Here is a 57,671-nt window from a genome sequence, read left to right as displayed (position 1 = left end):
GATCTCTTTATACAGCTCATCCTGTGCTTGTCCATATGTTTTTAAAAAAGCGACAACAATGATTGTCGCTGTCGCTAATATTCTCTTTGCCATTCCGGTCTTGCTTTATATTTATTTCCCTAAATACAACTCTTTAAGAAACTTAATTTTCTCTTCTCTGGTCCATTTATCTGTTATCATTATAGAAAAATTTCTTGCAGCCCCGTTTTTCTCTCCAAACAGGAAATACGTATCAACAGTTGCGTTATTAACCTCACCAAATGCTCTCCAGATAATATAATTTCGTTCTTCATCGGATTCAACCTTCTCCTGGTTGAGTTTAACAGTATTCACATAATATTCCGAGTCCCATTCATAAAACGCTTTGGTAAATTCAAACCCTTTCTTAGCTTTTCTCTTATTGAATTCATAAGCACTTATAGCTGTAAAAGCTATCGCAATTGTTATACTATCATCACTTTCTAAAAACTGCTGCTTACTTATTTCATTATATCTTGTCTTAACCCACTTGCCAGGAATCGAAGCCGAGCCATAAGGTAAAACAAAGTAGTTCGTCTGGTTCTTATTCTTATCATACTCCCCACCGGTAATGGTGGAAGTTTTCTTTTGAGCTGTACAATTTGCAAAGATGATAAGGGCAATAAAAAGGAGCTGTATTAGTTTCATATCGTTGATTTCGGGTTTATCAGCTGTTTAAATTATTGCCTTTCTTTGTAAATTCCTAATAAGAAACCGCCTTTAACCCAATAATAGACCCTATCAGGGTAGATACAAAGAACAACCTCCAGAAATGAGCAGGTTCGTTAAATAACAAAATGCCCATCAGGGCAGTACCCACAGCGCCGATACCAGTCCATACAGCATAAGCTGTACCCAACGGCAGCGTTTGTGTTGCTTTCATCAATAAAAGCATACTCACCACTAATGAAACCAGGAAGGCGCCATACCATAAATACATTGCAATACCTTCCGATGTCTTTGCTTTTCCCAGGCTGGAAGTGAATGCTACTTCAAACAAGCCAGCGATGATTAAAATGATCCAGTTCACAGTTAAATAATTTTATACCTGCAAGGTCGCAAGTTTGAAGCTGGAAAAATTTTACAAATGATAAAAAAGAGAGCTATTTTAATTCAGCCCTGATCCTGCTCAGGCTGACCTGAGTCATACCAAGATAAGATGCAATATGCCCCAGCTGGACCCGTTGCAACAACTCAGGGTCACTGGTCATTAGCTCCTTATAGCGTTCCATAGCTGTTCTGCATTGCCTGAAGATAAGACGTTCTTCTACTTTTATCAGCTCCTGCTCCGCAAATCTCCTCCCCCAGTTGGCAATATGAATATCTTCCAGGAAGAGCTTACGCAGGTCTTCCGTTTTCATCTTATATAATTTACAAGGCTCCAGCAGCTGTATGTTCTCGTATCCTTTCTGGTCATACACATAACTTTTCATGGAAATAACAGTATCCCCTTCTTTGCCGAACCAGAAGGTAACCTCACTATCAGCAGTTTCTGCATAAGCGCGCACAATCCCTTCTCTGATAAAATAGATATCGGAACTGATCTTATTTGCTTTGAACAGGAAATGACCTCTGGCATAAGCAGCTTCCGAAATATTTTCTTTCAGCCGGTCTTTCGACTTTTCCGGCAACATGTATACGTTATCAATGATAGCGTCAATATCCATTGGTCAGCAGGTTCATGGTAAATGCCTAAAATTACAGAAAAGGGGGCTCATTTTACCATAACAAAAAGCCCTTGAATACTCAAGGGCTTCTCTTCCAGGTATCCTACCTTCAATTAACTAATAAGCATACCAGCCAATGCCTTCATACGTATAACCAGGTATGGTTGACATTTCATTTTGATTCTTAGTATAAAAATGGTCGTCAAATGAACCATTATAATACCTGTGTACCGGTACTGCACCATTGATAGCTGATGAATAAGCATAGAAAGCTATTCCTTCATAGTTACCTGACGGGATTTCATTTGGATTAGCTGTATAGAAGTGATCTCCGCTCTGTGGCAGATACCAGCGGTAAACAGGTATTGAATTAGCTACCTGGTTAGGGAAAGCAAAGAAGCCAATACCCTCAAAGATATAGTCATTATTCGCTCCGTTTCCAAGCTCGCCTAAATAGGTAGTATAAAAATGGTCATCCCATGTAGCCCTGGAATAATAGCGGAATACAGGTACCGTTCCCGCTACCGGAGGATTGGCTGGGTATAAGAACTGCACAGCCAGTATATCAAAGCTTGAGAGCGTAGTGGCCCCACTACCACATTGACCACCATTCATGATAGAATTCGGATCACCGCCGGTAGGAGTACCCAATATGTGCATAGCATCAAAGTAAGCGCCATTGTCACTTAAAACGCCTGACTGAGGCTCGCCTGACTGCCAGTTAGTATGCCTGAAGCCAATGCAATGCCCCAGTTCATGCGCAATGGTACGTTGCCTTTGTGCAAAGGAATTACCAGCAATCTGGTTAATATTGATCCTGACTAAACCACCAGGCTGACCATTTACAGGGAAATAAGCGGCACCACAAACACCTGAACCCAGATTGGCATTGGTGATACGGATCTGCGCTGCTGTTGATGCGGTGGTAATAGCAAATTTAACCCTGCAATTGATTACATTATTCCACAAAGCAATGGCGCCGTTAATTTCGCTTAAATAGGCATTCATGGAAGCATCAACATATACAAGGATATTCGGCTGTACATCATAACCAACATAATTGGCCGTACCGTATTGCTCAGCTTTCGGGCCGTCAGCAATGGAAAGATCAGGATTACTGTTCTTGCTGAACAGGATGTCGCCATCAACAAGATATTCATCACCAATGTCTTTAATCTGGCCATCATTGTAACCTAACTTTTTAATATAACTTAAGACAGGGTTGCTTTCACTATCAGGTTTCTGTGGAGTGATCTCATTTTTTTTACAGGAAAACAAAAGGACGGATATCACTGATAATATGGCAAAATAGCGGGAGATGAAAACAATTTTTTTCATTCAGATAAGATTTTATGATTTAATGATGAATGCAGGTCATTATACCTGGAGCATAATCCAGGCAAGGAACTGCAGGGAATAATAAGGGGCTGCATCAAAAAGTGCATACACGCATTGCTAAGGGGCATTCATAGCATGAAAAGTTTGTGGATTAGGGTTATGAAATATAGGTTTGGGTACCTGGTTATTTTGATTCTGGTAACAAATTTCCTGATGAAATTAAGTATTTTATCTGAAGATAAATATAGAGATTTCTAAATCCATATAAAGCTTGGAAATAAACCTTATATTTACCCCATGTTATCAACATCCCGCATATACTCTCTTTCTGAGATAGCATAACGCCCTCCTCCCAGGGCTATCTCATTCAGGTCATAATCTCCTATGACCTTGTTTTTCTATTTCCATATATTTTTAATATTAACGTAATGTATTTTAATACAATGAATAGTCATTTAATTATTCGCCAGGAAGAAACAAAAGATCATAAAGCAGTCTTCAACCTGGTAAAAGAAGCCTTCGCAGCAATGGAGCATTCCGATCACAAGGAACAATATTTAGTTGAACGGTTAAGGAACTCAGATGCTTTCATACCAGAGCTCTCTTTAGTAGCAGAAATTGATGGTCAGATAGCAGGTTATATCCTGCTCACCAGGTTAGCTGTTAAAGACGGTATCAGGCAATTCCTTTCCTTAGCGCTGGCTCCTGTTGCAGTACACCCTGCATTTCAGAATAAAGGGATCGGCAGAAGTTTAATAGAGCATGCTCATCATATAGCTGATAATTTAGGATATAGTTCTGTTATTCTGCTCGGACATGCAGACTACTATCCCAGGTTCGGCTATGTACCCACCGTACAATATGGTATCAAACTCCCGTTTGATGTACCGGACGAGAACTGTATGGTCAAAGTACTGAACCCGGATACATTCGGGGATACAAAAGGTATTGTAGAATACCCCGGAGCATTCTTTGAATAAACAAACAAAAGACCTCATCACCAGGTGATGAGGTCTTTCTATAATTTACTAAACGTCCTTCTCTGTTATTATAATTGCCTCAGCTTTACCTCTGCCTTCTCTCCGTCAGCTTTAATAGTTATTGTCTTCTGAATAGCTGCCGATTCGGTCGTATTATAGTTATAAGTGGTAGTATTAGGGCTTGTACCCTGGAATATGCCATTGATATAGGTATCTGTATATCCCGTAATTTCTGTTCTGCTGGCTTTATGAGTATACCCGAATTCAGTATACAATAAATATTCTCCGGGCATCAGGCTGGTAAATTCAAAATGTCCGTCATCATCGTATACCGTTGCCACCTTAATACATTCCGCAGCTTCTTCGGGAAGAGGTATGGACTTACCCTTTTTCCTCGATTCCTTATTCAGTTTTATCCACTCTTTAAAGAAAGGAGTATAAGGGATCAGGACCACCGACGTACCAGCGCGGGCATATTGTTTCTTGTTAATGTTAGCGACAGCCATTTTCCTTAATACACCGGTATTCTGATTATCCCTCGCAAAAGCCTGCCCCAGTATAATTGAATTACCTGATGTCACCATTTTAAGCGTCTGCGCCTTATCAAAACGGGTGGTAAAAGGATTATAGTCTATCTCCTTGTCAACAAGCACCAGCTGCTGCCCCCTGGTCTGTATCACAATTTTCCATAAACGGCGGGTATCTTTGTCTATGTAATACAGATACCTGTCATTCGTAGCTTCTTCAAAAATACTCACCTGCCATACTTTATGATCGTCTGTCAGGTTACTTTTATATAAATTGCTCTTTACCTCTTCAATACGTGCTACCTTGGTGTTGGTACTATTTTCCGGTTTAAAATCATATACTGCTATATCATTTTTATATCCGGTTGTAAGTGGCAATAAACCCAATATATAAGGATAGGCATAGCTGTCAAAGAAACTGCCGCTGTTAACCGGGTCTTTAACAGGATATCTTTTTTTGTTCTGCTTATCATAGTAATAACCGGTCACCTCTTTACCGAAATGTAGTACCATATCCCGGGTCTGGTTGGAAGAAGAACGGTATATAGGCTTAAATGTATTCCAGTCAGCGATGCTGGTATCCATAGAAAGCTCCTTCGCGCCAGTCATCCGCAAAGTAGTGTAAACTGCGAGTGTTTTACTATCGTGGATGATCTGTATATTAAAAGAGCTTACCTCCATATCCTGCCCGTTAATATTGGCATAGCAGGCCATTTCATAGGTGCTGTTCTTAATAAATTTCTTGTCAAATACATTCTCCCCAGGTACCAGGACCGTCTGGGCCTTACCCGCTGTCAAGGCCACAATGAGCAGCGCCGCAGAGATCAGACAGGGCTTAAAACGCTTAAACATCATGTTGTTCACTATGGTTAGTTTATGCCCTAAAAATAAAAACTATTCTGATCTCTTCAACTACCTGTATACAGGGATAATCTATCTACCGGCTTTCCGGTACTCCCGGATCATGCCATAGCTCCATTAAGACCGATAGTCTGTCCGCTGATCCATTTGGCTTCATCGCCTGCCAGGAAAACCACTACTTTGGCAATATCTTCAGGTTCCGCCAGCCGGTTAAATGCATTCAGCGCTGCCAGCCTGTCTATCAGCTCCTGCGATTTTCCGTTGGTAAACAGCTCTGTATTGGTGGGGCCGGGAAGAACGGCATTCACATTAATACCGCGTGCGCCTACCTCTTTGGCAAATACACGGGTCAGTTGCTCCACGGCTCCCTTGGTAGCTACATAGATACCATAGGCAGGCAACATTAAACGGGTAGTGGAGGATGAGAAGTTGATGATAGTCCCGCCATCTGCAAGCCTGGTAGCAGCTTCGCGAAGCGTGTTAAATGTCCCCCTGACATTCACTTCGAACTGCCGGGTAAATTCTTCATCTGTAGTATCCTTGATAAGTTTGGTGATCATAATACCGGCATTGTTCACCAGCACATCTATCTTACCATAATGCCCGATGGCCGTATCAAACATCTCCTTTACCTGCTGTGCATTGCTCACGTCCGCCTGCAGGGCAATAGCGTCGCCACCGGCCAGCCGGATAGCCTCTGTTGTTTGCTGCGCAGCTTCCTGGCTGCCGGCATAGTTAACAATTACTTTAGCTCCTGCTTCTGCCAGGTGCCTGGCTACTGTTGCACCTATTCCCCTTGACGCACCTGTTACCAGTATTACTTTGTCTTTAAGCGAGTTCATGGTCGTTTTCTTCTGTTTGATTTAACAATACAAAGATCACTCCTGAACAGTTCCTGCAACGTACAAGGATCATAGCAGGAGTTACAAATTTCTCAGAATAGCTCAGGACGCATGTTGTTTCCGGTATTCCGCAGGGCTCACAGAAGTATGTTTCTTAAAATAATTACTGAAATGAGAGGCTTCCAGGAAACCCAGCCTGCCGGCAATTTCCTTAATGCTTATCCCGGGTTTCCGCAGCATTACCCTGGCTTCTGCCACAGTTTTATCGGCAATCCAGGCACTGATGGATCTACCCGTTTTACTGCTGATAACGCTTGACAGGTAATTGACGTGAAGCGACTGCATATCGGCATAATCCTGCACCCGCAGAGGCATCTCGGCCTTACCTGCAACAAGGTCCCTGAAATGCTGCTCAAGGTCACGCCTGAAGGTCTTTACGATCTGCGAGCTGCGGTTCCCTTCATAAATAGGGTTATAGTCCTGGAAGAAATACTCTTTTATCTTGAGAAGCAACACCACCATAAGGCTTCCGATGATCTTATTCCTGTATGGCGATTGTCCCAGGTACTCCGTATGTATCTGCTGATACAGCTGCCGCAGCATCTCAAACTGCTGCTCCGAAAGCACCCTTGGCAGGACAGTTTCCGTGAGCAGGAAAGAGAAATCCCTGTACACGTCCTGGTGCACATTTTCCTTCAGATAAGCTTCATTAAAGGTAATGAGACAGGCATCTTTGATACTGTGCCATTCAAACACCCTGTAATTGCCCGGATTGGTAAAATATACTGTCCCCGGTTTGACATCAAAACACTGGTCATCTATCGCATATCTCCCATAGGCCTCCCGTATGAAAAGGAAGCTGAAGTAATCAGGACGGTAAGGAACAGAAGTAAATGGTAACTCCGTGAAGGTCTGCTGCAGGAAATGTATGGTAAACCCCGATGAAACATCTACCGCATCCAGCGGCAGACCCAGTATCGTGTATAGTTCATGAAGGTCCTTTACAACCAGGTTATGTGCAGCCATACCTCAAAATTAACTAAATAAACCGGTCGCCCGCCTATTTACATCTGACCGGCCGGCTTCCAGCTATTATTCGCCCTGTTCTGGTCCGGGTATACATTATCAGGATCTATTACCACAGAAGAAATACGTTCAGTAATACCTGTTTTCAAAACATACCGGTGATCATATTGCCAGATCTCCACCGGCAATGTACGTCGCACCTTTTTCCCGCTTACCGTGGTGATCTCGATGATCAAAGGCATAGCCGCCTTTTCCAGGTTCTCTATACTTATTTCCGCAGCTTCATTTACGCCGGCAATAGCCTGGTCCAGTTTATAATTTTCTATAAACGTCTCCTTCCAGAACCAGGTAAGGTCTTCACCGGCGGCATTGTTCATACAACGGAAAAAATCCCAAGGTGTAGGATGCTTAAAAGCCCATTGACTGATATAATGACGGAATGCATAATCAAACCTCTCAGCCCCCAGTATATGATTTCTTAATAAACCAAGCAGGTACGCTATTTTCAGGTATTGCGAAGGAAGCACCATATCTCCCCTGATCCCGTCCGGCCTTGTAAGCACAGACACAGCACTGTCGGCAAAATAATCTGCAGCCGGTGGCGCCAGGGGAGCATATCCCTTAAACTCTCCACTATTAAAATCCTCACAGGCCAGGTAATCTATGAACATATTAAAGCCTTCATCCATCCAGGCATACTTCCGTTCATTACTGCCTACGATCATCGGAAACCAGGTATGCCCCAGTTCATGATTCACTACACGCCAGTAATCATTACCAGTATCCCTGGCAGAACAGAATACAATACCGGGATATTCCATCCCGTCCAGGTTGGAAGCCACATTCACTGCACATGGATAAGGGTACTGGTACCATTTTTTAGAAAAATACTCTATGGTGAATTTGATATACTCAGACGATCTGTCCCAGCTTCCGGATAGTTTAGACGCTACAGGATATAACGAAATACCGAAAGCCTTTTTCCCATCCGGCAGGTTAATACGAATACCTTCCCACACAAAAGATTTTGATGCCGTCCATGCAAAATCACGGGTATTGCTCATCCGGAATTTCCATGTACATGCAGGCTTTGAAGGCCTTGAAGAGGCATTCTTCACTTCTTCAGGAGTACGGATAAACACTTTGGTATCACTGTTATGAGCCTGGTTCCATCGCTGCTGCTGAAGCGGAGTTAACACCTCTTCCGGGTTTAACAGTTCGCCTGAAGCAGATACGATATAAGCTGATGGCAACGTAATGTTCACGTTAAAATCTCCATACTCCAGGTAAAACTCACCATTGCCTAAGTAAGGCAGGGTATTCCATCCCTCCACGTCATCGAACACACACAGGCGTGGATACCATTGCGCTATAGAATAAATATTCCCCTCAGCGGTAGGCATAATATCCGTTCTGTTCACATTAAAATCTGCATTATAAAAAAAGCGGGGGATGGTATAACTGTATTTGATCCTGATACCTACGGAGGCTCCCGGTACCAAAGGCTGGGCCAGTTGCAGCTGCATACGGGTATCATCAACCCGGTAACCGGTATTAAGTGTATCTTTTTTACTGATCAGCCGGACATCTGTAATAACATACCCTCCTTCAAAATCCTTCTTCTGTTTCACATGATTACTATCCAGGAAAAGTTTTGCATCCAGTCCTCTCGAATGCTGTTTAAAAACATTCTGATCTAACTGTAACCATAAGTAGGATAATGTATGAGGACTGTTATTAGTATAAGTAATTACCTCCGTACCATAAACTACATTCCGCTCATCATCCAGCACCGCATCAATACTATAGTTACACCGGTTCTGCCAGTAAGCCGGGCCAGGCTCCCCATGGGCAGCACGATATGAATTACCCGCAGGCAGGGCCGGCAGCGCCGGAAAAATATCCTGCGGATTATACTTCGATACGCTCTCCTTAAACTGGGCAACTGCTGAAAGGTGAACAACGACAAATAAAAAGAACCCTATGGCTGGCTTCATAGACATGCAGATTTTGGCTAAAGAAAGCTGAATATAATAAAAATACTTCCAATAACTAAAATGGCGCCCGGAGAGGCGCCATTCTTATTTCAATATCTATTCAGCCTTCAGACTGACCGCCGGGTTAGCCAACGCAGCTCTCACCGCCTGGAAACTGACGGTCAGCAATGCGATGATCACTGCCCCCAGCCCGCCAGCAAGAAAGACCCACCAGCCAATACTGATATGATAAGTGTATTGCTGTAACCATTGGTCCATGAAATACCAGGTAACAGGACAGGCAATAATAAACGCAACAGCAATGAGCACGATGAAATCCTTTGAGAACAGGTAAACTATACTACCCGCAGTTGCCCCCAGCACTTTTCTTATCCCTACTTCTTTGATGCGCTGTACAGCCATAAAAGAAGCAAGGCCATATAAACCCAGACAGCTCAGGAATATAGCAATACCTGAAAACAACCTGTACAACCTGGATAACTGGTTTTCCTCATCGTAAAATGAAGCCACCCTGTCATCCAGGAACTGGTATTCAAAGACAAAGTCAGGATAAACCTCATTCCATATCCTGCCGATCGCTTTCATTGTAGCAGGCATATCAGACGCCGCCATTCTGATCCCTACTGTATTATATACGTCCTTCCAGTTGGCCATAAATACAGGTGAAATAGCCTCTTTCAATGAACCGGAATGAAAATCCTTTGTCACCCCAACTACTACTCCTTTCAACGTACCGTTCCACAGGTCCACATCCTTGTTCAGCACATCCCGCGGATCTGCATATCCCAGCTTCTTTGCCAGCGTTTCGTTAATTAAGAACTCATGAATGGAGTCTGCAGAGCTAATGTTCCTCCCGGCAACCAATGGCAGCTGATAAGTAGTAAGGTAGTGGGCATCAACAAACTTGCTGATAGCGCCAAATTCAGTTTCCTTTACCGCATGGTCAAACTTAAAGCCGGTCCACCAGTTGTCAGCGCTGGCTGGCGTAGTATTATTAAAGCTTACTTCCTCTATTTCCTTCATGCCCATTAACCGGTCTTTCAGGTAAGCCGTCCTGGCGCGCCCTGCGCTATCGCCGGGAAACGGCACATCCACCACTGTGGTGGTGTTAAAGCCCATAGATGTTTTCTTAAAATAATCTATCTGCCTTATCAGTAACAGGGTGCCAATGATCAGCACCTGCGCAATGACAAACTGGAACACCACCAGCCCTTTTCGCAGTGACAAACCCTTTCCCTTTGCAGAGAACCTGCTTTTCAATGCAGCAACAGGATTGAAACCCGCCAGTACCAGCGCCGGATAAAAGCCGGCCAGTATAGTAACGGCAATAGTAACCACCAGCAGGAAAAGTAAGATGACAGGCTGCATCAGCAATTCTAAAGACAATGAAATACCCAGCATGTTACTGACCGGTTTTAACGTAAATGCAGCAACGATTACCGCAAGGCACATTCCCGTTATTACCTGCAGTAGTGTTTCCAGCAGGAACTGCATGTTGATCTGCCACCTGTTACTACCCAATACTTTTCGTACACCTATTTCCTTTGCCCTGTTCACGGCCTGTGCTGTTGACAGGTTGATAAAGTTCACACAGGCAATACTGAGAATAAAGACCGCTATCAGCCACAATATCTTTGTACGTTCGGGCGACATGGTCCTTCCGCTGTAATTATCCGTCGTATTGTCAAAGTGAATATCACCCAGTGGCTGTAACACCTGGACGTTCTTATTATCCGCCGGCCGGTATTTCTTTGAAAAAGCATCCAGCGGCCGGCTTAAAGCCGAAACTGTTGTATGGGGAGGTAACAGAACAAAACATTTATGATTGCTGTTGATAGTGATCCAGTCTTTGCTATCGGAAAAGCCGGTCAGCTTATACGGTATAACGATCCGTAATGGGAAATCAGTATTTGATGGTATACTGGCTAATACCCCGGTTACAGTCAGCAATATGCCGTTATTGATGTTTACCTTTATCTGTCTTCCAACAGCCTTTTCCCAGCTACCAAAATACTTTTCCGCTATTTCCTTTGTTAATACAGCAGAATTGGGCTGCTGTAAAGCCGTTGCCGGATTCCCCGCCAGCCAGGGAAAGTCAAATATGCCGAAGAAAGATTCGTCTGTCAGGAACGCTCCACGGGCTTCCCTGAACTTTTTCACCGGGCCACCGTTTTCTTCCTGTATCACCACCTGTATACCAGGCAATGAAAACATACCTGTGGTTTGCCAGGTAGGAAAGTCATGCTTCATAGCAGCAGGTAAAGGGAAAGGAACAGAAGAACCGGTATTTCCTTTATCGTCCCTGGTCATCACCCTGTAAATACGGTCTTTCTTCCCGTGGAAATTATCAAAACCGGATTCATACCGTATAATTATAAAAATAACCAGGCACACGGCAATTCCAATAACAAGCCCTGCTATATTAATGATCGTATAGCTCTTATTACGCGCTAAACTTCTGAAAGCTGTTAGTAAATAATTCCGGAACATTGACAGTTTTTCACCACAGGCCTCTAAAGAAATGCCAGTCCATACAGAATTGATAATCAACCAACTGCGATCATTTAAAAGCCTTAACTGTCCGGTTCCGGCACAGCAGGCTGTTCACTTCCGGACATTATCGACCCAGGTTTAAACAAAAGCCACAGGTATAAGTAACCTGTGGCTTCCCTTTAAAAAATCGTATCTCTTATTGAACTGTTATGTACACATTACCCGTCACATCAACAGTAAAATTTGCAAAACCATTTGAACTGGTAACGGTCTGTCCGTTCAATGTAAAAGTACGGGGACCGGTAGCATTTGTAGAAATCAGTACAGAATACGTACCTCCGGGAATAGGACCAAACTTTTCTGCAGTACCGGGAGAAACATATCCGCGTAAACCAGCATCATTACCTGTGAAATAAACAGCTACCTGTCCGTCAGTAGCATTACTGGCAAATACGTCATAGTCAGCAAATTTCTGATGAGATATAACGCCTTGACCAGCCAGGATGTGATTAACAGGAATTGCAGCAATAGCACAGCAGAGGAGGATTAAAAACAATTTTTTCATAACAGGTGTTTTTGGTTAAATGGAGAGAATTAGTCTTCACAGCAATTTAAAATAAATAATTATTCCCCTCTTCAATACAAACATATTGGTCATTATGTAATAAGCAACAGGTAATATCCGGTAAACTCAAACCAGCAATTTCCCGGGAACGATTGCGTAAATAAACTTCTCCCAAAGAATAATTCCTACAAAAAATAACACTACAATTGCCTTGTATTAGCAAAGGATTGCTGGTTTATCTCTTACCAAATAATTGGGGGCTTTTCACCTGTATGCGACAGTGGATAATGATGAATTTCTCCTCGCATCCTGATTGCTATTTGATTGTTGCCAAAATCTCAGTTGAGCGTTAATTCCTTCATAGCTACAAGTAACAGATACCACGATTATGAAAAAAAGACTATTGATCACGTTGTTTGCGGCATTAAGCCTTTTTACCGCAAAAGCCCAGACACTTACCATCACCGGGAAAGTTATGGATGACAATACGCCGCTACCCGGCGTCTCTATCGTTGTCAACGAAACAAAACAACGTTTACGTACCGACGCAAATGGGGATTTTTCTGTGAAAGTCACAGGAAATGGTCCCGTGAGCATCACCTTCTCCTACATCGGTTACAGCACCCGAACATTGACGGCTGACGGTAAAAAGCCGCTCCAGGTGCAACTTAGCAGGGAACAGAGCAACCTTGACCAGGTAGTGGTTGTTGGTTATGCCACTGTACCCAAGAGAGACCTGACCGGTTCCGTTTCATCTGTCAACAGCCGGCAGATCAAAGACGTCCCTTTATCATCAGCAGCCGCAGTGTTACAAGGGCGGCTGGCAGGCGTACAGGTAGTATCCTCAGAAGGTGCGCCCGGCGCAGAGCTTCAGATCAGGGTACGCGGCGGAGGCTCTATCACACAGGACAACTCCCCGCTGTATATCGTTGACGGTGTACAGGTAGAAAACGCACTATCTGTCATTGCTCCGCAGGACATCGCTTCTGTAGACGTACTGAAAGATGCTTCCACAACCGCCATATATGGCGCCAGGGGCGCTAACGGCGTAGTGGTCATCACCACCAAAAGCGGCAAAAGCGGTAAAACACAGGTGTCCTACAGCGGCTCCATGGGATGGGGAGAATTACCCTCCATACAGGATGTCATGAGCCCATATGATTTTGTTATGTGGCAGTACGAAAGAAGCCGTAGCAGCGCTGCAGACAGCACCGACTTTGCCAGGACATACGGTACCACCTGGGATACATTACAGAACTATAAGAACATTAAACCTATCATCTGGCAGAATGAAGTTTTTGGCCGCAAAGCCCAGTTCCAGAACCATAACGTGTCTGTAAACGGCGGCTCTAACGGTACCACCTTCAACCTCAGCCTTACGGCCAACAAGGAAGATGGCATACAGCTGGCGTCAGGACTTGACAGGAAGATCGTAAACTTTAAACTGGACCATAAACTATCTGATAAAGTAAGAGGTGGTATCAACATCCGTTACCTGGACCAGGACGTATTGGGAATGGGCACCAGCAACACGGGCACCCGCGCCACCAACCGCTTGCGGCATACCATCAATTACCGCCCGTTTGAACTTGCTACCACCACCGGAGGCATCGATGACTTTGACGAAGCATATTACCTGGCATCCAGCGGCGCCACTAACCCCGTACTGCTCACACAGGCAGAATACAGGGACCAGAAGACCAGGGGCACATACCTTACCGGCTATGTAAACATCGCCCTGGCAAAAAATCTTACCTTCCGCTCTACTGTCGGTTACGATTATACAACCATCAGGCAATCTCTCTTCTATGGAAAGATCACCAATACCGCCCGTCAGTATGCCTCACTGCCTATAGCCTCCATCGCCGATCAACGTAACAGTACCATCAACAACTCTAACGTACTTCAATATACGCTGAGCAGGTATAAAGGGCATCACGACATCAGCGTACTGGCAGGTGAAGAAACAGTAGAATACCTGTCCAGCACCAACTACGTAGAAACAAGATATTTCCCGGCAGATATAAGCGCTTCCAAAGCACTGGCCAATATGGGACTGGGCGCCGCTCCAACCGGCTCTGCCCAGCCCCTGCCCTCTTCTACCGAGAGTGCCCCCAGCCGCATATTCTCTTTATTTGGCCGCGCTAACTACGCTTATGACGACAAATACCTCTTTACATTCAACCTGCGCGCCGACCGTACCTCCAAGTTCGCTTCAGAGAACGGTACGCTGATCTTCCCGTCAGGGTCAGTAGCATGGCGCTTCTCTGCAGAAAAAGGTATGCAGAACATTAAATGGCTGTCAGATGGTAAACTGCGCTTCGGATATGGCTCTGTAGGCAATAACCGCATCGGGAACCTGCTATACCTCCAGTTGTACGGTGTAACAGGACAATATGCCTTCAACCATTCCATCCTCCCCGGCTTTGCTCCCACTGCACTGGCTAACCCCTCCCTGCGCTGGGAAAAGAATATTACACGCAACCTGGGCCTGGACCTCTCCTTCCTTAATAACAGGCTGCAACTGACCATCGACGCTTACAAGAACTCCGCTAACGATCTCCTGTTAGCAGTACAGATACCTCCTACCACCGGTTATACTACACAGATAAAAAACCTGGGCGCCACCTCCAACCGCGGCCTGGAGATCCAGTTGAATGCTACTCCCATACAGAAAAAGAACTTCACCTGGAGCTCCAACTTCAATATTGCATTCAACAGGAACAAAGTAGAGAACCTGGGCGGCCCAACACAGATGACCCGCAACTCCGGCTGGCAGGGCTCTGACGGCGTAGATGATTATTTAGTGAAAGTAGGACAGCCTGTAGGATTGATGTACGGCTTTGTAACAGATGGCTTCTATAAACCTGACGATTTTACATATGACGCCGCCACCGCTACCTATACCATCAAGGAAGGTATTGCAGCAAATGGCGTATATGGCGTACCTCAGCCAGGTATGCTGAAATGGAAAGACCTGAACGGAGACGGCACCATCACGGCAGATGGCGACCGTACCGTGATCGGTAACGCCAACCCCTCATTCACCGGCGGCTGGAACAACCAGTTCTCCTACAAGAACTTCGACCTCAGCATCTTCATCAACTTTGTATGGGGTAATGATGTATACAACGCCAATAAACTGGAATGGACTGATGGCGCCTTCGCCAATCTCAACATGCTGAATGTGATGAAAAACCGGTGGACCAACGTCAACTCCCAGGGACAGATAGTAACCGACCCCAATGAACTCACCACAATGAACAGCAAAGCCACTATATGGTCTCCCGTAAGAGTACAGCGCTGGTGGCTTCACTCCTGGGCTATAGAAGACGGTTCCTATATCCGGTTCAATAACCTTACACTGGGTTACACATTGCCTGCAAGCCTTACATCCCGCGCTAAGATCGCCTCCTTCAGGGTATTCGGGACAGTCAATAACCTGGGCGTCATCACCAGGTACTCAGGCTATGATCCTGATGTCACTGCCCGCCGCACCGATCCGTTAACGCCGGGAGTTGACTTTGCAGCCTATCCGCGTGCAAGGACCTATGTATTTGGCGTAAACGTTACACTCTAACCCATAATCGAACTTTCCAATGAAACATACATCCTTCAATATCTTTATAGCAGCATTGGGTATAACCACCGCCTTAACAGTCCTGCAAGGCTGTAAGAAGTGGACAGAGGTAAAGCCTGGCTCCGAATATAATATCAGCGAAGTATTCTCAGATGTATCCAATACCACCTCAGCCCTGATAGGCGTATACGATGAACTGCAGGGCGATGCCGGATACGGGATACGTATCAGCATGTATTACCCCTACGATTCTGACGAAGGCATTGTTAGCGGCAATATCGACAATGGCCGCCGGGGCATTGGCCGCTACCAGCTGCTGCTAACCAATGCAGAAGTATCCAATCCCTTCCGCCAGCTGTACAGGGGCATCGAAAAAGCTAACCTCTGCATAGAACAGATACCGTTAATGACCATGTACAACAGCGGTACAGACGATCAAAAGAAAGAGCTGCGCCGCCTGTATGCAGAAGCACTCACACTAAGGGCCCAGTTTTATCTTGAACTGATCCGCAACTGGGGAGATGTACCTGCCCCCATGATACCATCTTATAAACAAACCAATCTTTTCATAGGCCAGACAGACAGGGATTCCACTTACGACAAACTGCTGGCAGACCTGGCCACAGCCAAAGAACTACTGCCATGGCGCACAGAAGTAACAAGGAATGAACGCGTTACAAAAGGCGCCTGCATGGCCTTACGTGCAAGAATGGCCTTATATCGCGGAGGCTACTCCCTCCGCAGCAACGGGCAACTGGAAAGAAGAGGTGACTACCAGAAGTACTACACCATAGCAAGAGATGAATGCCAGGAACTGATGGCTAAACGTACTGAACATACATTAAACCCGGACTTTGATAAAATATGGAGAAATGTCACTTCCTTCACCTACGATCCGCAAGGCGAGATCCTGTTTGAAGTAGGTGCAGGCGGTGGTAACGGCAACAGCGACAGCCGCATGGGCAACTATGACGGCCCTAACCTAAACGCTGCCTCCCGCTACGGAGCAGGCGGTGGTGGTATTGTTATATTGCCAAACTATTTCTACGCTTTTGACTCTATAGACCTTCGCCGGGATATTACCGTTACCTCCTACCAGGTAACCTCTGCTACCAATATTAAAACACAACGCCGCCTGGGAGAGCTGAATACCGGTAAATACCGCCGCGACTGGCGCGTACCTCTGCTGCCGGGATCTGTATTGAATGTTGGTTACAACTGGGCACTGATCCGTTTCTCTGACGTACTGCTGATGTTTGCAGAGGCCGAAAATGAGCTGAACGGCGGAGCAACGGCGGCTGCTATTGCCGCCTTCGAAGAGGTGAGAAAAAGGGCTTATAAAGGCAATGAAGGCAAAATGGGTACTACGCCTACCTCCAAAGAAGAATTCTTCAATGCAATTGTCAACGAACGCTACCTGGAATTCGGACATGAAGGCATAAGAAAGTATGACCTGATACGCTGGAACCTGCTGGCAACAAAACTGGCCGAAACAAGGACCAAAATACAACAGATACGGGACCGTACAGGTGCATACAGCTTTGTACCCCAGTATATCTATTACAAAAACAACGGGGAAGAGATACAATATTACGCCCCCAACAGCACAGCTGCAACTCCCGTACCCTGGTACCAGCCCACAACGGCACCCAGCCCTACAACAGGCTGGACAAGGGTTGACTGGGCCCAGCACCTTACATCATCAAACGCTATTGATGGCTTGCCCCTGTGGCAGGGACTGGCCAGGTTCTTTACCACAGGGAAAAGCGAACTGTTCCCATATGACCAGACTACATTAGACGCCTACCAGGGACGGCTTGACCAGAACCCGGGATATTAATCAAAAAAGCCCTGCAAATGCGATTTGCAGGGCTTTTTTAATATCAGGACATCCAGGCGTCCAGTTGCTCTCTTTTGTCAATGCCACTTTCTTTCCCTGTGTATCATACAGCATATAACGCATCCGGATCGTATTTCTTAACGGTATTTACCCACCTCAATACCACTTTCCTCCGTAACAGCCAGTAAACGCTCCTGCAAACGAAGCAGCTCCTCTTCCCTTTTTTCCGGGCTCAGCCTTGCCGGCCCATACACCACATGAGGTTCCAGCACGGTAAATCCTGTAAACTCCAGCATACCCCGCTGTATAGGACGTAAAATACCATCAAGGTCTCCATGAAAACCACCTTCAACATATGTCTCTGCCGCACCACCGGTAGTAAGCGAAAGCAGGGCTTTCTTCCCCCTGAAAACTCCGTTCTCATATAACTTTCCCTGACCATAAATACGCCCCATGGCAAATACCCTGTCTACCCAGCCCTTCAGTATGCCCGGTACACTAAACCACCAGAGCGGGAACTGCCAGATCATCAGGTCACACCATTCCAGTTTTTCCTGCTCAGCAGCAATAAACGATGCAAAAGCCCCTGTAGCAGTAGCATGCAATTCTTCCAGCTGTTGTTTGAAAAAATGAGGGTTTTCAAGACTTGTAAAATTATCTTTACCTGAAACCGGGTCAAATTTCATAGCGTACAGATCAGAGATACGCAGCTCATGTCCTGCCTCCAATAAGGTTTCCCGGGTTTTTCTGAACATGGCTCCGTTAAAACTTTCCGGCTCCGGATGTGCATAGATCAACAATACTTTCATTTTCTAAAAATTGACTTTCTGTGAAACTAAGTACGCTAAATTAGGCTCACCTTTGCTAATTTTGTGATGTGCAACTCATTGTAGGCAACGAACAAAAAAGTATGTATGTCAAGGAGAAAAGAAAATTCAACAAACAGTATTAACCGGCAGGTGCTCCAGGATTTCTGCGGAGTAGTATATACGCTGGACATGATTGGCGGCCGCTGGAAAATGTTGATCCTCTATAAATTAGGTCTCCGCAAGAAACGCTTCAGTGAATTAAAAAAGGAACTGCCCAATATCAGCGAACGCATGCTCACCCTGCAACTGAAAGAACTGGAAAAAGACAATCTCATCATCCGTACTGTTTACCCCGAAACACCCGTTCGCGTAGAATACGAACTGACAGAATCTGCCAAAGTACTAAGCCCCATCTGGCATGCAATGGAAAAATGGGCGGATGCCCATCGTTAAGCCTTTGGCGACCGTAACTCATTGAAAGCGACAGGTTCCTGACATAATATACTCTATAAAGCCCCTTAATTACCCCAACGCTCCATTGTAACTTTTGTCCTCTTCACCCATCAAAATGGCCTGCTCATTAAAATTACAGATCAACTCCATTCCCCACTCCCTATTTTTGACATAGCTATTCAGAAGAAAACCATTTTTCCTCACTCCTGTGCATTGAAGCATTTCACCCTTTTTTTAATCAACACTCGTTTTATGAAGAAAAAGTTTCTTTTAATCAGCGCATTATCTTTAATAGCTTTTATGGCTATCTTAACAATCTCCTGTTCCAAAAATGATTCAGAAAGCAGCACTGAAAATGAAAAGGTCAGCAACACGCAAGGCGTGTCTCTCTACCTGACTGACGGCCCGGCCGACTATGAACATGTATACATCGATATTCAATCCGTAGAGGTCATGACAGACACCTGTTCCGGCAGCGAATTCGATTATTGGGACAAAGACTACAGGGATAGCTGTATTTCATGGAATGAACTGAAAATAACACCAGGCACCTATGACCTCCTCACTCTAAACAACGGTGTAGACGCAGCACTGGCACAGGGAACTGTTCCCAAGGGAAAAATAAAGCTCATTAAGTTTCAACTGGGCTCGAATAATACCCTGGTAAAAAGCGGCGCCACTTATGCCTTGAAACTCCTCACAGACAGCTCTGCAGTATATCTCAACCTCAGAGGCAATGAATGGGACCAGTCTGATTCAGACAGTTCCAAACTCTGGATCGACTTTGACGTTGCAAGATCTGTTTTCGAACTGCCCAATAATAAATATTACCTGAGCCCTGTACTCACTGCATTCGTGGAGAAAAACACAGGCAATATTGAAGGTGAGGTCTTACCCGATGACGCTTATCCATACATAAGCGTTTATAACAATAGCGGGGATACTACATATAATATCCCCAGACCGGATGGCTATTTCAAAGTAAGAGCTTTAGAAACCGGCACCTATAGCCTGAAGATCGATGCGAACAATGGCTATAAAGACACGGTGATCTCAAACATCTCCGTAACATCCGGCAAGACCATAAAATTATCATCTATTACACTTCATAAATAAAAACACATTGCCCATATCTGGCTTTACGTCAGATATGGGCAATAATAACGTGTATCCACCTTCCTGTTTATTTTTAATGGCCCGTTCTGTCATTTAAGACACGGATCACTTTACAGGGATTACCCGCTGCAAAAACATCATCTGGAATATCTTTCGTTACAACACTGCCTGCCCCGATTATACTCCTGCTTCCAATAGTTACACCCGGACAAATTACAACACTACCACCTACCCAAACATCCTCACCAATTACAATTGGTTTGGCATATTCAAGTCCGGATGCTCTCTCATCGGCATCCACAGGATGCGTTGCCGTATATATCTGTACATTAGGCCCAAAAAGAGTTCTGCTGCCTATAGTGACCTTCATTACATCTAACACCACACAATTAAAGTTGAAGAATACCTTATCTCCCACCTCAATATTGTACCCATAATCACAGTAAAACGGTGGCTGTATCCATAAGTCCTTACCTGCATTGGGAATCAGTTCCTGTAATGCGTCAGTCATCGTTTCATTATCATCAGGGCTTGCATCATTAAGCTTCTTTAGCAATAGTCTTGCATTTGTTCTCTCCTTTGAAAGCTGCTCATCCAATGCATTATACAGCTCTCCGGCAAGCATTTTTTCCTTTTCTGTTTTCATCGTTTATGTATACTATCGTTAAAGGCTCCCATTCCCCACATTTGGACCAGGCCAGCAGGTCTGCTCCAAATGTACAATAGCTTAACGAATATCACGGTTTTCTCCTCAGCATCTCAACCTCCTTCTTCAATACCTTTATCTCTTCCTGCAACTGATTATAATTCTTATTCTGTTCTATCAGATGTAATGTCAACTCTTCTACTTTCTGTAAAAGGGTCCTGTTCATCTCTCCTACATCAATCCCTTTTTCCTTTACCTCCATTTCAGAAGGAACATCCGGCAAATGTTTATTCACCTTAATATAACTCTCAATCTCTTCCAAAGATGGCAATTGATATGCAGGATCAAATACAAAATCTGACCAGCCGTCCGGAGTTACCTGTAGCCTTGATGTCTTGATCGGTTTCTGAAAGAATGCAGACTGGTTCATAGAAAGCCCATTGGAATTCACATAGGCATCTAAAGAAGTTTTATAACTGTGGTCCGGCCCTCCGGGCTCCTGGTAGTATACTCCGGAGGTTGGTGTATCAAAAACCAGTGGGTTAACTGCATAATTCGATGTATAATAATAAGTAGTCCCTCCTCCTCTTAACCAGATAATAATCCGGAGTGTCGAATTTCGGCTGGTGCCATCCTTCCAGCCTGCTATAAAATCAGATACCGGAGCACTTGAATATCCCTGGTTAATATTGGCTGAAATAAAATCCGAACCAGAGCCCCAGGCATAAGTATGATAACTGAATTTCGCCATCAGCGCGCCTCTCCATTGACTGTTCTCATGCACATTATTTCTACCCAGTTCCAGCTCTGTAATAGCATTAGAGGGCCACCCACCATCATAAAAAGTAACAGGATAGTATTTGTCAAAATCACCATTAACTGTAAAAGACCCGGTAGTTTGCGCAAAACCGCTGCCGGTAAAAAGCAATAAAAAAACAATAAAATGTCCCCTGAATAATTTCATAGATAAAAAATTAATAGTAGTTATAAATGACATGACCTATAGAAAATCGAACAATGCAGGTATTAAGGAGGTTATCAATAATGTAACTCTTCATTAGACTGCCGTCTGAACATGACTAATTGGTATATCGAACGATTCTGACTTAAATGTTTACTGTCCCGGTTGCATATAAAGGATATATAATTAAAGAAGATTACATATTGATATAGCCAAAACAAGGTGGGTATGGAACAAACACAATGGTAGGGCTATAAAGTCATCTCTGCATTATACAAACAAAATTAAGTATCGGGCCCGGCTATACTAATAGCACATTTGTGTGATAATTCAATGATTATCACCAGGGCATAAAACAATCGTTAATGTTCTTATTATATCCGAAAAAGAAAGAAAAGTCTCTATGTAGAATTCTAAGCTTATATCAATAAAAAAGACCAGGAGAGCATTACGCTCCCCTGATCCGGTTGAGGCCGTCATGAATTTACCCCACCACCACAACGCCTCAAACCTTTGGATACGGCATTGTCCTGTCCTATGTTAACCTGGAGTCCTGTCTATTGATTACATATATTTTGCCTTGATCTCTGCTTTATTCTGCTGGCTGGTCGCTACCTGTATCTTAAAATCATCAAATGTCGGCCGTTTCATTTTTTCGAGGAAAAAATTTGAAAAGCCAAAGCCTTCTTTTGGCATCCCGACCATGTTCTTATCCATATCTCCATTACTGTTTTCATCGTCCAGCAGCGTTATGCCATAAGTACCAGGTTCCAGGGGTATTTCAACTATAGTAGAACCATCTGATAATAATTTCTTAGCTACCATTATCTTCTTGAAAGGCTTGTCCTTACTGAAAGTTTCCTGGTCTTTGTAAACATTCAGAAGTATCTGGCCTTTATCAGACTTAATACCTGTTATCGTAACCTGTACATTCTGGGTCTGTGCTTTTGCAACGTTGAAAACACAAAGCAGGCCAAAGAATAAGCTGGCACATAAAAGCGCTGTCTTTCTCATACTGTTGTTTTTTTTGATGCCCAAAAGTAGGGGCACAACACCTCGTCAACCAGTACAAAGCCGGTCAAACGGACAAAACAGGGAATGAAACGACCTTTTGCTAACTTTACTGTTATGGATAAGAAAAGAAACAACGCTTTTGAAACATATAACATCATTGCCGGCTGGTACTCGGAAAACCGTTCCCGGGAACTGATAGAAAAACCATACCTGGACAAACTGCTTAATATCATCGGTAAAGGAGCCAGTATACTGGATCTTGGCTGTGGGACGGGCGTTCCCATAATGGCACATCTTCTGGAACAGGGCATGCAGGTTACGGGAGTAGATGCCAGCTACCGCATACTGGAAATAGCAAGAACAAACCTTCCCTCCGCAGATCTTATCCATGCAGATATGCGTAAACTTTCCCTCAACAAAAAATTCGATGCCATTGTTGCCTGGCACAGCTTCTTCCACCTTCCGGCAGAAGACCAGCCTGCCATGTTTGATATCTTCAGCAATCATCTTAACAACAATGGCATCCTGCTATTCACCTCAGGCAATAAACAAGGAGAAGCATGGTCAGTCAACGGCGGAGAAAATCTCTTTCATGCCTCCCTGGATAAAGATCAGTATCAGTCACTTCTTGAGGCTCATCACTTCCAGGTCTTAAACTACACTGAAGATAGCTTCGCCACTGTCTGGATGGCACAAAAGACCTTATAATAAAAAACGCTTCCACCTATGGCGAAAGCGTTTTACACTATGTACAGCAAAAAATTAAGACTTACTAAAAACCATCCTGAACTTCACAGCCGGATCATCCTTCTCCTTCAGATCAAAAATATGCAATAAATAATATTTCCCCTGCACCCAATCCTGCACGGCATTATCATAGAACGGACTACCGGGATTACCGCTTTGCCCGCCGGGATAAATGCCATATGCTTCAGTCTTAGGCCCCAGTTCTACTATCATCTTCCACGATGGACCATGTGTAAGCTTGGTGGCATTCACTATATGACGCCCACCACCCGTACGCAGGTTCATAGCGCCAAAAGGCACAATACTGCGGGTAAGATGGCGGATATTAGTCCCCCGGTAACGCCCCCATTCCAGCCTCTTCTGACGGTCTAACGCAACAGCGCTATCCGCCGCAAAAGTAAATGCCTCCTGCACCAGTTGTGAAAGCGTTTCCTTTTCCGGAGTATGTATATTATCAATGAAGTGCATGGAAGAATCCCTGATCAGCCAAAGCAGAGTGGTCTTCTCCCATGGCATCTGTACAGGCGTTTTATCACGTTGTATATCATCATCCCATACCAGTTCCTGCAGGTGGTCCCACATAATGTAAAAGATGGTTGCACCTTTGCTTTCAGGATTGTTCTGAAAATCCCATTTATCCAATATCTGCCAGTAAGGTTGCAAAGCTGCCGGCATGGAAGCAGGATGTATATGCGCTTTAATAAGCGGCAGTGCTGTACGGCCAAACAGGTTGGTATTATCGTTCTGCAGCTGCATCATATCCTGGATAGTGATCTGGTTTTTGGATGATAGCACCTCGTTGATACGCTTGCCCCGGAAAAGGTCATAATCCCCTATCATATGATACGGATAAGTACTGTCTGTCGGATGTTGATTGGCAGAGCTCACAAATCCACGCTCCGGATTATAGATATGCGGATTCTCTTCCTGCGGAATATATCCCTTCCATGCAAAAGAGCTGTCACTTCCCGGCATGATCCATTTACCCTGGTCTTTAAAACGTAAAGGATATTGCCCGTTATGCCATAAAGCAATATCCCCTGCTTTGTCTATGAAAGCAAAGTTCTGTGCCGGACAGGTATAATATTTTAAAGCAGCGAGATAATCTGCATAGTTATGCGCTTTGTTAAGCAGCAGGAATGTCTTGATCTCATTAGAGGGGTCAAGCGCTTTCCATCTCATGGCAAGATAATGCTGATCACTTACTGTATCGGGGAAAGTGTTATCGTACATAACGGGCCCCCACACAGTATACGGCACAGTATCATACACCGGTGCACTACCTTTAACTCCTATCTTCTCTATGCGCTGTTCAGCATCCCTGTATGCGCCATTAAAAAGATATTGCTTCCTGCCATTGCGGAACTGCATCAGGTAAAAATCTTTTACATCTTCTTCTCCATTGGTAACGCCCCAGGCTATATGATCATTGAAACCGATGATCACACCCGGCGATCCCGGTAGGGAAGCTCCATAAACATTCATCCCGGGAGTATGGATCTGTATCTCATACCACAATGAAGGAAGACTCAGTCCCAGGTGAGGATCATTACAGAGGATAGGCGCCCCGGAGCGTGTCTTTGATCCGGCAACAGCCCAGTTGTTGCTGCCGTTATCCGGGTCAGGACGCTCTTCCTTGAACTGCAGCATGATGCCTGCCGCCTTCAGTACACTATCTGCCGGTGGCACAGCCTTTACAGAAGCCGGCGGGTACTTTGTCCCTTTGGGAATGATAGGGTCCAGGCTATCCCCGAAATCAGGATACATTTTATTAAAGTCTTCCATGCTGAACAGCTGCCTGGCATTCGTATATACCAGGTCGTTAGACGCCCCTGCCAGGTCAGCAGCCATATATTTCAGCAGAAGGGCTGATTTTAACGGCCCCCACGGCTCCGGCTTATAATTCAGGAGTTTATATTCTATAGGAAGATCAGCCCTCGTCAGGCTGTTGATATACGCATTGATACCATCAGAATAAGCATTAAGCGCCAACCGTGAAACGGGATCGCTTTCCATCACTTTAAGCGCCTGCTCAGCCCCATACAGCATCCCTACCCTGCGCTGTTGCCGGTCATACTGTACCAGTTTAGGCCCCAGTATCTCTGACAGCCTTCCGGCAGCGGCAAATGTCTGCAGCTCCATCTGCCAGAGACGGTCCCTGGCATGCAGATACCCCTGTACGTAATAAGCATCTTCTTCATTCTCCGCAAAGATATGCGGCACCATCCTGTCATCCAGCCAGACCTCTGTCTTACCCTTTAAACCAGGCAGGGAGATCTCCTCATCATAATCCTTGCTGATGGAAGTGGCATTCTGCCAGAAACCTTCCTGCGGACTTAACAATCTTCCTAAAGGTGGTAAAGAGCCCCACGAACGGTCAAGGGCTGCTGTAAAGGCAATGGTGATAGCCGCTGTTACGGCAAAGGGTACAAATCTCATCCGGATTAAGGTTATTCCGTTAAATATAAGGAAATATACTGACGCTACCGCACCAACGCGTCTGTCAGCCTATCCACCTCTTCTATCGTATTGAAACTGTGCAGAACAATCCGCAAACGCTCCTTCCCCCTGGGCACAGTAGGATGTAAAATAGGACGGACGTCCAGCCCTGACGACTGTAACATGGCCGCCAATGTACGGGTCTTTTCATTTCCCGGCGATAATACCACCTGTATAGGCGTTTCACTGGGCAGCGTATCCAGCGAAGACACTCCCTTCCTGAAACGTGCTATCAACCCGGACAAATGCTCTCTCGCACTGTCCATATATGGAAACAGTTCATAACTGGCAATAATAGCCGCAATAGCCGTAGCCGGCAACGCTGTGGTATAAATGAACGACCGGGAAAAATTCACCAGGTAATCCCTCAGGTGCGTACTTCCCAATACCACAGCGCCATGACAGCCAACTGCCTTCCCAAAAGTATGCACACGGGCAAAACATTGCTCCTGTATTTGCAGCTGTTGCACCAGTCCCTCTCCTTTCACACCCACTACACCGGTGGCATGCGCCTCATCTACGACCAGGTGTGCACCGTTCTTTTCACACAGATCGGCAATAGCTGCCAGCGGAGCCATATCCCCATCCATGGAATAAACAGATTCCACCGCTACAAAAACATTGCCCGTAGCATGCAGCAGTTTCTTTCCCAGGTCCTCCACATCATTGTGCAGAAAAGAAAATGCCTGTGCCCTGGACAACCTGATGCCATCCCTGATGGAAGCATGTATCAGCTGATCATAGATAACAGTATCCCCCTTCTGCGGTACTGCAGAAAACAACCCCAGGTTAGCGTCGTAACCGGAATTATAGATCAGTGCAGCGGGCGATCGATGAAAGGCTGCCAGCATATTCTCCGCTTCTTCTATCCAGGCATAATTACCTGCCAGCAGGCGTGAACCCGTACTGCCATGCATATACGGCCTTTCCTGTAACAGCGCATGTGTAGCTTCCTGCATAGCTGTACTTCTGGCCAGCCCCAGGTAATCATTGGAACAGAAATCCACCGTTCCTGCTCCCGGCAGCCTCAACTGCCTGAAAGCATGCTGCTCATGACGTTGCTGCAATTGCTGTAAAAGAAAATCTTCTTTCATCTCCCAAAGCTAAGTAACTTTGTCATATGAGTAAAGTCTCCATATTAGGCCTCCATCTTCCTACAGACCCTCGCTGGGTAAATCTTGCTGCCATATCACTCGAAGAGGTACTGACAGATCATGCTTTCTGCGAACAGAAAGCAGCTACATCCTGCATTTCCCTTATTCAGCGATACCCCGAAAAAGACAGACTTGTACAGGAACTGGCGCCTATTGTTACAGAGGAATGGGGACATTTCAGACAGGTGCTCGCTGAAATGCGTAAACGGGGTTATTCACTGGGCAGACAGCGGAAAGACATGTATGTCAATGCCCTGATGGAATTCCAGCAGAAAGGCGGAGACCCTGCCAGCGTACTGCTGGACAGGCTTCTCATCTTTGCCCTCATAGAAGCCCGCAGCTGCGAACGTTTCCGGCTGCTCAGCGAAGGACTGGAAGACGAATACCTGAGAGAGTTCTATCGTAAGTTCATGATCTCCGAAGCTGGCCACTACCGCCTCTTTATAGACCTGGCCAATGAATACATACCTGATGAAGACAGGGTACGTACCCGCTGGCAGGAATGGCTGGATGCAGAGGCAAAGATCATCGCCAGTCTGGAAGTACGGGGAGACAGAATGCACTAGAAGTTAAAGCCTATATTTACATACATCCTTAACCGGCCGTCCTGGTCGCAATACATCAGCGATCCGTCTATCGGCCCTATAAAAGAGGAATATCCCAGCGTCATGCCATAGCCGGTCATGTATTTGTATTTTTCAGATACGCTGCCAATAAAGTCATACAATGTTGCACCCGCACGTGGAGTAACAAACGTATTCCGGAATATTTCATGCTGATATCCCAGCTGTACCATAGCTGCACTGGATGTAGTGATCTCTGCTTCGCGCAGCCCTATCATCGGCAGCTGGTTCCTTATCACATTATTCAGCCCTCCTATCAGGAAAGCATTGACAGGCCCCTGGTGATGGTTAAAGTTAGCTCCGCCGCTGGCATATAGCTGAATGGCATTATTACGCCCCACAGGTAAGTTATATTTCGCCTGCAATGTGGCACGCTGATATTCATTGAATGATATCCCATACTGGTCCAGCGGCAGCTCCGCACCATTTTCGTACAACCGGTAAGCCGTGTGCTGGTTATATACCCACCCGGTCTCAAACTGCAGGTCCATACCCCGTCGCGGATATACTTTACGGTCCAGGGAATTGATACCCAGGTAAAAATAGCTGTTCAGCTGGTTGCCATTCCCCTTGAACACTACCTGCGATTCAAACCTGGGATCGAAATTCATTAGTTCCCACCGCGTGCCTATTCCCACTGCCATCATACTGTTCAGTGTGTATTGCAGACGCAGGTCCACGTTAAAATATTTGGTATAATATTCCAGTTGCTGCTTGAAATTCTCGTAATACGGTACCGTATTGTCCTCGAAATAGGAAGATATGCCGAAGCCAAAGTTGCGCTTAGGTCCGAAATACTTGAAGAACTCCCCGGCAATTCTCGGGTTTTCTCCGATGGCAACACTTACGAACGAGCGGGAGTTAGGTACTATAAAGTTTCGCTGGGTAATGTTCACGATGGCGCTGGCATTGGTAAAGCTATTGTACTGTAAAGCCCCTTTCACGTAGGTCAGCGGTGTTTCCTCCACTGTTATCTCCATACGGCTCTTATTATACTCCACCGGCACAAGATTATAGGTAATTATCTTATAGAACCTTGTACCAAATACGTTCAGTACTGCTTCCTTAATCGCACCGGGAGAATAACATCCGCCGGGCTGCAATCCAAGTCTTCCAAGGAAAAATTTCTCATCAGAATGTTTCAGGCCGGTCACGTTAATTTCGGTCAGCTCAACATCGGGCGTAAAAGGTAGCCTGTCCTTAACAGGAGCAGGCCCCGGGTATAAGGCCATCAATGAATCTGCCAGGTGCCTGAATACAGGGTACATTTCTTTCCCTTTACGCTTCCCCATGTCTATCAGCGAATCCACACTGTTAAAACTGGCAGCGCTGTAGTTTTCCAGCTGATGATGTATGTAAATGTCTGTCAGTTTCCGGGCCTCTTTGAAATCCTCCGCATCTTTATAAAACCCCAGCTGATAGATAATATCCAGGGGTGTTGACAGCTGATCTGCTTTTTTCAGCCCGTTACTTACATTGGAGCCTATCACAAAGTCTGCACCCATTTCCCGGGCGGTGATAACGGGGAAATTACGTACCACACCACCATCTACCAGGCTTTTATCTCCGATCTTTACAGAGGTGAATATGGAAGGGATGGCCATACTGGCGCGTATAGCGGTCACAATATCACCTGTATCCAGGGTCACTATCTCCCCGGTAGAAACATCGGTTGCAATACATTTGAAAGGAATGCTGAATTTCGAGAAGTCCTTCTGCCCGTTCACGGGCCAGCAGAGACGGGCCAGCTCCAGCCAGAGCTGCTCTCCCGCAATTACACCGGATGCTAATTTAGGCTTTCCGTATTCAAACGGGATCTCTATAATATACTTATTATACTCGCGCTTTTCTTCATAAGATATATCTGTCAGTACCGGCTGGTTCGAGAAGAGATTGTCCCAGTCCATATGACGGGCTATGGTTTCTATCGTATCCCCCGAATACCCCATGGCATACAAGGCGCCAATGATACTCCCCATACTGGTACCGGTTACATAGTCTATTTTCAGCCCTGCACTGTCCAGGGCCTGCAGGATACCGATATGCGCCAGGCCTTTAGCCCCGCCTCCGCTTAATGTCAGCCCGATCTTAGGTCTTCCCTGTCCTGCCTGGGCAAAAGTAATAACAGGAAATAGAAGAATTATCAGCAAATAGAGCAATGCCGGTCGTTTACGCATATTAGTCTTTATAGAAGTGGTGCTATCCTGAACTGTTAATAAAGTTAATAGAAATACTTATATATCAGGCAGAGCATAGTTTAATTTTTAGATACTTCCTGTTTCAGGCATGTCTGAAGCATGTCTGAAGCATGTTTAAAGCATGTTTAAAGCATGTTTAATGTATGTATTGCGGTATCACTTATGCACCACGGTACTTTCCAAAAGGAAGCACTATTAATATCCAAAAAACAAATTAAATGATTCCGAAATATGCGTTTTCTATAACATTTACCACATTTTGTCTATATTATACGTCGATTCAACCCAAAAGCCACGTATGAACCTTAGCAAAAACTCACAATCAATCTGGCAGGTGATCCTTGCTTCCTCTGCCGGAACGCTCATTGAATGGTATGACTTCTATATTTTCGGCAGTCTTTCCGCCATTATTTCACAGAAATTCTTTCCGCCCAGCAATCCTGACCTGGCCTATATAGCCACGCTGGCCACATTTGCGGTAGGGTTCATAGTAAGGCCGTTCGGCGCCATCGTATTTGGCCGTCTTGGAGACATCACAGGCCGGAAATATACTTTCCTGCTTACCCTGCTCATCATGGGCGGCTCCACCTTCGGCATAGGTCTTATACCCGGTTATGAAACCATAGGAATAATGGCGCCCATTTTAGTGCTGATACTTCGCCTCTTACAGGGCCTGGCTCTTGGGGGGGAATATGGAGGCGCTGCCACCTATGTGGCTGAACACTCCCCGCACGATAAAAGGGGCTATTATACCAGTTTCATACAAACGACGGCTACTCTGGGCCTCTTCGTCTCCCTGGCAGTGATCCTCATCACCCGCACCAGTATGACGCCGGAAAGCTTCAACGGCTGGGGATGGCGCATTCCATTCTGGCTTTCCGTATTGCTGGTCATCATGTCCTACTACATCAGGACCCGCCTGCAGGAATCTCCCCTCTTTGCAAAACTCAAAGCAGAAGGCAAAACTTCAGTCAATCCCATCAAAGAGAGCTTCGGTAAAAAAGAGAACCTCAGACTGGTATTGCTTGCGCTTTTCGGAGCTGCCATGGGTCAGGGAGTTGTCTGGTACACCGGCCAGTTCTATGCCCTGTCCTTCCTGCAAAAGACCATGCAGATAGAATTCATACAGTCCAATGTCATCATTGCCATTGCCCTGCTGCTGGGTACACCGTTCTTCGTTTACTTCGGCAAACTGTCCGACCGCATAGGACGTAAAAAGATCATGATGGCCGGCATGCTGATAGCAGCACTGGCTTATTATCCCATCTATGCAGGCATGGACCATATTGCCGACCTCAGTAAGAAAACGGAAGACAACTCTAAATATAATATTGAGAATACCATTACCCGGAATGACCACATGCAGAATGTTGAGAAATCAGTAAAAACGCATGTGTATACCGACGGAACAAAGGCCAGGGAAATAGAGATCAACACCGATGGAAAAACCGAAAAGTCCAAAGAAGTGATAGTAAGCACCACCCACCTCTGGCTGCTCATCCTGCTGGTATTTATACAGGTGATATTCGTAACAATGGTATACGGACCAATAGCGGCTTTCCTGGTGGAACTGTTCCCTACCAGGATACGCTATACTTCCATGTCATTACCTTATCATATCGGGAATGGTGTTTTCGGGGGATTGCTGCCCACAGTATCCACTCTCCTGGTTACACAAACACATAACCATCTTGCAGGGTTGATCTATCCCATCACAATAGCATTGCTATGTTGTATAATCGGCGTGATCTATATTAAAGATTACATGATCAACAACGATTAAGCTTTTTCAGGAGCAGGCCTGCTCACTCTTCATAAAAGCGAGGTGTAAATTCTCTCATAAAGCGGGATGCAAACTCTCTCAAAAAAGCGGGCCGGGGCCGCAGGCCCCCTTCCCCCTCAAAAAAAATGCTTTCGCCAAAGGCGAAAGCATTTTTTTTGAGCAGTTCCTCCTCACTAAACTACTGTGGATACAATATCCTCGTAGCAGTAACATCACCACTGGTAAAGCCATTCCAGTTCAGTACAAAAGAGTTCATTACTGAATTTGCATCTGTAGTAGGCGTACCTGGTATCAAAGTACCTGTGGTCTGGTTAGTGTGATAGAACCCAATGGTATGCCCTAACTCATGGGTAATAGCAAACAGCTTCTGGGTAGCAGGCAGACTGTTGTAGTTGCTGTTGATCTCAACACTCACACCAGGACGGCCATTTGAAGCAGGCAGATAAGCACGTGCAATCCAGCTGGCGCTTTCAAAGCCCATGAAAACACGGCAGTCAGAGTTGGCAGATGAAGTCACAATAGACATACCCAGCCTTGTGTTGGTAATGTTGTTCCAGTTAGCCACAGCACCCTGTATAGCAGTTCTCCATGCAGCAGGAACAGCAGGATCAATATAGAGCCTGATGTTGGTGTTGTAGGTATTGCTTACCAGGTAAGGGCCTCTCCGGTGCTCATCTGAAGGACCGGATTTAGCTTCTTCAGCTACACGCGCTTCCAGGTCAGCCCTGGAAATCAGGATGTCGCTGTCAATAATGAACTGATCGCCTTTCACAACGATCTTGTTCTTTTCAAAACCTTTTCCTTCAAGATAACTGATCAGTGCTTCAACTTTCGCGTCCGGCTGCTCTACTGCCGGAACATCGTTTGATTTGCTACAGGAGAAAAGAAAGAGAGAGGCTACAATCGCCAGCAATGCCAGCGGGCTCACGCAGAAATGGGTTTTCTTTCGCATACAAATTGGGTTTGATTTGAGGGTAATTCAATGCCACGAATATGATAAAATTTCGAAAGGAATAGCTTCATGGATTTTAACCCCAGGCAGCAGGATATTAACCCTGCCGGATCCGGAAGAATTACAGAACTGCTCTTTAAAAACAACAAAAAGCACCCACTACAGCGGATTTCAGAATTCCCCGACAGCAGGTTTTAATGCAGTGTTATGCGATGGTATTATTGCCCTTCAAAATACTTTAACGCGGTTTCCAACCGTAAAAACGGATAATCCTTCATTAATTTCTGCGTCTTTCCCGCATACGTTTGCAGGAACTTTTTATGCTGTATACTCCCGGGATTAAACGGTTTGTGCTGCATAGCCCTGTTGATCTCTCCTACTACAGACAATAACCGCTGTCCCTCTTCACTGACACAGGCAGCCGTAAAATGCTCCCATACATAGTTAACAGCCATTTCATTAGGATGTACGAGATCTTCCTTAAAGAACCGGTAATCACGCAGATCATCTATCACCAGCTCATAGGCCGGGAAATAATACAGGCGGTCAAATTTATTGACCATATGATGTACCGCCTGCAGCAATATAGCTTTACTGAGATTATTCTCAATCACACCATCCCTGGCATAACGCACAGGGCTTATGGTAAATAATATCTTCACTTTCCTGTTACGGAAAAAAAGCCTGTGCATGGTATTATCCAGGGCAGAGATGATCTCCTGTACAGTAAGTAGTCTTTTAGTAAAAGCGGATGATGGTACTTTATGACAATTTCCCACTAAACGGCTCCCTTCCTGTAAAGTATAGGCGTGGGCCGAGCCCAGTGTAATGATCAGCCAGTCAGCTTCCTCCAGCCGTTGAGCGGCCGCCTGCTGCGCAGTATTGATACCTGCCAGCACCGCCTGTTTATCTGTAGCCGAGAAACGGCTGTGATGGTCCCAGCTATGCCAGAGCTCCCCATGCAGGAACAGGTCTTCCTCCGTATACTGTTTCCCATCCAGGTAACTGTTCAGCGAATGAGTAATACTGAGAGGATTATAAAGTATGCCATGCGGATTGATCAGCGTATCAAAAGAATGCTGCTCCAGTTTTGTCCCTATTTCTTCAGCAAAACAGGAACCCATAAGCAACAGCCGGTCCGTGTACTGAACAGGAACGGGTAATGGTGATACCGGGAATGTAAGGCGAAAGTTTGTCATTACTAGTAAAAAATACGGTCTGCCATTCTCTGAGCTACTCCAAGGGCTTCAAGATCAAGCCCGGTAGCTTCATGATGATCTACACAAAAATCCAGCAGCCTTTCGGTCGACAGGTTACCCACCAGCTCATCTTTAGCCATAGGACAGCCTCCTATACCTTTGATAGCGCTGTCAAACCGGCGGCAGCCCTCCTTATAGGCGGCAGCTACTTTTTCCTCCCAGTTATGCGGAGCAGAATGGAAGTGCGCGCCAAATTCCACTACCGGGTAAGCAGGTATCAGGGTGGAAAACAACCTGCTGATAACGTCAGGAGTAGCTACCCCAACGGTATCTGCCAGGGAAATAGTTACAATGTCCATCTTCACCAGCTCATCTACCCATCTTAACGCAATCTCCTCATCATAGGGATCGCCATAGGGATTGCCAAACCCCATGGAAATATAAACCACCAGCTGCTTGCTGTTCTTGATACAAAGCTCCTGTAAGCCATCTACCAGCTCCAGCGATGCCGCGATCGTTTTATTGGTATTACGCAGCTGGAATGTCTCTGAAATAGAAAAAGGATATCCCAGGTAATCTATCTGATCAAATACCACAGCTTCTTCCCCACCCCGCTGATTAGCTACTATAGCCAGCAACTTACTTTTAGTGGCTGACATATCCAGCCGGGACAACACCTCGGCCGTATCTGCCATTTGAGGAATAGCCTTGGGCGATACAAAGCTGCCGCAATCAAGCGTATTAAATCCGGCTTTGAGCAGGGCATTCAGATAATCTACCTTCTCATTCGTACTAATTTGCCTGTGCCAGCCCTGCATGGCATCACGTGGACATTCGATCAGTTTCATTTTGCTGGTGATTTTTATGCGCCCCTTTGCTTCATGGCTTCATATAAAATGATGCCTGCTGCAACAGATACGTTGAAAGACTCAAAATTACCGCTCATAGGAATGTGAAAAAGGGTGTCAGCAGCTTTCATCAGCGCCGGATATACACCTTTATCCTCCGACCCCATGATCACAGCTACAGGTTCCTGCAGCTGACAGTCATAGAGTTTGGTCTCCGCCTCCATCTCACTGGCCAGCACCTTGATACCATTCAGGTGAAGGGTATCTACCGCCTTCAGCAGGCTGTTAACACGGCATATGGAAATACGCTCCAGCGCTCCCGCCGATGATTTGATGGCTTCTTCATTCAATGCAGCGATCCCTTTATCGGGTATGATTATAGCCTGCGCCCCGCAGCAGACAGCGCTGCGTGCAATGGCGCCTATATTACGTACATCGGTGATCCCGTCCAGGATCAGGAATAACGGTGTCTCTCCCTGCTCGGTCACGTGAGAGATCACATCCTGCAGGTCAAGGTAGCTGATATGCCCGGTAATGGCAATGCAGCCCTGGTGATTGGCATTGGTAAGGCTGTTCAGCTTCTCTGCCGGTACTGTATTGATCGGGATATTGTATTGTGCCGCCAGTTGCCTGATCTGGGGGATAATGTCCCCGCTGGCGTTGCGAAGCAGGTAGATCCTCTCGATCGCTTTACCTGCATTGATTGCTTCCACTACCGGTTGCCGCCCTATTACCATAGATGATGCCTTTGGCTTAGGGGCATGCTGCCTGGTGGAATGCTGCCGGAACCCTCCCGGCTTAGATCTTCTTTGTTCCATTACTGCAAAGAACGGAATTTAAGTAATACGGTTTTATTTATTTCTTTTACCGATTACACCCCTAAAAACCTTCTCAAAAAAAATAGCGCCGCAGGCCCACTCTCAAAAAAAGCGATTTCGCCAAAGGCGAAATCGCTTTTTTTGAGCAGTTTCTCCGCTCTTATAACTCCCCTTCCAACATCATCAATTTCACCTTCTGAATAGCCGCTACTGAAAGCGAATCCGTAATCTCATGCCTCTTCACCATCTGGTACGCCTCTTCAAAAGGCACCTTCTTCGTTACCAGCTGCTCCGTCTCCTCCGGCTCCGCCACACGCTGTTCCAGCTCCCTTGCCAGGTAAATGATGCCCGCTTCATCACATACCGAATTGGAGAGATGCATCTTTACAATAGGTACCCAGCTTTTAGCCACAAGGCCGGTCTCTTCCAGCAGCTCCCTTTTGGCCGCTTCCAGGGTATCTTCCCCTTCAGCCCCTCCGCCCTCAGGTATTTCCCAGCTGAACTGCTCCAGCGGGAAACGGAACTGCCCTACCAGGTAGGTATTATTCTGCTCATCCAGGGCAATTACCCCTACAGCCGCATTCTTAAAATGTACCACCCCATAAATCCCCTTCCCTCCGGAGGGGTTCAGTACCTGGTGTTCTGTAACCTGTATCCACTTGTTGTCGTATTTCTGCTCGCTGGACAAAATAGTCCACGGGTTATGATGTAAATCCATGACACAAAGAAAACAAAAAAAAACCGCCTCGTATAGAACGAGACGGTGTCAACCAGATGTACGGCGGTAAATACCTTTGAACATCATACCTAAATCTAAATCGTATCTTCAGTATTAACTTTCACTTGTAATAGGTGGTGTTTTAAATGAGATAAATAGTCCGTCACTAAAAATTCCAGTGTCACCGGTTCCCGATCATTAATTCTACATTTATGCTGCAATACAGAGGGTGGCATGGCGCGTATAGTAAACGCCAGATGCCTGTTAAAATTCGCCCACAGATCAATAAGTTCACGCCAACTGCTAAACTGCCATGCTTGTCCCTTCACCCAGAAATCCTGGTTATATCCCGGGATCTCCAACAAAGATATTTCTTGTAAACGTATAAAACGAACATTATTATTAATTGCTGAATCGATCAGGTGACCAATTATTTCTTTCGGGCTCCATTTGCCGCCCCCGGGCCTGTCTGCCGCCGCTTTATCAGAGATTTCCTGCAACTGCGGTACAGCTTTATTAATTGTTTCAGTCAACTTATCTGCTATAACATAATGCACATTCTCTTCCCCAAAAATAAGCTCCATTTTGATAGAACAGCGTTTATACCTTCCCGGTTCCACGGGTATTTCCCTGAAACCAAGACGCTGATACATCGTCAATGCCGGCACCAGACTGGTATTGGAGTACAGCACCACTCTTTTGTACCCCTTCTCTTTTGCCAGGGAAATAATTCCTTCCGCCAGCCGCCAACCTATCTTGTACCCCTGGTAAGCCTCATCTACCGCCATCTTTGTCATCTCCACCGTATCCGCATCAACTGGTTTTATCGCTACGGTACCTACAATATTCTCTTCAGCAACGGCAAACAGGATGTTGCCTCCTGCCTGGATTATATACTTATCAGGTTGTCCGAGCACTTCAATGTCCTTCGGCTCCACTGTGAAATATTTTTTTATCCAGTGCATATTAAGCCGTTCAAAATGATGCTGCAGTTCCGGCCTGTAGCCAATCAGCCTTACTTCCTTATTAATTACTGTGCTCATATTTACGTTTGTTTATTATTACAGCCCTGTTCACGATAAAAACGCCTGCCAGTGTCACCATGCAGAAAATGCCCGTGGTCCAGTTCAGATGCTCTTTCAGTATCAGCCATCCCAGCAACACCGCCACTATCGGGTTAATATATGCATACACGGAAGCCAGCGAAGGAGGCAGGTTATTCAGCACAAATACATAGGCGGAATATCCCAGTATGGAACCAAAGAGTATCAGGTACAGCAAGCTGCCCCACAGCTCCAGGTTAAGCGCGGCCGCAGGAAATGACTGCCCCATGAACACAGCTGCTATCACCATAACAATACCACTGAACAACATCTGGAAACCTGCACCATACAGGAAATTCACCTTCAATGCCCAACGGGCCGTCAACACAGAGCCCAATGCCCAGCTTATACAGGCAATAAGTGACAGGAAAATGCCAAATCGGAATTCCGGGTTCATCATATTGGCCAGGTAATCATAAAAGATACCGCCCACACCTAAAAGCCCTATTGCCATACCAGCTATCAGCAATAATGAAAACCGGTTCCGCTGTACCAGAAAATAACTGAAGAAAGTGATCCAGATAGGTACTGTTGCAACAATGATCGCACACAATCCGCTGGGTATATATTGCAAAGCCCAGGTAAGCAGTCCGTTACTCAGACATAACATCATCACTCCTATAATGAATAAACGGGACAGGATGATCTTATCAGGCAGTTTATATCCCTTCAGCAAGAAAAATGAGGTCAGTAAAATTCCCGCTATTGTTTGCCGTACCCCGGCCAGCATGATCCCATGCACATGTCTTACTCCGATCCTGGATGCGAGGTACGTGGTACCCCAGAAAAAACATACTACCACCAGCGCCACATAAGCGCTTGTGCTTGACTTTTTCATACTCTTTGGTTGTTACATATATATCCGTAAAAAAATTCGATGCTTCACACTCCCTCATGATAAGTATACAACACCGGGGTATGCACTGTGCTTCCTTTTTTCGCGAAAATGCCGGTCGGGAATGATAAGACAAAATTGATATATTTCCGGCATATAAAACAGATTCAGTTTTGAGAATTTCAACCAGATCAGATTAAACTGGTCCGGTTCACTTCATCACATGAAAATGGGATTAAAACAATTCTAAAGGGCCTCCAAACCTGTGCTTTATCTCATGCTCCAACAACCACTTCTTCCGCCACAACCCGCCGGCATAGCCCACCAGCGTACCATTGCTGCCAATCACCCGGTGACAGGGAACTACAATAGCTATGTGGTTCTTACCATTAGTTGTGCCTACCGCACGGATGCTCTTAGGGTTATTGAGCCGTTTGGCCAGCTGCATATAGGAAATGGTCTGGCCATAGGGTATCTTCGTCAGCTCATTCCATACAGACAGCTGAAACTCCGTTCCCTCCTGCTCTACAGGGAAAGTAAATTCTCTCAGCGTACCATCAAAATAAGCTTTCAGTTCTTCAATACATAAGCGAAAAATATCGGGTACCATATCAGATGGAGGGAATACGCCATCTTCTCTGAAACTCAGGGTATTAATGGCTGTTGCTGTTCCCCTGATAGTTAAAGGGCCAACGGGGCTATCTATTATGTGAGTGTACGTTTCCATTGATCAGTATAATGAACGCCATAAATAAAATGTTGCATAAGCAGCATGCTGCTCCCAATGCCGGGTATATTCTCTTACCTCTGTAACAGATGGCTTGGCTGCCAGTTGCAGCTGCTGCTTCAGGGCATTGTGCAATCCGGCATCTTCCAGCGGCAACGCCTGCAGGTACCGGTTGTATTTCATCAGTACATAATTGGCAGACCAGTTACCAATTCCCCTGAAAGAAACCAGGTGCTCCCGGGCCTGTATATAGTCCATTGTCTGCAGCTTTTCTACTGACAAACAACCATCTGCCATTGACTGCGCCAGCCTGATAATATAATCTGCCTTACTCCTGGAAAACTGCATGGAGATCAGGCTGGCAGGCTCCAGCGCAGCAACTACGGCCGGATGCGGGTATACAAAATGGTCCTTTCCATCCACTACGGTATGATGCCCAAAAGCCTGTATAAACCGTTGCCGCAACGTATACGCAAAAGCCAGTGTGATCTGCTGCCCCGTAATACTCCACGTAAGCGCTTCAAACAGGTCCGGGATGCCGATCAGCCTCAATCCCCGGTAACGCTTCACCAGCGGAGCCAGCACAGCATCCTTCGCAGCAAAGCCATAAAAACTTTTCATGTTACCGTCCAGGTGCAACCAATGTGTGATATAACTGCGGATATATGCTTCATCCACATTAGCCTGCTCAGGATATACCACCGTTGCAGTAAGCGATTTTCCCGCAGGATTATCCCTGATCTCCACCAGTACAGGCGTACCTTCTGTTACTATCATCTTCTGGATCACCCCGTTCTGCACATAATGCAGACATTCCTTCTCAGAACGGCCAAGAAATACCAGGCATTCCGCAAAGGAAAAATTAGCATGGTCAGTGACAGGTATATTTATTTCCAATCCTCTCATCAGCGTAAAATTAAAAGAATAAATAACAAAAGATACGTGCAGGAAAAAGATAGCAAGAAACGGGTAAAACAGATCTCATTTTCGTATTTTTGACCAGATCAGAATCTACTGCCATGATAAAAACAGCGGAACATCTTTACATACAGATAGCTGAAAAACTGGAGCTTCTCATTGAAAAAGAAGTGCTGAAAATAGGAGACAAGCTCCCCTCCGTCCGCACCATGAGCGAAGAACAGGGAGTAAGCATGAGCACGGCATTCCAGGCATACTACCACCTGGAATCAAAAGGGCTGATCGAATCCAGGCCCAAATCCGGGTACTATGTGATTTTCAGTCCCCGCAGACTGCCTGAAATGCCCAAAAAATGCGAGGCGGTAAGAGACGCCTGTGAAGTAAGCGTACATGAGATGATCTCTACTGTTTCTCAATCTATGTCCAACCAGGAGATTACCCGCTTCACCTCTGCTGCACCGCCTGAAAGCCTGCTGCCGGCAGCCAAAATATCCAAAGCCATGATCCAGGCCCTGCGCAAAACACCTTATGCCGGCGTAGGATACGAGCCCGTACAGGGCAATCCCGGCCTTCGCAGGCAGATAGCCAGGCATTCAGTGCTTTGGGGCGGAGCCGTAAGCGAAGATGATGTGGTAACCACTTCCGGCTGTATGGACGCCCTTACCCTCTGCCTCTCCGCCATCACGCAACCGGGAGATACCATTGCATTGGAAAGCCCCTCCTACTACGGCTCCCTGCAGCTGGCGGAAAGCCTGGGCCTGAAAGTACTGGAAGTACCTACTGACCCTACTACGGGAGTAGACCTGGATTACCTCGACAAAGCCATTCCCCGGCATAAAATCAAGGCCTGCCTGTTTGTGACTAACTTTACCAACCCGCTGGGCGCCTGTATGCCAGACAAACATAAACAACAGTTGGTACGCATCCTGGAGAAATATGAGATACCACTGATCGAAGATGATATTTACGGAGATATGTACTTTGGTAAAGAACGGCCCGCAGTATGCAAGTCATTCGATACCAGCGGGCTTGTCCTTCTCTGTAATTCCTTTTCCAAATCTGTTGCCCCTGGTTACCGCGTAGGCTGGACCCTGCCTGGCAGGTACAAGGAAAAGATCTTACAGATGAAACGAAATCACTCCATTTCATCTCCTTCCCTGCCAGGTGCAGCCATCGCCTGCTTCCTTGAAAACGGCCGTTACGAGCACCACCTGCGCAGCATGCGTAAGATCCTGCATACACAGTATATGAGACATTTACAGGCTATCAGGGACTATTTCCCGGAAGATTGCTGTGTAACCCGTCCGCAAGGCGGATTTGTGCTCTGGGTGGAACTGGATCCGGCCGTCAATACATATGAGCTGTACGAGCTTGCCCTCAGGCAGAAAGTCTCTTTTGCTCCCGGCAGGATCTTCTCCCTGCAGGACCGGTACAACAACTGTATGCGCATCAGCTACAGCAATCCGTGGAGCAAACAGATCGATGACGGTCTGAAAACACTGGGAAGACTGATCAGGAAACTGGCTTAAGTGATAAAATAAAGCCGGGATATGACTATCCCGGCTTATTGCTTAAACCTACAACTGTTACACACTGTAACATAATGTCTTTAAGAAGTCTTCCTGTAATTAAGTATAGCCCATCCATTCAAAACTACTGCAAACATCACCTCTACCAGCAACTGGAACTGTATATCACTGAACTTACTGCCCTTCAGCACTATCATCCTCACCACTTCCACAAAATGCGTTACAGGCGTCAGCATAGCTATCACCTTTGCCCAGCCCGGCATATTATCTACAGATACAAACAAACCACTCATCAGCATAAAGATCATGATAAAGAAAAAGGCTACAAACATGGCCTGCAGCTGATTATCGCTATAGGTGGAGATCAGCAGCCCAAACCCCAGCAATGCTACCAGGTAAACGGCCAGGAACATATACAGCAATGCCAGGTTACCCACAGGGATGATACCATATACCAGTCTTGCCAGTAATAATCCCAGTGTAAAATCCACCATACCTATCACCCAGAAAGGGATCATCTTCCCCATAATAAATTGCCATTTCTTCACCGGTGTTACATTGATCTGCTCAATAGTACCTATTTCTTTCTCCTTCACTATGTTTAATGCAGCAATGAACCCGCATACCATTGTCACCAGCAATACCAGTATACCCGGCACCATAAACAACCGGTAATTCATATAAGGATTGAACCAGTTGGAGAACCTTAAGTCCACCGTTCCTGCTGCTGCCGGTTGCGCCGGCAGCCATTTAAGCCGCACTTCATTGTTATAATCTGCCAGTATAGAAGTCAGGTAAGCGCTGCCCAGACCAGCTTTCGTGCCATTGATGGCATCAGCGGCCAGGTAGATGAATGCCTTGTTCTCCTTCACCAGGTCCTGCTCAAAATGTGCAGGCACTTCCATAATAATATCTGCCTTCTCCCGCTCTATCTGGCGTAATGCCGGTGTATAGTCATTATGGTACCCCGTAATATGAAAATAACCGGAAGATGCTATTTTAGACACCAGCTGCTGTGTATAAGTGGAATGGTCCCTGTCTACCACCGCCAGGTTGATGTTCTTCACATCAAAGTTGGCCGCCAGCGGCATGATGAGCAGCTGGATCAGCGGCAGTATGAATATAACAGGCAAAAGTCCCTTATCGCGAAATATCTGCCTGAACTCTTTTTCCAGTAATAAACGCAATGTTCTCATGCCAGACGGGTTTTAAAAGTTTTAATACTGATAGTGAGCAATACCACCGTCATACCAGCCAGCACCAGCGATTCTTTCCAGATAACACCCGGTCCCAGCCCTTTTAGCATAACAGCTTTCACTATCATATAATACCAGCGGGAAGGCACCAGGTTGGAAATCACCTGCAACGGCACAGGCATGTTCTCCAGCGGGAAAATAAAACCCGTAAAGAGAATGGTAGGCAGCATCATACCCATCATAGATACCAGCATGGCCATCTGCTGGGAAGAGGTAACACTGGAGATAAGCAATCCCAGGGAAAGACAGGTGATGATGAACAACATACTTTCCAGGAATAACAGTGGCAGGCTTCCCCTTACGGGCATCTCCAGCAGGAAGACGCTCAGCAGCAGGATAATAACAAAGTCTGTCAGCGCCAGCACCAGGTAAGGCACTGCTTTAGCCAGGACCACATAGGTAGGCTTAAAGGGCGACACCAGCAGTATCTCCATCGTGCCCATTTCCTTCTCTCTTACAATAGATACAGAAGTCAGCGTAGTACAGATGATCATCAGCACAAGCGCCATTACACCGGGCACAAAGTTCATGGAACCATTCATCTCCGGGTTGTACAACATACGGGTGAGCGGCTCAATACGCAAGGGTACATTAGCTGTGGGATACAGGTCCTGCTGATAATCTGTCGCGATGGCCGTCAGGTAATTCGTTAATGTTTTGGCGGTATTGGGATCTGAAGCATCTGCAATGATCTGCAGCTGTGCGCTATTGCCATGCAACAGGTCATTACCAAAACCGGCGGGGATCACCACTACACACTTCACCTTCCCTTTCCGGAAGGCAGCCTCTATCTCATTATCTGCCAGCGCAACACTGTTGATAGTAAAGTATTTGCTGGCGGCTATGCGGGATATCAGCTGTTCTGAAGCTGCGTCCTTTGCGTGGTCAGCTATCACTATCTGCGCGTTCTTGATCTCTGTGGTCAGCGCATACCCGAACAGGAGTATCTGCATAATGGGCAGGCCAAACAGGATCAGCAGGGTACGTCTGTCCCTGAATACGTGGTGAAATTCTTTTCTGACAAATACCATGAACTGTTTCATGCGTATAATAAGGTTTAATCGGCCGAACGCTTTGCGCTACGTGCCAGTGCATAAAAAACTTCATCCATGCTTGTTGCCCTGAACTGCTGCTTCAGGTTGGCCGGTGTGTCCAGCGCATCTATACGGCCATCTACCATAATAGAGATACGGTTACAATACTCCGCTTCATCCATATAGTGAGTGGTCACGAAAATGGTGATGCCCTTTTCTGCCGCAGCATAGATCAGGTCCCAGAATTGCCGGCGGGTAACAGGGTCTACACCACCCGTAGGCTCATCCAGGAAAACGATACGGGGCTGATGGATAATGGCCACAGAGAAAGCCAGTTTCTGCTTCCAGCCAAGAGGCAGGCTGCCTACCATTTTCTTCACCTCATTTTCCATTCCCAGCTGAGTGATCAGCTCATCACCCTTCTCTTTCAGCTGACGGTCAGACAAACCATATACGCCACCGTAAAAGCGGATGTTCTCCTTTACAGTAAGACTCTCATATAAAGAGAACTTCTGGCTCATATAACCTATATTCCGTTTGATAGCCTCCTGTTGCTTAAACACGTTATATCCCGCTACAGCCGCCTCTCCGGATGTGGGATAGGAAAGACCGCACAACATACGCATGGCTGTTGTCTTACCGGCGCCATTGGCGCCCAGGAACCCGAAGATCTCTCCCTGATCAACATCAAAAGAAATGTTGTTCACGGCAATGAAATCCCCGAAACGTTTAGTCAGTCCTTTGCAGACAATTGCTCTTTCATTCATTGGTGTGTAGTTGTCAGTAAGCGGATAAAACAATCCTCTATATCAGGCTTGATCTTTTTTAAAATGATGTCCTTATGCCCCTTCCCTTCCAGGAATGCCAGCAGATGTTCTTCACTCCCGCTCCTGAATACCATGTGCAGGTATTCACCTGCAGCATAACATTGCCCAACACCTTCAAACCCTCTTACATCATTCAGCAGATGAGGAATATGAGCAGCCTTCAAGGCATACAACTGTCCCGGATAGGCGTTAATGATAGCATCCGGTGTATCAATCGAGAGTATACTTCCTGCCTGTATCAGCGCAATTCTTTCACAACGGCGGGCCTCGTCCATATAGGGAGTGGAAACAACGATGGTAATACCCTGCTGCTTCAGCTGCTGCAGCATATCCCAGAACTCGCGCCTTGAAACGGCATCTACTCCTGTTGTCGGCTCATCGAGGAACAATACTTCCGGTTTATGCACCAATGCACAGCAGAGCGCCAGTTTCTGCTTCATACCGCCAGACAATTTACCCGCCCTTCTGTCTTTGAACGGCGCTATCTGCCGGTATATATCCTTTATCAGCTCATAGTTGGCAGCTACTGTAGTGCCGAACAGGGTAGCAAAAAAGGTAAGGTTCTCTTCTATGGTCAGGTCCTGGTACAACGAAAACCTGCCCGGCATATACCCTACACTGCTTCTTATCCGGTGATAGTCCTTTACTACATCTAATCCTCCTACAGTGGCAGTTCCTTCGTCTGCCAGCAACAGGGTGGTGAGAATACGGAAGATAGTAGACTTCCCGGCCCCATCAGGACCTATCAATCCAAACAGCTCTCCTTTGTTCACAGAAAAGGAAACGTCTTTCAACGCAGGTGTTGCCCCCTTTCCATAAGTCTTACTGATATTGTGAAGTGTAACTGTTTCCATGATCAGTGGAATTTTGCGATAGCAAACATGCCTATTTTCAGATAACCGTCGTTCGGTACACGTATCTTGATAGCATACACCAGGTTAGCCCTCTCTTCCTTTGTCTGTATGGTTTTAGGCGTAAACTCTGACTTACCGGAAATGTAGCTGATCGTTCCCGTATAGGTCTTATACTCCTCTTTACCGGCATCAATAAGCACCTTCACCTGCTGTCCCAGCCTGATCTCCGGCAGCTGCGCGCCTGTAATATAAGCCTTCAGCAACAGCGTATCCATATCGGCAATCTTGTACAACGCTCTTCCTACAGTAGCCATTTCGCCTTGTAGTGCATAACGCGCCAGTACTGTACCCGTCTGCGGATTGATGATCTGCCCTTTACTGATCTGGTCCTGGTAACGGGCAACAGATTTTTCCAGTGGCGACTTTTCACTCATCACGCTTCTGTTCTGATTGGCTACATTGGTTTCATTGACAGTAAGCTGCTGACGGGTAACGATCAGCTGCTTCTGCAGCTGGTCTACCTGTGCGTTAATATCATCCAGCTGTTTAGGTGTAGCTGCGTCTGCCTTTACCAGGTTCTCCGTACGCTTTTGTTCATGTAATAGCTGCGCCAGCTGTGATTCCTGTACGGCTAATTGTCGTCTGACAAGCAGCAGTTGTGGAGAAGGATCTGTGGTTCTGCCACGCAGCGCCTCTATAGAAGCCTCTGCCTGTTCTTTCTGGAGGACCAGGCCTGTTACGTCTATCTGTCCTACTACAGCATCCTTATGCAGAGTATCTCCTTCTTTCACTGTGAAGGAAAGGAGCTGTCCGCTTTGTTGTGCAGATACGATCACTTCATCCGCTTCGAAATTGCCGGAAGCATCTCCTTCTGTACCGTTACCTGAGCAGGCAGCGAAGAATATGATGACTATGGGAATGAATAAGTATTTCATATAATGAATAAGAATTATTATTATTTTAATTGCCAAACAAACTGCGAATGAGCGCTTCATTCAATAAATAAGAACTGCTTTTTAAATCAGCATTATTACTCTTCTAATTACCGGAAGTATTCCTGCTGCTATATTGTACCTGTAACAGCTGTATCTCATGAATACTCCTGTTCTGCCTTGCCAGGCTCTCTGCATTCACCCGGGTGATATAATCGTCCGGAGTGATCACCCCATTCTCCAGTTGCGCTACAGCTGCTTTCTTCACCGAAGTGCGCAGATCAATGATCTCTCCATCCTGTGCAATAAGCTCCCGGTATTGCTGTGCTTCTATCTGTTGGCGTGTAAGTGTTAGCTTTGTGTTAAAGAGAAAGGTTTCTTTCTGTACATCCAGGTCCTGCCGGTTCATACGTAGTATCTGTCTGTTGTTCTTATTGGTATAAAGGCTCCCCAATGCCCAGGAGAAACGTATACCTCCCAACCCATAGAAACCAAAGCTGTTATCTACTATATTAAGAGTAGGACGCCCATACCCTCCCTGCGCAAATGCGCTTATCTTCGGGAGGTAATTTACCCGCAGCTGCTTTTCCTGGATAGAGTAAACTTCTTTCTGATGATCATAAAGTGACAATTCCGGCCGGCGAATGTCATCAGGCATCGCTGTGACCGCAGGCCTTACCAATATGGCAGAATCGCCAAGTGGCCGGTTGATATAAAGTCCCAGTACCTGCAGGTAACTTTTTCGTGTAGCCGCCAGTTGTATACGCGACTGTTCCACATTTAACAGTTCAGCCTTCAATTCATCCAACCCGCTGCGTAAAGCTGTCCCGTTCTTTACGGCGCCTTCCGTCCGGCGCATACCACTCTGCAGGTCATTCCGGCGAAGTTCATTCTGTTCTAACTGATCATCAATCAGCAGTATGCCAAAGAACAACTGGCTGACCCTGTCTCTTACAGCATAGAGGTTTACTTCCAGCTGTTGCTGCTGTACGCCGGTGCTGGCTTTACTCAGCTGTTTCTGATATTTGATGCTTCCCCCGTCATAAATGGTCTGCGTCACCTCTGCCTGCACCTTATACTGGTCCTTACTCAGCTCCGGAGCCCCTGGCAGGGGAAAATGTACAACGTCTGACTGGTAAGTGCCTTGCCCTGAAAATGCAAGCTGCGGCAGATAACCTTTTCCTGCATTTTCAATGTTATATGCACCGGTCTTTGCTATCAGTTCCTGCTGACGGATCAACGGATAGTTTTGCCTTGCCAGTTCATAACAATTGTCAAGCGTCAGCGGTGGCTGATCTGTCTGCGCCGCCGCCTGTATACCGCATAACAGGAATATCCATACGGAATGCTTCATATACTAACTATTTATTTTAACCATTTGGTTAATTACATTGTAAAAAAAAGCCCTAAGGCTTTAACCAGGCCAGAATGACATCTGCCACCAGCTTTTTCCGTTCCTCTATCACGAGATTGAACTGTACATTATCCAGTTGTAATACCCCTTGTACAAGCGGCTTCGCTGCAAAAGGAAAGATACACATGGATACAATATTGAGAAAGAGCTGTATCGGGCTTACCTGCTTTATTTCTCCCCGTTTTCCTGCTTCTATTACATCCTTCATAAAGGACATTATATTTGAGAAACCGGATAAGGACTGCATGCGTTGTACCAAAAGGTCAGGACGCTGGTTTATTTCGTTGATCACAAAAATGGGGAGATAAGGTGTTTCTGCCACTCCTGCTATATAACTTTCTACCAGGCCTCGTATCTTTTGTTCCAGTGGTAATTCTCCGTCTATAGCTATCTGTCCCAGACGGCCTATTATTCTTCCCAGCGCTTCATTGAATACTATCTCAAACAGCTTTTCCTTGCTCCGGTAGTAATAGTGTAGCATGGCTTTATTAATACCGGCTTCATCTGCAATATCCTGCATGCGTGCACCTGCCAGTCCGCGTTGTACAAAGATCTTCTTGGCTGCTTCTATGATCAGTTCCTCAGTATTTCTGTCTTGTGCCATTCAAACTATTTGATTTAACCATTTGGTTAATGCAAAGGTATAATATTTTTTAAATTGGCAAATTTTTATTGAAAATTAATTTCAGCCGGCCACAGGCCTATATCCCCTAAACAAAAAACGCTTTCGCCTTTGGCGAAAGCGTTTTTTGTTTGCTCTCTAAAAAAATCCTCAACTAAGTTTATCAAAGAAAGACGATAAATACTTCATCATCTCTTTATTAATTGTCAATTGTACAGTCCGGCCTGTTTTATCATAAATTAGAACACCACTATCCACTAATATCTTTATATGATGCGAAACCGTTGGCTGAGACAACCCTGTGAGCTCGGTTATCTCACAACACTGAATAGCAGATTGCCGTGAAGCAGCCAGCAGTATGGATAACCTGTGTTTATCCGCTATTGCGTTCGCAGCCTTCTCTATCATTATTGCATCCATTCCGTAAAAATATACATTTTCCAATGTATCGAAAAATCTCAATAAAACCCTTCCTCAATAACGACCCGTTAACAACCGTCCCTCCTTTCTACCCGTATATGATGCACACCTACTGCCAAGAATTAAATGAGAAGCTACAGACATGTCCGGTTACAACTATCGTTAAACGACCGGGAACCGATATACCAACAGATCAAGTCCTACATTATCAACGAGATAATGAGAGGCAGACTGCTGCCCGGTGCTTTACTTCCCGGGACAAGGATCCTGGCCCAGCAACTGAAAGTGAACCGGAATACGGTTGTACTGGCTTATGAACATTTAACCACCGCAGGCTGGACCGTATCCAGGTATAAAAGCGGCACTCATGTTAATGACAGTATCCCTTCAGGACGTATGCTTCCCTCAGGGGAAGGGCCTCCTTCAACAGACATTTCATTCAGGCAGTTCAACTTCTCTCATTCCCACCCATCTCCCGCTCCATACGATATCATCTTTGATGATGGACTTTCCGATTTTAAACTTGCCCCGGTTAGTGAGATCTCCAGGGAATGGAGGCGTATCATGCTGCAGAACAATCACCAGGAACTGTTCTCTCAACCCCTCCGGGGCAACGAGCAGCTGTTACAGGAAGTGAACAGTATGTTGAATAATGACCGTGGACTGGCAATCACACCTGAGCATATCTGCATTACAAGAGGCATGCAGATGGCACTTTATCTCACCGCTCAGACCCTGCTCTCCCCCGGCGATCATGTGGCTGTGGAACAACCTGGTTATCAACCGGCATGGCATACCTTCACCACAGCAGGTGCACAACTGCATTATATCCCTTCCGGCTTTCAGGGTATAGACCTGGAAGCGCTTGAACGTTGCTGCCAATCCATCCCCCTGAAAGCATTATATATCACTCCCCACCATCAATATCCCGCTACTATTACCCTGCCTGACCATAAACGGGTACAGCTGCTGGAGCTAAGCCGCCAATACGGCTTCCTGATCATTGAGGATGATTATGATCATGAATATCATTTCGGAGTACAACAGCTCCCGCTGGCCGCCATGTCACAAAACGGTAATGTAATCTACCTGGGCTCCGTGATCCACTCCCTTCCGGTTAATTTCGTATGCGGCCCTCCTGATTTCATTGCATCCCTGGCAGCTTACCGTACTATCATAGACAGGGAAGGCGATCCCATCCTGCAACAGGCGCTTGCCAACCTCATGACAGCAGGAGATATACGCAAACATATCCATCATACCCGCTCTATATACAGGCAAAAGCTGGAACATACCTCCGGTATTGTACAGGAGCTGTTTAACGGACACGTACATTACATACAACCGGAAGGCGGACTTGCCATCTGGCTGCAACTGCATAAACCCGTAGCTCCGGAACTGTTATTACAGAAGGTAAGGTCAGCAGGCATAAACATAGCAGATCCATTGAGCTATATACCAAGGCATGAAGATATACCTGGAATAAGACTGGGTTACGCCACATTGGAGCAAGCTCAGATGATGCAGGGATTGAACCGGTTGTCGAAAGTTATCCGGCAGTTATAATATCAGGACAGGGAAGAATGGTACATACAGTCGATCTGGAGCTCAGATGACGGCAGTTCTTTTTTCAGTAATCCGCAGGTATGCTGGCGTTTTTTATTTCCATCGTAAAATTCACAACTGAAACAGGTGCGTTGCATCCCTCCTTTTTCATTCTCTGACAAGCCGGCAATGATCGTATACAGCGATTGATACAACTGGCTTTTCTCCCCTTCAGGTTTCTTTTGCAGCAACAGGTCCAGGTCTGTTGTATAGTTGACTGCCTGTTTCAGCAGGTCACGGCCGGTATCAGTAATAAGCAGGGAATAACTACGCCTGTCCCGGCGGTCTTCCTCCATTTCCAGCAGCCCTTTTGCTATCAGCGTAGCCGTGGCATCGCTGATGGTTGGACGGCTCAGTTGCAGCTCTGTGGCAATATAAGCCACCTTGGTGATGGAAGTAGTGTGATGCCCCACAAAAAGCAATATCTGTAGTTGCAGCGGTGTAATGCCTAATGCACGGGCCTGCTCCCATTGCATAGATTTCAGCATATCACTCAGCCTTTGAAGGGCCAGTAACAGTCTTGCGTCCAGGCTTACCAATTGTTGCTCCGGGCTAAAGTTGGATGTTTTTCTCTTTACCATTTAAAAAGCGGGCACAAAAGTACCATCTCCCATTCAATTGTATCAGAGCCAGATATTAAAAAAATTTCAATATTCTGGACCAGTGTTCTTTTTCTTTATCTTTAGCCCGCTGAGAACACCGGGGGGCATATTCCGAAAAAGAGCAATTTCACGTACTGTCCGTAATCTGAATACATTCCAGGTATTTATACGTTATTTTTCCGGCATTAATACCCGGTCCTTTACGGCCCATATCTATTAGCTTGCATATTCAATCAACATAAAACCTCAATCATGAAACACCAATCTATCCGCATTATTCTCCCCATCATTCTGATCATGGTTATGACGCAGTGTACCCCCGGAACTCATGGTGATAAGCCAATCCCTTTTGACAGGGCAAAAGCGAGCCTGCATGTTATCCCTATAGAAGATGCCAGGGCTTACAGGAAAGGCTTTGTGGCAGGAAAAAGAGAGCTGCAGGCAAAACTACCGGCTAACTACCTGGACAGTGCTTTCAACCTGCCTGATGCAGAACTGTTTAACCGTGACGCCTTTGCCGCACTGCTGAATGTAAAAGGGGCCAGGGGCATACGTATCTACCTGGGTAAAGATGAAAAAGGAACTGTCAGGATGATCCTGCTTCCAACAGACTCCGCCGGTGCAGATATTGCGACTATGCTTATAGCTAACGAAAAAGCCGTGCATGTGCCTGGTATTAAGAGCGCCAATGCCCAGTCAGATGCCCAGGCTATGGAAAGTGGTCAGCGCTGTCCTCCTCTCTGTAAAAGTGCATTATAATCATATCATTTATATTAGCCCTGATGAGTAATATAGGCGCCTTTCTTGTAAGTCAGCTGGTTATTATTCCATTATTGATTGGGCTGATCCGCTTCAACAGGACTGTTGCAAGCTTTCAGCCCTTTCTCTTACTCCTGTCCCTGGCCTTTTTGTCAGAAACGATCAGTTTCATCTGTATCAGGGTCCTGAATACCAGCAATGCGGTTCCATCCAACCTTTACGGGCTGGCAGAATCTATCGTGATCATTTACCAGTTCTATGTATGGGGTTTCCTCAGAAGAAAACCCCGGCTTTTCAGCGGCTTACTGCTGGGACTGGGTATGTTATGGATAACAGAGAACATTCTCTTCAATAAGATAGAGACCTTCAGCCCCTGGTTCAGGGTCACCTATGCTTTTGTGAGCGTATTACTAAGCATTAACGAGATCAATTACCTGATTGTACAGGACAACAAAAATCTTATTAAAAATGCACGATTCCTTGTATGCCTGGGTTTCATCATCTTCTTTATTTATCAGATCATCTATGAAGCTTCTCTCTTTGTAGGATCGGATACGGTATTTGCCCTCCGGGTCATTTTTATGTTCAATTATATCAATGCTTTTGTAAATTTGATCTATGCTATAGCCGTACTTTTCATCCCCGTTAAACCATCATATTATTTTAAGAAACATTTTGACGCATAGCATGTCCGGGCCAACGCCTCAAAATGATAACCCCATGGATGATAAAATATTTTATACGACCGTCTTTATTTCACTGCTGATCGCTATTATAATCGTATTCTTTGTAGTTTCCATTGTACTCTACCACCGGCGTTATATACAGCTGCAACGGGAACGTATCGTTGCAGAGATCACTATACTGGAAAATGAGCGCAAACGTATAGCGGCCGATCTTCACGACAGCATTGGGCCCCTGCTTTCCACTATCAAACTGAACCTTCATAGTATAGGCGTTACCGATCCACAGGATAAACTGTTGATTGACCGGTCATCCGGCTATATAGACGAAGTGATCCGCGGCCTCCGGCAGATCTCCCACAATCTTTTGCCTGCCACCCTGGAGCGGAAAGGCCTGACCGAAGCTCTGCGGGAGTTCATCCGCCAGCTGTCTGCCAAAGAATCTCTTGAGATCAAATTCAATACCTCCGGCCAGATCAACATTCCACCTGAGAAAGAGATACATGTCTTCCGCATCATACAGGAAATAGCCCATAACACCCTGAAGCATGCCAAAGCCACACAGTTACAGATAGTGCTGACCCGGGAGAGCGGCTTTTTCCTGGTACTGGTAAAAGAGAACGGTATAGGCTTTGACGTCAAGAAGGCCAGGATGGAATCTTCAGGGCTGGGCATGAAAAGCCTCGCTATCCGTACAGACATCCTGAATGGTTCATTATCAATCGATTCTACACCCGGCCAGGGAACCAACTATTTCGTAAAAATACCAGCCGGATAATGTATATTTACTCCCACTGAACCTTAGGAAAGGCACGTAATACCCCAACATACACTCAATGAATCACGATATAAGATTAGTGATAGCTGACGATCATGAGATTTTCCGTGACGGACTGGCGCTGATGCTTTCCAGGCAGCCAAACATTGCCTTGGTAGGACAGGCCGGCAATGGACGGGAACTGCTGGAAATACTCAATGAAGTAGAAGCAGATGTGATCATGACCGATCTTAAAATGCCGCTGATGGACGGAATATCCGCCACCCGCGCTCTCCTTCAGAAAGATCCCGCTGCAAAGATCATTGCCCTCTCCATGTTTGACGAAGAAGAGCTCATCGTAGAAATGCTGGAAGCCGGCGCCAAAGGTTATCTTCTGAAAAATGCCGATAAACAGGAGATCATAGAAGCTATTACCAGCGTATACGACGATAACATCTTCTATTGCAGGCAAACTTCCGCCAAACTGGCCTCCATGATAGTTAAAAGCAGGTTCAATCCCTGCCGGGATGCCGCTCCGGTCACTTTTACAGATCGCGAAAAAGAAATTATCCGCCTCATCTGCCAGCAATTTACCGCGCAGGAAATAGGCGATAAGATATTCCTGAGCAAACGTACAGTAGAAGGCCACCGTACCCGTATACTGGAAAAAATGAATGTCAAGAATACGGCCGGAGTAGTTGTTTTTGCGTTGAAAAATAACCTCATCAGCGAGGCAGAACTACTTTGAATCTTCTCAAATGCTATAAATCCTGACATGTGGTGCGTATATTTGTGCTAATCAACAGATAATAAGCGCCTATGACACGTATAGCCCTGATCCGGCATGGAAGTACAGCATGGAACAAAGAGGGTAGAATGCAGGGAAGCACTGATATCCCATTGGACGAGGAAGGTCTGGAACAGGCAAAACGCCTTGGTATACGCCTGTCTGACGAACACTGGGACCTCATTTACACCAGCCATCTTTCACGCGCCCGCGAAACCGGCGCTATTATAGCATCTCAACTGGGTATTACCAACATGAAAGAAGATGAACGCCTCCGGGAAGTTTCCGGCGGACAAACAGAAGGAACCAACGAAGCTGAAAGGATCAGTAAATGGGGAGCCGACTGGCGGCAACTTGAACTGGGTATGGAAACAGAAGTGTCCGTCTGGAGCAGGGGACTTTCTTTTATAGATGATCTCCTGGCAGAACATAGCGGCAAACGTATCCTGATAGTGAGCCATGGCAGTTTCATCCGTCACTTAATGAAAAAGCTGGCGCCTGAAGTGACACTGACAGAACATCTGAAAAATACTTCCGTTACCCGTTTTAACGTCAAAGACAATAATTGGGATTGCGAGCTGCTGAACTGTACAGTACATCTGGCTGAAATGTAATACCCGCGTGATTCGCGTCTCATTTTAACCGGCTGCAGCCCCTCTCTCTAAAAAATGCTTTCATCAAAAGGTGAAAGCATTTTTTTTGCAGCTATCTCCTTGACTTATGGTCAAAACTCAGGCCTTCCCTAAAATAATATTTGCAACAATGGTTCAATTATTTACATTTGCGTTTTGGATCAGTACGTTAGTCATGCAAGATAAAACCGGTGGAATTATGAGAATGAGATCTTCTTATCAAAGCAAATGGGATATAATCGGGATTGGCGCTTCCCTTGCCTGCGCCATACATTGCGTGTTATTGCCCATCATCTTCACAACACTCCCCTTTTTCGGGATAGAAATACTGGAAAATCCTTACCTGGAGGCAATCACCCTTCTTGTATCAATGCTGGCAGGTGGTTGGGCTATATGGCGTGGATACAGCAGGCTCCACCATAAATTATCATTGCTCGTTTGTTTTCTTGCAGGGTTATTCCTGTTGATAGCTGGCAATTTCTGCTCCTCACTACTACTGGAAACGGGATTCAAAATAACCGGCGCAGCTCTGATCATCACAGCACATATCCGCAACTGGAGATCCTGCAACAATTGCAGTATCAGCCATACACATGCACAATAAGGCTATCTTAATAAAGTAGCAGTGCCTTTCCGGAAAACTTTCTTGCCGGTATCTTTCACTGTATACTTCAACATCCATACATAAGTACCTACGTCAGCAGGTTTTCCTTTCACTGTACCATCCCATTTATGAGTCCAGTCGGTCGTTTCAAACACCAGCTCACCCAGCCTGTTGTATACAGTAAAGTGCAGATCTATTGCCTTATAGGCACTGAGAGGATACAGGTAATCGTTGACTCCGTCATTATTCGGAGAGAATGCATTGGGAACATCTATATAACAACTGGTCACGGCTTTAATATAATGATCTGCTGTATCCTGGCAATTGAGATTATCAACTACGATCAGCCTGATCCTGTAATCCTGTTCTTTATTCACCGGATGATATTGCTGCGGAACGGGGTCCGGTGCTGTACTGGTATTCCCATTACCATAATCCCATGCGTAAGAGGTAATGCTGCCAAAGCTTTCATTTTTGGCGGTAACGATGTCCATGGGGCAGTATGGCCCCGGATCTACAGAGAATACGGCCCCCAGGGTCTTTTCCAGGTTAATGAACACTAAGACTGAATCAGAGCATACACCATTAGATACCGCCAGCCTTACATATTTCTCTCCAAAATCGCCATACACCTTTGTAAAATTCTGCACGGTCTGTACATCTACACCCGCGCTGTCCAGCGTCCATCTCCAGGAATTAACACCATTAGCGCCATCATGTGAAAAATTGACGGTGCTGACCTTACAGTTCTTACTCAGGTTATAGCTAAAGTCTGCTGATACGGTATCGGCTGTATGAAAAACAACTGTTTGTCCGATACTGGCGCCCTGCCCGCATTCTCCCTGAACGGTATTACCGTCGGAACCGGTTTTGAGAGTGATGGTATAATCTCCCTGCCGGTAGAGAGGCTGTGCAAACTGTATCACCACAGTATCTGCCAGGTTGTTGCTGTTGCATTGTCCTGTGGCGCCGGTAATAATCGCTGCGGGAGAACCTGTAATGGTAAAGTCGCTGCCATCTGCAGCAATAGACGCACAACGTATAGGAGTAGACAAGCCTATCTTTATTTTATCCGGGGCACAGCCCACAACCGCCATATTTCCCAACTGAACAACCGGCGGCGGATCTATATGAAAATCAACTTTTTCACCTACGGCAAGAGGATTGCCGCAAACATCCAGTACTGTGTTACCATCGGTGCCGGTCTTCGTAACGACACTATAATCACCGGGTCCCAGCGGTCCGTTCAGCTGTATCAGCAGGGAATCGAAATCAAATGCATTGGCACAGCCAATACCGCTGATACCGGAAATACCTGCACCTCCTGAGGCAAAAGCAAAATCACTGCCATCTGTGGCCAGTGTTTTACACAATACCTTTTTACTGAGCTTTACTCCGATTGTGTAACTTTGACAGTTATACCTTGCATGCACTATAGAAGGTATACCGGGACTGGTAATATCCGCAGTGCCACCAGTAAAAACCAGGTCATAGCCACTTTGCGAATAGGGCGTAAAATGGCTGACAAGCAACAGGTATTCATGCCCTTCTATCAATGTAGGCATAGAACTGAAAAGCGGTTGCCCGTACCCTCCACAAACGTCCCGTTTAGTCCCTGCGGAAGACGCACCGGTCACTCCCCCCTCTCCAGACCAGTTCATACATACATAAAGACTACGGTCAGTATATACAGCATCCGGATTTTTACCGGTGATGTCGAAGATCTGCCAGTCGTAATCGTCAGATAATACTTTCGGGGTGATCTTAAAGCCCAGGGTGCCGCCTTTATAACAGGTGAATTTATACCAGTACGGATTGGTATCCTCATGAGTGCCATCTCCGGCATTTGTACATGCCGGACCCGGTATACCACGATGACCACAAATGGGAACAGACTCCTGACTGAACGTTTTTGTTCCACAAACGGGGAATGCTGTGGAAGGGTTTTGCCCTATTTCTGTACAATCCTGAGCTGTTGCAGTGGCGGCAAATACCAGGAGCAATATTGGGTACAGGATAAACTGTTTTAGCTGCATGTTAATTCCGTACTGGGTAACTATAATGCATTAAAAGTAGCTTTTTTTTCTGAGCAAACCCAATATCAGACAGGATTTTAAAGAAATACGTTAAACTATTGAAAAGTTTTTTTTTGAAAATTAAATCAAATTTCTACTTTTGCAGCGGAGAAATGGCAGAGCGGTCGATTGCGGCAGTCTTGAAAACTGTTGACTGTAACAGGTCCGGGGGTTCGAATCCCTCTTTCTCCGCTAAATAAACGGCGACGTTTAGCAAGAAGTTAAAAGCTTTCAGATGTAATCTGAAGGCTTTTTTGTTTGCGGCAATCTCTGATTAAATGATTATGACTGTAACAGGGGATCAAGTTGAAAACTTGGGGGATTTTGATTCTAAGCATAGATTTTGGCTAATCTGTAAAGGAAAAACTCTACATCTCTGACTCCCCTTAGTGCATTTCTAAAGGCTTTAATCTTAGCATTGAAC

General features: G+C 45.8%; 54 protein-coding genes and 1 tRNA gene (1 of these 55 running past the window's edge). 17 read left to right on the top strand and 38 right to left on the bottom strand.

Annotation, left to right across the window (positions count from 1 at the left end; translation table 11 throughout):
• The 5 genes from GO493_RS08410 to GO493_RS08390 all read right to left on the bottom strand — a co-directional run.
• A protein-coding gene (locus GO493_RS08410; RefSeq protein ID WP_157305702.1) for a nuclear transport factor 2 family protein crosses the window boundary here: on the bottom strand, positions 1-93 show its 5' end (the start). It extends 384 nt beyond the left edge of the window; 93 of the gene's 477 nt are visible here — the first part of the coding sequence; it begins with the start codon at positions 91-93; the stop codon falls past the left edge of the window.
• Positions 94-111: 18 nt separating this feature from the next.
• Positions 112-666 carry a hypothetical protein gene (locus tag GO493_RS08405; RefSeq protein ID WP_157305701.1) on the bottom strand — a complete coding sequence of 185 codons (555 nt, stop codon included), beginning with the start codon at positions 664-666 and terminating at the stop codon, positions 112-114.
• A 55-nt stretch (positions 667-721) separates the two neighbouring features.
• Positions 722-1,048, bottom strand: a complete 327-nt coding sequence (locus tag GO493_RS08400) for a DMT family transporter (protein ID WP_317165411.1) — start codon at positions 1,046-1,048, stop codon at positions 722-724.
• Positions 1,049-1,121: 73 nt separating this feature from the next.
• Positions 1,122-1,685 (bottom strand): Crp/Fnr family transcriptional regulator, encoded by a 564-nt coding sequence (locus GO493_RS08395; RefSeq protein ID WP_157305700.1) that lies wholly within the window; start codon positions 1,683-1,685, stop codon positions 1,122-1,124.
• A 117-nt stretch (positions 1,686-1,802) separates the two neighbouring features.
• Positions 1,803-3,023, bottom strand: a complete 1,221-nt coding sequence (locus GO493_RS08390) for a M57 family metalloprotease (protein WP_157305699.1) — start codon at positions 3,021-3,023, stop codon at positions 1,803-1,805.
• Between the two features lie 443 nt (positions 3,024-3,466).
• Between GO493_RS08390 and GO493_RS08385 the strand changes: the two genes are divergently transcribed.
• On the top strand, positions 3,467-4,003 hold the full coding sequence (locus GO493_RS08385) for a GNAT family N-acetyltransferase (protein WP_157305698.1): 537 nt from the start codon (positions 3,467-3,469) through the stop codon (positions 4,001-4,003).
• 68 nt (positions 4,004-4,071) lie between these two features.
• On the opposite strand, the gene GO493_RS08380 is transcribed toward GO493_RS08385, so the two are convergent.
• The 6 genes from GO493_RS08380 to GO493_RS08355 all read right to left on the bottom strand — a co-directional run bounded on the left by GO493_RS08380 (position 4,072) and on the right by GO493_RS08355 (position 12,314).
• A complete protein-coding gene (locus GO493_RS08380) occupies positions 4,072-5,385 on the bottom strand; it encodes a DUF3108 domain-containing protein (RefSeq protein ID WP_157305697.1) in 1,314 nt (437 codons plus the stop codon).
• Between the two features lie 107 nt (positions 5,386-5,492).
• Positions 5,493-6,233 carry an SDR family oxidoreductase gene (locus GO493_RS08375; protein WP_157305696.1) on the bottom strand — a complete coding sequence of 247 codons (741 nt, stop codon included), beginning with the start codon at positions 6,231-6,233 and terminating at the stop codon, positions 5,493-5,495.
• 102 nt (positions 6,234-6,335) lie between these two features.
• Positions 6,336-7,259 carry a helix-turn-helix domain-containing protein gene (locus tag GO493_RS08370; protein ID WP_157305695.1) on the bottom strand — a complete coding sequence of 308 codons (924 nt, stop codon included), beginning with the start codon at positions 7,257-7,259 and terminating at the stop codon, positions 6,336-6,338.
• A gap of 38 nt (positions 7,260-7,297) precedes the next feature.
• Positions 7,298-9,256, bottom strand: a complete 1,959-nt coding sequence (locus tag GO493_RS08365) for a M1 family metallopeptidase (RefSeq protein WP_157305694.1) — start codon at positions 9,254-9,256, stop codon at positions 7,298-7,300.
• A 96-nt stretch (positions 9,257-9,352) separates the two neighbouring features.
• Positions 9,353-11,746 carry an ABC transporter permease gene (locus GO493_RS08360; RefSeq protein ID WP_157305693.1) on the bottom strand — a complete coding sequence of 798 codons (2,394 nt, stop codon included), beginning with the start codon at positions 11,744-11,746 and terminating at the stop codon, positions 9,353-9,355.
• Positions 11,747-11,945: 199 nt separating this feature from the next.
• On the bottom strand, positions 11,946-12,314 hold the full coding sequence (locus tag GO493_RS08355) for a hypothetical protein (protein WP_157305692.1): 369 nt from the start codon (positions 12,312-12,314) through the stop codon (positions 11,946-11,948).
• Between the two features lie 388 nt (positions 12,315-12,702).
• On the opposite strand from GO493_RS08355, the gene GO493_RS08350 reads away from it, so the two are divergent.
• Together GO493_RS08350 and GO493_RS08345 are read left to right on the top strand one after the other, a co-directional pair.
• Positions 12,703-15,894, top strand: coding sequence for a SusC/RagA family TonB-linked outer membrane protein (locus GO493_RS08350; RefSeq protein WP_157305691.1), 3,192 nt, complete (start codon positions 12,703-12,705; stop codon positions 15,892-15,894).
• A 19-nt stretch (positions 15,895-15,913) separates the two neighbouring features.
• Positions 15,914-17,734, top strand: coding sequence for a RagB/SusD family nutrient uptake outer membrane protein (locus tag GO493_RS08345; protein WP_157305690.1), 1,821 nt, complete (start codon positions 15,914-15,916; stop codon positions 17,732-17,734).
• Here the strand turns inward: GO493_RS08345 and GO493_RS31220 are convergent, their stop codons facing one another.
• Both GO493_RS31220 and GO493_RS08340 read right to left on the bottom strand, forming a co-directional pair.
• Positions 17,735-17,857 carry a hypothetical protein gene (locus GO493_RS31220; protein ID WP_262885954.1) on the bottom strand — a complete coding sequence of 41 codons (123 nt, stop codon included), beginning with the start codon at positions 17,855-17,857 and terminating at the stop codon, positions 17,735-17,737.
• Between the two features lie 14 nt (positions 17,858-17,871).
• A complete protein-coding gene (locus GO493_RS08340; RefSeq protein ID WP_157305689.1) occupies positions 17,872-18,543 on the bottom strand; it encodes an NAD(P)H-dependent oxidoreductase in 672 nt (223 codons plus the stop codon).
• A 105-nt stretch (positions 18,544-18,648) separates the two neighbouring features.
• Here GO493_RS08340 and GO493_RS08335 point away from each other — a divergent pair, with 105 nt between their 5' ends.
• Both GO493_RS08335 and GO493_RS08330 read left to right on the top strand, forming a co-directional pair.
• The gene (locus GO493_RS08335) at positions 18,649-18,996 is read left to right on the top strand and encodes a winged helix-turn-helix transcriptional regulator (RefSeq protein WP_157305688.1); all 348 of its coding nucleotides are present in this window, start codon (positions 18,649-18,651) and stop codon (positions 18,994-18,996) included.
• Between the two features lie 300 nt (positions 18,997-19,296).
• Positions 19,297-20,112, top strand: coding sequence for a DUF4382 domain-containing protein (locus GO493_RS08330; protein ID WP_157305687.1), 816 nt, complete (start codon positions 19,297-19,299; stop codon positions 20,110-20,112).
• 73 nt (positions 20,113-20,185) lie between these two features.
• Here the strand turns inward: GO493_RS08330 and GO493_RS08325 are convergent, their stop codons facing one another.
• From GO493_RS08325 to GO493_RS08315, 3 genes are all read right to left on the bottom strand, one after another.
• Positions 20,186-20,758, bottom strand: coding sequence for a sugar O-acetyltransferase (locus tag GO493_RS08325; protein ID WP_157305686.1), 573 nt, complete (start codon positions 20,756-20,758; stop codon positions 20,186-20,188).
• Positions 20,759-20,849: 91 nt separating this feature from the next.
• Positions 20,850-21,722 carry a hypothetical protein gene (locus tag GO493_RS08320; RefSeq protein WP_157305685.1) on the bottom strand — a complete coding sequence of 291 codons (873 nt, stop codon included), beginning with the start codon at positions 21,720-21,722 and terminating at the stop codon, positions 20,850-20,852.
• A gap of 561 nt (positions 21,723-22,283) precedes the next feature.
• Positions 22,284-22,733: a DUF2141 domain-containing protein gene (locus tag GO493_RS08315; RefSeq protein WP_157305684.1), complete on the bottom strand. Its 450-nt coding sequence runs from the start codon at positions 22,731-22,733 to the stop codon at positions 22,284-22,286.
• Positions 22,734-22,847: 114 nt separating this feature from the next.
• Between GO493_RS08315 and GO493_RS08310 the strand changes: the two genes are divergently transcribed.
• Positions 22,848-23,441, top strand: coding sequence for a class I SAM-dependent DNA methyltransferase (locus GO493_RS08310; protein WP_157305683.1), 594 nt, complete (start codon positions 22,848-22,850; stop codon positions 23,439-23,441).
• 54 nt (positions 23,442-23,495) lie between these two features.
• Here GO493_RS08310 and GO493_RS08305 read toward each other — a convergent pair whose 3' ends face one another.
• Entirely contained in the window at positions 23,496-25,919 is a 2,424-nt protein-coding gene (locus GO493_RS08305) for a penicillin acylase family protein (protein WP_157305682.1), read from the bottom strand.
• Between the two features lie 44 nt (positions 25,920-25,963).
• The gene (locus GO493_RS08300) at positions 25,964-27,073 is read right to left on the bottom strand and encodes an aminotransferase class I/II-fold pyridoxal phosphate-dependent enzyme (RefSeq protein WP_157305681.1); all 1,110 of its coding nucleotides are present in this window, start codon (positions 27,071-27,073) and stop codon (positions 25,964-25,966) included.
• A gap of 26 nt (positions 27,074-27,099) precedes the next feature.
• Here GO493_RS08300 and miaE point away from each other — a divergent pair, with 26 nt between their 5' ends.
• Entirely contained in the window at positions 27,100-27,699 is a 600-nt protein-coding gene (gene miaE, locus GO493_RS08295) for a tRNA-(ms[2]io[6]A)-hydroxylase (RefSeq protein ID WP_157305680.1), read from the top strand.
• Here miaE and GO493_RS08290 read toward each other — a convergent pair.
• Complete coding sequence (locus GO493_RS08290; protein ID WP_157305679.1) at positions 27,696-29,933, bottom strand: patatin-like phospholipase family protein; 2,238 nt, start codon at positions 29,931-29,933, stop codon at positions 27,696-27,698. The two genes, miaE and GO493_RS08290, sit on opposite strands and share 4 nt — an antisense overlap.
• A gap of 319 nt (positions 29,934-30,252) precedes the next feature.
• Between GO493_RS08290 and GO493_RS08285 the strand changes: the two genes are divergently transcribed.
• Positions 30,253-31,737, top strand: a complete 1,485-nt coding sequence (locus GO493_RS08285; RefSeq protein WP_157305678.1) for an MFS transporter — start codon at positions 30,253-30,255, stop codon at positions 31,735-31,737.
• 178 nt (positions 31,738-31,915) lie between these two features.
• Here GO493_RS08285 and GO493_RS08280 read toward each other — a convergent pair whose 3' ends face one another.
• The 9 genes from GO493_RS08280 to GO493_RS08240 all read right to left on the bottom strand — a co-directional run bounded on the left by GO493_RS08280 (position 31,916) and on the right by GO493_RS08240 (position 39,843).
• On the bottom strand, positions 31,916-32,689 hold the full coding sequence (locus GO493_RS08280; RefSeq protein WP_157305677.1) for a M57 family metalloprotease: 774 nt from the start codon (positions 32,687-32,689) through the stop codon (positions 31,916-31,918).
• A gap of 218 nt (positions 32,690-32,907) precedes the next feature.
• Complete coding sequence (locus GO493_RS08275) at positions 32,908-33,888, bottom strand: GSCFA domain-containing protein (protein WP_157305676.1); 981 nt, start codon at positions 33,886-33,888, stop codon at positions 32,908-32,910.
• 2 nt (positions 33,889-33,890) lie between these two features.
• On the bottom strand, positions 33,891-34,736 hold the full coding sequence (locus tag GO493_RS08270) for a hydroxymethylglutaryl-CoA lyase (RefSeq protein ID WP_157305675.1): 846 nt from the start codon (positions 34,734-34,736) through the stop codon (positions 33,891-33,893).
• A gap of 14 nt (positions 34,737-34,750) precedes the next feature.
• Positions 34,751-35,554 (bottom strand): 23S rRNA (guanosine(2251)-2'-O)-methyltransferase RlmB, encoded by an 804-nt coding sequence (gene rlmB / locus GO493_RS08265; RefSeq protein ID WP_157305674.1) that lies wholly within the window; start codon positions 35,552-35,554, stop codon positions 34,751-34,753.
• A 160-nt stretch (positions 35,555-35,714) separates the two neighbouring features.
• Entirely contained in the window at positions 35,715-36,272 is a 558-nt protein-coding gene (locus GO493_RS08260) for an NUDIX domain-containing protein (protein ID WP_157305673.1), read from the bottom strand.
• A gap of 95 nt (positions 36,273-36,367) precedes the next feature.
• Positions 36,368-37,315 carry a GNAT family N-acetyltransferase gene (locus GO493_RS08255; protein ID WP_157305672.1) on the bottom strand — a complete coding sequence of 316 codons (948 nt, stop codon included), beginning with the start codon at positions 37,313-37,315 and terminating at the stop codon, positions 36,368-36,370.
• Positions 37,299-38,213, bottom strand: coding sequence for an EamA family transporter (locus GO493_RS08250; RefSeq protein WP_157305671.1), 915 nt, complete (start codon positions 38,211-38,213; stop codon positions 37,299-37,301). Before GO493_RS08250 ends, GO493_RS08255 begins: the two co-directional genes overlap by 17 nt.
• Before the next feature lie 232 nt (positions 38,214-38,445).
• A complete protein-coding gene (locus GO493_RS08245; protein ID WP_157305670.1) occupies positions 38,446-38,937 on the bottom strand; it encodes a methylated-DNA--[protein]-cysteine S-methyltransferase in 492 nt (163 codons plus the stop codon).
• A gap of 3 nt (positions 38,938-38,940) precedes the next feature.
• The gene (locus tag GO493_RS08240) at positions 38,941-39,843 is read right to left on the bottom strand and encodes a DNA-3-methyladenine glycosylase family protein (protein WP_157305669.1); all 903 of its coding nucleotides are present in this window, start codon (positions 39,841-39,843) and stop codon (positions 38,941-38,943) included.
• 113 nt (positions 39,844-39,956) lie between these two features.
• On the opposite strand from GO493_RS08240, the gene GO493_RS08235 reads away from it, so the two are divergent.
• The gene (locus tag GO493_RS08235) at positions 39,957-41,384 is read left to right on the top strand and encodes an aminotransferase-like domain-containing protein (RefSeq protein ID WP_157305668.1); all 1,428 of its coding nucleotides are present in this window, start codon (positions 39,957-39,959) and stop codon (positions 41,382-41,384) included.
• 80 nt (positions 41,385-41,464) lie between these two features.
• Here the strand turns inward: GO493_RS08235 and GO493_RS08230 are convergent, their stop codons facing one another.
• From GO493_RS08230 to GO493_RS08195, 8 genes are all read right to left on the bottom strand, one after another.
• A complete protein-coding gene (locus GO493_RS08230; protein ID WP_157305667.1) occupies positions 41,465-42,580 on the bottom strand; it encodes an ABC transporter permease in 1,116 nt (371 codons plus the stop codon).
• The gene (locus GO493_RS08225; RefSeq protein ID WP_157305666.1) at positions 42,577-43,683 is read right to left on the bottom strand and encodes an ABC transporter permease; all 1,107 of its coding nucleotides are present in this window, start codon (positions 43,681-43,683) and stop codon (positions 42,577-42,579) included. The genes GO493_RS08230 and GO493_RS08225 overlap by 4 nt, the downstream gene beginning before the upstream one ends.
• Before the next feature lie 14 nt (positions 43,684-43,697).
• A complete protein-coding gene (locus GO493_RS08220; protein WP_157305665.1) occupies positions 43,698-44,441 on the bottom strand; it encodes an ABC transporter ATP-binding protein in 744 nt (247 codons plus the stop codon).
• On the bottom strand, positions 44,438-45,355 hold the full coding sequence (locus tag GO493_RS08215; protein ID WP_157305664.1) for an ABC transporter ATP-binding protein: 918 nt from the start codon (positions 45,353-45,355) through the stop codon (positions 44,438-44,440). The genes GO493_RS08220 and GO493_RS08215 overlap by 4 nt, the downstream gene beginning before the upstream one ends.
• A gap of 2 nt (positions 45,356-45,357) precedes the next feature.
• Entirely contained in the window at positions 45,358-46,290 is a 933-nt protein-coding gene (locus tag GO493_RS08210; RefSeq protein ID WP_157305663.1) for an HlyD family secretion protein, read from the bottom strand.
• Positions 46,291-46,393: 103 nt separating this feature from the next.
• Positions 46,394-47,641: a TolC family protein gene (locus GO493_RS08205; RefSeq protein ID WP_157305662.1), complete on the bottom strand. Its 1,248-nt coding sequence runs from the start codon at positions 47,639-47,641 to the stop codon at positions 46,394-46,396.
• A 52-nt stretch (positions 47,642-47,693) separates the two neighbouring features.
• Entirely contained in the window at positions 47,694-48,305 is a 612-nt protein-coding gene (locus GO493_RS08200; protein WP_157305661.1) for a TetR/AcrR family transcriptional regulator, read from the bottom strand.
• Between the two features lie 168 nt (positions 48,306-48,473).
• Positions 48,474-48,731, bottom strand: a complete 258-nt coding sequence (locus GO493_RS08195; protein ID WP_232538804.1) for an ArsR/SmtB family transcription factor — start codon at positions 48,729-48,731, stop codon at positions 48,474-48,476.
• A gap of 138 nt (positions 48,732-48,869) precedes the next feature.
• On the opposite strand from GO493_RS08195, the gene GO493_RS08190 reads away from it, so the two are divergent.
• Positions 48,870-50,309: an aminotransferase-like domain-containing protein gene (locus GO493_RS08190; RefSeq protein ID WP_157305659.1), complete on the top strand. Its 1,440-nt coding sequence runs from the start codon at positions 48,870-48,872 to the stop codon at positions 50,307-50,309.
• A gap of 2 nt (positions 50,310-50,311) precedes the next feature.
• Here GO493_RS08190 and GO493_RS08185 read toward each other — a convergent pair whose 3' ends face one another.
• Positions 50,312-50,929: a MarR family winged helix-turn-helix transcriptional regulator gene (locus GO493_RS08185; protein WP_157305658.1), complete on the bottom strand. Its 618-nt coding sequence runs from the start codon at positions 50,927-50,929 to the stop codon at positions 50,312-50,314.
• Positions 50,930-51,202: 273 nt separating this feature from the next.
• Here GO493_RS08185 and GO493_RS08180 point away from each other — a divergent pair, with 273 nt between their 5' ends.
• The 6 genes from GO493_RS08180 (at position 51,203) to GO493_RS08155 (ending at position 55,172) form a co-directional block, all read left to right on the top strand.
• Positions 51,203-51,709: a hypothetical protein gene (locus GO493_RS08180; protein ID WP_157305657.1), complete on the top strand. Its 507-nt coding sequence runs from the start codon at positions 51,203-51,205 to the stop codon at positions 51,707-51,709.
• Positions 51,710-51,732: 23 nt separating this feature from the next.
• Entirely contained in the window at positions 51,733-52,395 is a 663-nt protein-coding gene (locus GO493_RS08175) for a hypothetical protein (RefSeq protein ID WP_157305656.1), read from the top strand.
• A gap of 34 nt (positions 52,396-52,429) precedes the next feature.
• Entirely contained in the window at positions 52,430-53,170 is a 741-nt protein-coding gene (locus GO493_RS08170; RefSeq protein WP_198315638.1) for a sensor histidine kinase, read from the top strand.
• Positions 53,171-53,228: 58 nt separating this feature from the next.
• Complete coding sequence (locus GO493_RS08165) at positions 53,229-53,897, top strand: response regulator transcription factor (protein ID WP_157305654.1); 669 nt, start codon at positions 53,229-53,231, stop codon at positions 53,895-53,897.
• A 71-nt stretch (positions 53,898-53,968) separates the two neighbouring features.
• On the top strand, positions 53,969-54,550 hold the full coding sequence (locus tag GO493_RS08160; protein WP_157305653.1) for a histidine phosphatase family protein: 582 nt from the start codon (positions 53,969-53,971) through the stop codon (positions 54,548-54,550).
• A gap of 217 nt (positions 54,551-54,767) precedes the next feature.
• Positions 54,768-55,172 (top strand): MerC domain-containing protein, encoded by a 405-nt coding sequence (locus tag GO493_RS08155; RefSeq protein ID WP_157305652.1) that lies wholly within the window; start codon positions 54,768-54,770, stop codon positions 55,170-55,172.
• A gap of 2 nt (positions 55,173-55,174) precedes the next feature.
• Here the strand turns inward: GO493_RS08155 and GO493_RS08150 are convergent, their stop codons facing one another.
• Positions 55,175-57,208, bottom strand: coding sequence for a T9SS type B sorting domain-containing protein (locus GO493_RS08150; protein ID WP_157305651.1), 2,034 nt, complete (start codon positions 57,206-57,208; stop codon positions 55,175-55,177).
• Between the two features lie 146 nt (positions 57,209-57,354).
• Between GO493_RS08150 and GO493_RS08145 the strand changes: the two genes are divergently transcribed.
• A tRNA-Ser gene (locus GO493_RS08145) sits at positions 57,355-57,439 on the top strand.
• The last annotated feature ends 232 nt before the right edge of the window (positions 57,440-57,671 follow it).

This window comes from Chitinophaga tropicalis, assembly GCF_009758205.1.
Taxonomy (GTDB): Bacteria; Bacteroidota; Bacteroidia; order Chitinophagales; family Chitinophagaceae; genus Chitinophaga; species Chitinophaga tropicalis.
The sequence above is the reverse complement of the archived record's forward strand: the minus strand, read 5'-3'. Positions and strand labels throughout refer to the sequence as shown.

Excerpts from the sequence above, each read along its gene's own strand:
- GO493_RS08405 (WP_157305701.1), bottom strand. The coding sequence starts at position 666 with ATGAAACTAATACAGCTCCTTTTTATTGCCCTTATCATCTTTGCAAAT.
- GO493_RS08395 (WP_157305700.1), bottom strand. The coding sequence starts at position 1,685 with ATGGATATTGACGCTATCATTGATAACGTATACATGTTGCCGGAAAAG.
- GO493_RS08390 (WP_157305699.1), bottom strand. The coding sequence starts at position 3,023 with ATGAAAAAAATTGTTTTCATCTCCCGCTATTTTGCCATATTATCAGTG.
- GO493_RS08385 (WP_157305698.1), top strand. The coding sequence starts at position 3,467 with ATGAATAGTCATTTAATTATTCGCCAGGAAGAAACAAAAGATCATAAA.
- GO493_RS08380 (WP_157305697.1), bottom strand. The coding sequence starts at position 5,385 with ATGATGTTTAAGCGTTTTAAGCCCTGTCTGATCTCTGCGGCGCTGCTC.
- GO493_RS08375 (WP_157305696.1), bottom strand. The coding sequence starts at position 6,233 with ATGAACTCGCTTAAAGACAAAGTAATACTGGTAACAGGTGCGTCAAGG.
- GO493_RS08370 (WP_157305695.1), bottom strand. The coding sequence starts at position 7,259 with ATGGCTGCACATAACCTGGTTGTAAAGGACCTTCATGAACTATACACG.
- GO493_RS08365 (WP_157305694.1), bottom strand. The coding sequence starts at position 9,256 with ATGAAGCCAGCCATAGGGTTCTTTTTATTTGTCGTTGTTCACCTTTCA.
- GO493_RS08360 (WP_157305693.1), bottom strand. The coding sequence starts at position 11,746 with ATGTTCCGGAATTATTTACTAACAGCTTTCAGAAGTTTAGCGCGTAAT.
- GO493_RS08355 (WP_157305692.1), bottom strand. The coding sequence starts at position 12,314 with ATGAAAAAATTGTTTTTAATCCTCCTCTGCTGTGCTATTGCTGCAATT.
- GO493_RS08350 (WP_157305691.1), top strand. The coding sequence starts at position 12,703 with ATGAAAAAAAGACTATTGATCACGTTGTTTGCGGCATTAAGCCTTTTT.
- GO493_RS08345 (WP_157305690.1), top strand. The coding sequence starts at position 15,914 with ATGAAACATACATCCTTCAATATCTTTATAGCAGCATTGGGTATAACC.
- GO493_RS31220 (WP_262885954.1), bottom strand. The coding sequence starts at position 17,857 with ATGCGTTATATGCTGTATGATACACAGGGAAAGAAAGTGGCATTGACA.
- GO493_RS08340 (WP_157305689.1), bottom strand. The coding sequence starts at position 18,543 with ATGAAAGTATTGTTGATCTATGCACATCCGGAGCCGGAAAGTTTTAAC.
- GO493_RS08335 (WP_157305688.1), top strand. The coding sequence starts at position 18,649 with ATGTCAAGGAGAAAAGAAAATTCAACAAACAGTATTAACCGGCAGGTG.
- GO493_RS08330 (WP_157305687.1), top strand. The coding sequence starts at position 19,297 with ATGGCTATCTTAACAATCTCCTGTTCCAAAAATGATTCAGAAAGCAGC.
- GO493_RS08325 (WP_157305686.1), bottom strand. The coding sequence starts at position 20,758 with ATGAAAACAGAAAAGGAAAAAATGCTTGCCGGAGAGCTGTATAATGCA.
- GO493_RS08320 (WP_157305685.1), bottom strand. The coding sequence starts at position 21,722 with ATGAAATTATTCAGGGGACATTTTATTGTTTTTTTATTGCTTTTTACC.
- GO493_RS08315 (WP_157305684.1), bottom strand. The coding sequence starts at position 22,733 with ATGAGAAAGACAGCGCTTTTATGTGCCAGCTTATTCTTTGGCCTGCTT.
- GO493_RS08310 (WP_157305683.1), top strand. The coding sequence starts at position 22,848 with ATGGATAAGAAAAGAAACAACGCTTTTGAAACATATAACATCATTGCC.
- GO493_RS08305 (WP_157305682.1), bottom strand. The coding sequence starts at position 25,919 with ATGAGATTTGTACCCTTTGCCGTAACAGCGGCTATCACCATTGCCTTT.
- GO493_RS08300 (WP_157305681.1), bottom strand. The coding sequence starts at position 27,073 with ATGAAAGAAGATTTTCTTTTACAGCAATTGCAGCAACGTCATGAGCAG.
- miaE (WP_157305680.1), top strand. The coding sequence starts at position 27,100 with ATGAGTAAAGTCTCCATATTAGGCCTCCATCTTCCTACAGACCCTCGC.
- GO493_RS08290 (WP_157305679.1), bottom strand. The coding sequence starts at position 29,933 with ATGCGTAAACGACCGGCATTGCTCTATTTGCTGATAATTCTTCTATTT.
- GO493_RS08285 (WP_157305678.1), top strand. The coding sequence starts at position 30,253 with ATGAACCTTAGCAAAAACTCACAATCAATCTGGCAGGTGATCCTTGCT.
- GO493_RS08280 (WP_157305677.1), bottom strand. The coding sequence starts at position 32,689 with ATGCGAAAGAAAACCCATTTCTGCGTGAGCCCGCTGGCATTGCTGGCG.
- GO493_RS08275 (WP_157305676.1), bottom strand. The coding sequence starts at position 33,888 with ATGACAAACTTTCGCCTTACATTCCCGGTATCACCATTACCCGTTCCT.
- GO493_RS08270 (WP_157305675.1), bottom strand. The coding sequence starts at position 34,736 with ATGAAACTGATCGAATGTCCACGTGATGCCATGCAGGGCTGGCACAGG.
- rlmB (WP_157305674.1), bottom strand. The coding sequence starts at position 35,554 with ATGGAACAAAGAAGATCTAAGCCGGGAGGGTTCCGGCAGCATTCCACC.
- GO493_RS08260 (WP_157305673.1), bottom strand. The coding sequence starts at position 36,272 with ATGGATTTACATCATAACCCGTGGACTATTTTGTCCAGCGAGCAGAAA.
- GO493_RS08255 (WP_157305672.1), bottom strand. The coding sequence starts at position 37,315 with ATGAGCACAGTAATTAATAAGGAAGTAAGGCTGATTGGCTACAGGCCG.
- GO493_RS08250 (WP_157305671.1), bottom strand. The coding sequence starts at position 38,213 with ATGAAAAAGTCAAGCACAAGCGCTTATGTGGCGCTGGTGGTAGTATGT.
- GO493_RS08245 (WP_157305670.1), bottom strand. The coding sequence starts at position 38,937 with ATGGAAACGTACACTCACATAATAGATAGCCCCGTTGGCCCTTTAACT.
- GO493_RS08240 (WP_157305669.1), bottom strand. The coding sequence starts at position 39,843 with ATGAGAGGATTGGAAATAAATATACCTGTCACTGACCATGCTAATTTT.
- GO493_RS08235 (WP_157305668.1), top strand. The coding sequence starts at position 39,957 with ATGATAAAAACAGCGGAACATCTTTACATACAGATAGCTGAAAAACTG.
- GO493_RS08230 (WP_157305667.1), bottom strand. The coding sequence starts at position 42,580 with ATGAGAACATTGCGTTTATTACTGGAAAAAGAGTTCAGGCAGATATTT.
- GO493_RS08225 (WP_157305666.1), bottom strand. The coding sequence starts at position 43,683 with ATGAAACAGTTCATGGTATTTGTCAGAAAAGAATTTCACCACGTATTC.
- GO493_RS08220 (WP_157305665.1), bottom strand. The coding sequence starts at position 44,441 with ATGAATGAAAGAGCAATTGTCTGCAAAGGACTGACTAAACGTTTCGGG.
- GO493_RS08215 (WP_157305664.1), bottom strand. The coding sequence starts at position 45,355 with ATGGAAACAGTTACACTTCACAATATCAGTAAGACTTATGGAAAGGGG.
- GO493_RS08210 (WP_157305663.1), bottom strand. The coding sequence starts at position 46,290 with ATGAAATACTTATTCATTCCCATAGTCATCATATTCTTCGCTGCCTGC.
- GO493_RS08205 (WP_157305662.1), bottom strand. The coding sequence starts at position 47,641 with ATGAAGCATTCCGTATGGATATTCCTGTTATGCGGTATACAGGCGGCG.
- GO493_RS08200 (WP_157305661.1), bottom strand. The coding sequence starts at position 48,305 with ATGGCACAAGACAGAAATACTGAGGAACTGATCATAGAAGCAGCCAAG.
- GO493_RS08195 (WP_232538804.1), bottom strand. The coding sequence starts at position 48,731 with ATGATAGAGAAGGCTGCGAACGCAATAGCGGATAAACACAGGTTATCC.
- GO493_RS08190 (WP_157305659.1), top strand. The coding sequence starts at position 48,870 with ATGAGAAGCTACAGACATGTCCGGTTACAACTATCGTTAAACGACCGG.
- GO493_RS08185 (WP_157305658.1), bottom strand. The coding sequence starts at position 50,929 with ATGGTAAAGAGAAAAACATCCAACTTTAGCCCGGAGCAACAATTGGTA.
- GO493_RS08180 (WP_157305657.1), top strand. The coding sequence starts at position 51,203 with ATGAAACACCAATCTATCCGCATTATTCTCCCCATCATTCTGATCATG.
- GO493_RS08175 (WP_157305656.1), top strand. The coding sequence starts at position 51,733 with ATGAGTAATATAGGCGCCTTTCTTGTAAGTCAGCTGGTTATTATTCCA.
- GO493_RS08170 (WP_198315638.1), top strand. The coding sequence starts at position 52,430 with ATGGATGATAAAATATTTTATACGACCGTCTTTATTTCACTGCTGATC.
- GO493_RS08165 (WP_157305654.1), top strand. The coding sequence starts at position 53,229 with ATGAATCACGATATAAGATTAGTGATAGCTGACGATCATGAGATTTTC.
- GO493_RS08160 (WP_157305653.1), top strand. The coding sequence starts at position 53,969 with ATGACACGTATAGCCCTGATCCGGCATGGAAGTACAGCATGGAACAAA.
- GO493_RS08155 (WP_157305652.1), top strand. The coding sequence starts at position 54,768 with ATGAGAATGAGATCTTCTTATCAAAGCAAATGGGATATAATCGGGATT.
- GO493_RS08150 (WP_157305651.1), bottom strand. The coding sequence starts at position 57,208 with ATGCAGCTAAAACAGTTTATCCTGTACCCAATATTGCTCCTGGTATTT.